59 protein-coding genes and 1 pseudogene (1 of these 60 running past the window's edge) are annotated in these 55,202 nt (G+C 71.5%); 33 read left to right on the forward strand and 27 right to left on the reverse strand.

Annotation, left to right across the window (positions count from 1 at the left end):
- From MJ604_RS23700 to MJ604_RS03330, 13 genes and pseudogenes are all read left to right on the forward strand, one after another.
- Nucleotides 1-450, forward strand: a pseudogene (locus MJ604_RS23700) (hypothetical protein); the annotation flags it as partial.
- An 85-nt stretch (nucleotides 451-535) separates the two neighbouring features.
- Nucleotides 536-1,798: a CpaF family protein gene (locus tag MJ604_RS03275; protein WP_243056864.1), complete on the forward strand. Its 1,263-nt coding sequence runs from the start codon at nucleotides 536-538 to the stop codon at nucleotides 1,796-1,798.
- Nucleotides 1,798-2,652: a type II secretion system F family protein gene (locus MJ604_RS03280; protein ID WP_243056865.1), complete on the forward strand. Its 855-nt coding sequence runs from the start codon at nucleotides 1,798-1,800 to the stop codon at nucleotides 2,650-2,652. Before MJ604_RS03275 ends, MJ604_RS03280 begins: the two co-directional genes overlap by 1 nt.
- Nucleotides 2,653-2,657: 5 nt before the next feature.
- Nucleotides 2,658-3,566, forward strand: a complete 909-nt coding sequence (locus MJ604_RS03285; RefSeq protein WP_243057375.1) for a type II secretion system F family protein — start codon at nucleotides 2,658-2,660, stop codon at nucleotides 3,564-3,566.
- 17 nt (nucleotides 3,567-3,583) lie between these two features.
- Entirely contained in the window at nucleotides 3,584-3,769 is a 186-nt protein-coding gene (locus tag MJ604_RS03290) for a hypothetical protein (protein WP_243056866.1), read from the forward strand.
- Nucleotides 3,769-4,155, forward strand: coding sequence for a TadE family protein (locus tag MJ604_RS03295; RefSeq protein ID WP_243056867.1), 387 nt, complete (start codon nucleotides 3,769-3,771; stop codon nucleotides 4,153-4,155). Before MJ604_RS03290 ends, MJ604_RS03295 begins: the two co-directional genes overlap by 1 nt.
- Nucleotides 4,152-4,619, forward strand: a complete 468-nt coding sequence (locus tag MJ604_RS03300) for a hypothetical protein (RefSeq protein WP_243056868.1) — start codon at nucleotides 4,152-4,154, stop codon at nucleotides 4,617-4,619. Before MJ604_RS03295 ends, MJ604_RS03300 begins: the two co-directional genes overlap by 4 nt.
- On the forward strand, nucleotides 4,606-5,049 hold the full coding sequence (locus MJ604_RS03305) for a TadE/TadG family type IV pilus assembly protein (protein ID WP_243056869.1): 444 nt from the start codon (nucleotides 4,606-4,608) through the stop codon (nucleotides 5,047-5,049). The genes MJ604_RS03300 and MJ604_RS03305 overlap by 14 nt, the downstream gene beginning before the upstream one ends.
- Before the next feature lie 63 nt (nucleotides 5,050-5,112).
- Nucleotides 5,113-6,762, forward strand: coding sequence for a methylmalonyl-CoA mutase family protein (locus tag MJ604_RS03310; RefSeq protein ID WP_243056870.1), 1,650 nt, complete (start codon nucleotides 5,113-5,115; stop codon nucleotides 6,760-6,762).
- Nucleotides 6,759-8,861, forward strand: a complete 2,103-nt coding sequence (gene scpA / locus MJ604_RS03315) for a methylmalonyl-CoA mutase (protein ID WP_243056871.1) — start codon at nucleotides 6,759-6,761, stop codon at nucleotides 8,859-8,861. The genes MJ604_RS03310 and scpA overlap by 4 nt, the downstream gene beginning before the upstream one ends.
- A complete protein-coding gene (gene meaB / locus MJ604_RS03320; RefSeq protein ID WP_243056872.1) occupies nucleotides 8,854-9,822 on the forward strand; it encodes a methylmalonyl Co-A mutase-associated GTPase MeaB in 969 nt (322 codons plus the stop codon). The genes scpA and meaB overlap by 8 nt, the downstream gene beginning before the upstream one ends.
- 106 nt (nucleotides 9,823-9,928) lie before the next feature.
- Nucleotides 9,929-11,017, forward strand: coding sequence for a ScyD/ScyE family protein (locus MJ604_RS03325; RefSeq protein ID WP_243056873.1), 1,089 nt, complete (start codon nucleotides 9,929-9,931; stop codon nucleotides 11,015-11,017).
- A 68-nt stretch (nucleotides 11,018-11,085) separates the two neighbouring features.
- Nucleotides 11,086-12,270, forward strand: a complete 1,185-nt coding sequence (locus MJ604_RS03330; protein ID WP_243056874.1) for an amidohydrolase — start codon at nucleotides 11,086-11,088, stop codon at nucleotides 12,268-12,270.
- 102 nt (nucleotides 12,271-12,372) lie between these two features.
- Here MJ604_RS03330 and MJ604_RS03335 read toward each other — a convergent pair whose 3' ends face one another.
- From MJ604_RS03335 to MJ604_RS03350, 4 genes are all read right to left on the reverse strand, one after another.
- A complete protein-coding gene (locus tag MJ604_RS03335; protein ID WP_243056875.1) occupies nucleotides 12,373-13,662 on the reverse strand; it encodes an ABC transporter permease in 1,290 nt (429 codons plus the stop codon).
- The gene (locus MJ604_RS03340) at nucleotides 13,659-14,894 is read right to left on the reverse strand and encodes an ABC transporter permease (protein WP_243056876.1); all 1,236 of its coding nucleotides are present in this window, start codon (nucleotides 14,892-14,894) and stop codon (nucleotides 13,659-13,661) included. The genes MJ604_RS03335 and MJ604_RS03340 overlap by 4 nt, the downstream gene beginning before the upstream one ends.
- Nucleotides 14,891-16,405, reverse strand: coding sequence for an ABC transporter ATP-binding protein (locus MJ604_RS03345; RefSeq protein WP_243056877.1), 1,515 nt, complete (start codon nucleotides 16,403-16,405; stop codon nucleotides 14,891-14,893). Before MJ604_RS03345 ends, MJ604_RS03340 begins: the two co-directional genes overlap by 4 nt.
- A gap of 100 nt (nucleotides 16,406-16,505) precedes the next feature.
- Nucleotides 16,506-17,627, reverse strand: coding sequence for a BMP family protein (locus MJ604_RS03350; protein ID WP_243056878.1), 1,122 nt, complete (start codon nucleotides 17,625-17,627; stop codon nucleotides 16,506-16,508).
- Between the two features lie 173 nt (nucleotides 17,628-17,800).
- Here MJ604_RS03350 and MJ604_RS03355 point away from each other — a divergent pair, with 173 nt between their 5' ends.
- Both MJ604_RS03355 and MJ604_RS03360 read left to right on the forward strand, forming a co-directional pair.
- Nucleotides 17,801-18,199, forward strand: coding sequence for a cytidine deaminase (locus MJ604_RS03355; protein WP_243056879.1), 399 nt, complete (start codon nucleotides 17,801-17,803; stop codon nucleotides 18,197-18,199).
- A gap of 9 nt (nucleotides 18,200-18,208) precedes the next feature.
- On the forward strand, nucleotides 18,209-19,489 hold the full coding sequence (locus MJ604_RS03360; protein WP_243056880.1) for a thymidine phosphorylase: 1,281 nt from the start codon (nucleotides 18,209-18,211) through the stop codon (nucleotides 19,487-19,489).
- 98 nt (nucleotides 19,490-19,587) lie between these two features.
- Here the strand turns inward: MJ604_RS03360 and MJ604_RS03365 are convergent, their stop codons facing one another.
- From MJ604_RS03365 to MJ604_RS03380, 4 genes are all read right to left on the reverse strand, one after another.
- On the reverse strand, nucleotides 19,588-20,040 hold the full coding sequence (locus MJ604_RS03365) for a MaoC family dehydratase (RefSeq protein WP_243056881.1): 453 nt from the start codon (nucleotides 20,038-20,040) through the stop codon (nucleotides 19,588-19,590).
- A gap of 104 nt (nucleotides 20,041-20,144) precedes the next feature.
- Entirely contained in the window at nucleotides 20,145-20,975 is an 831-nt protein-coding gene (locus tag MJ604_RS03370) for a hypothetical protein (RefSeq protein WP_243056882.1), read from the reverse strand.
- The gene (locus MJ604_RS03375) at nucleotides 20,972-21,289 is read right to left on the reverse strand and encodes a hypothetical protein (RefSeq protein ID WP_243056883.1); all 318 of its coding nucleotides are present in this window, start codon (nucleotides 21,287-21,289) and stop codon (nucleotides 20,972-20,974) included. Before MJ604_RS03375 ends, MJ604_RS03370 begins: the two co-directional genes overlap by 4 nt.
- Complete coding sequence (locus MJ604_RS03380) at nucleotides 21,289-21,792, reverse strand: hypothetical protein (protein WP_243056884.1); 504 nt, start codon at nucleotides 21,790-21,792, stop codon at nucleotides 21,289-21,291. The genes MJ604_RS03375 and MJ604_RS03380 overlap by 1 nt, the downstream gene beginning before the upstream one ends.
- Before the next feature lie 86 nt (nucleotides 21,793-21,878).
- Here MJ604_RS03380 and MJ604_RS03385 point away from each other — a divergent pair, with 86 nt between their 5' ends.
- The 4 genes from MJ604_RS03385 (at nucleotide 21,879) to MJ604_RS03400 (ending at nucleotide 24,452) form a co-directional block, all read left to right on the forward strand.
- Complete coding sequence (locus tag MJ604_RS03385) at nucleotides 21,879-22,430, forward strand: hypothetical protein (protein WP_243056885.1); 552 nt, start codon at nucleotides 21,879-21,881, stop codon at nucleotides 22,428-22,430.
- A 22-nt stretch (nucleotides 22,431-22,452) separates the two neighbouring features.
- Complete coding sequence (locus MJ604_RS03390) at nucleotides 22,453-23,529, forward strand: adenosine deaminase (RefSeq protein ID WP_243056886.1); 1,077 nt, start codon at nucleotides 22,453-22,455, stop codon at nucleotides 23,527-23,529.
- Nucleotides 23,526-24,002: a DUF3592 domain-containing protein gene (locus MJ604_RS03395; protein ID WP_243056887.1), complete on the forward strand. Its 477-nt coding sequence runs from the start codon at nucleotides 23,526-23,528 to the stop codon at nucleotides 24,000-24,002. The genes MJ604_RS03390 and MJ604_RS03395 overlap by 4 nt, the downstream gene beginning before the upstream one ends.
- A 66-nt stretch (nucleotides 24,003-24,068) precedes the next feature.
- The gene (locus tag MJ604_RS03400) at nucleotides 24,069-24,452 is read left to right on the forward strand and encodes an SHOCT domain-containing protein (RefSeq protein WP_243056888.1); all 384 of its coding nucleotides are present in this window, start codon (nucleotides 24,069-24,071) and stop codon (nucleotides 24,450-24,452) included.
- Here MJ604_RS03400 and MJ604_RS03405 read toward each other — a convergent pair.
- The 5 genes from MJ604_RS03405 to deoC all read right to left on the reverse strand — a co-directional run bounded on the left by MJ604_RS03405 (nucleotide 24,445) and on the right by deoC (nucleotide 28,822).
- Nucleotides 24,445-24,846 (reverse strand): hypothetical protein, encoded by a 402-nt coding sequence (locus MJ604_RS03405; RefSeq protein WP_243056889.1) that lies wholly within the window; start codon nucleotides 24,844-24,846, stop codon nucleotides 24,445-24,447. The genes MJ604_RS03400 and MJ604_RS03405 overlap by 8 nt on opposite strands.
- Complete coding sequence (locus tag MJ604_RS03410; RefSeq protein WP_243056890.1) at nucleotides 24,843-25,418, reverse strand: ATP-binding protein; 576 nt, start codon at nucleotides 25,416-25,418, stop codon at nucleotides 24,843-24,845. Before MJ604_RS03410 ends, MJ604_RS03405 begins: the two co-directional genes overlap by 4 nt.
- Nucleotides 25,419-25,546: 128 nt before the next feature.
- Nucleotides 25,547-26,416 carry an aldehyde dehydrogenase family protein gene (locus MJ604_RS03415; protein WP_243056891.1) on the reverse strand — a complete coding sequence of 290 codons (870 nt, stop codon included), beginning with the start codon at nucleotides 26,414-26,416 and terminating at the stop codon, nucleotides 25,547-25,549.
- On the reverse strand, nucleotides 26,413-27,843 hold the full coding sequence (locus tag MJ604_RS03420) for an aldehyde dehydrogenase family protein (protein ID WP_243056892.1): 1,431 nt from the start codon (nucleotides 27,841-27,843) through the stop codon (nucleotides 26,413-26,415). The genes MJ604_RS03415 and MJ604_RS03420 overlap by 4 nt, the downstream gene beginning before the upstream one ends.
- A gap of 4 nt (nucleotides 27,844-27,847) precedes the next feature.
- Entirely contained in the window at nucleotides 27,848-28,822 is a 975-nt protein-coding gene (gene deoC, locus MJ604_RS03425; RefSeq protein ID WP_243056893.1) for a deoxyribose-phosphate aldolase, read from the reverse strand.
- A 26-nt stretch (nucleotides 28,823-28,848) separates the two neighbouring features.
- On the opposite strand from deoC, the gene MJ604_RS03430 reads away from it, so the two are divergent.
- Complete coding sequence (locus tag MJ604_RS03430; protein WP_243056894.1) at nucleotides 28,849-29,493, forward strand: hypothetical protein; 645 nt, start codon at nucleotides 28,849-28,851, stop codon at nucleotides 29,491-29,493.
- On the opposite strand, the gene MJ604_RS03435 is transcribed toward MJ604_RS03430, so the two are convergent.
- Entirely contained in the window at nucleotides 29,490-31,127 is a 1,638-nt protein-coding gene (locus MJ604_RS03435; RefSeq protein WP_243056895.1) for a phospho-sugar mutase, read from the reverse strand. The two genes, MJ604_RS03430 and MJ604_RS03435, sit on opposite strands and share 4 nt — an antisense overlap.
- Nucleotides 31,128-31,145: 18 nt before the next feature.
- On the opposite strand from MJ604_RS03435, the gene MJ604_RS03440 reads away from it, so the two are divergent.
- Nucleotides 31,146-31,580 (forward strand): SRPBCC family protein, encoded by a 435-nt coding sequence (locus tag MJ604_RS03440; RefSeq protein WP_243056896.1) that lies wholly within the window; start codon nucleotides 31,146-31,148, stop codon nucleotides 31,578-31,580.
- Nucleotides 31,581-31,640: 60 nt separating this feature from the next.
- On the opposite strand, the gene MJ604_RS03445 is transcribed toward MJ604_RS03440, so the two are convergent.
- From MJ604_RS03445 to MJ604_RS03470, 6 genes are read right to left on the reverse strand one after another with little or no spacing between them, the layout of a single operon-like run.
- The gene (locus MJ604_RS03445; RefSeq protein WP_243056897.1) at nucleotides 31,641-32,315 is read right to left on the reverse strand and encodes a M15 family metallopeptidase; all 675 of its coding nucleotides are present in this window, start codon (nucleotides 32,313-32,315) and stop codon (nucleotides 31,641-31,643) included.
- Nucleotides 32,312-32,638, reverse strand: coding sequence for a hypothetical protein (locus MJ604_RS03450; RefSeq protein WP_243056898.1), 327 nt, complete (start codon nucleotides 32,636-32,638; stop codon nucleotides 32,312-32,314). The genes MJ604_RS03445 and MJ604_RS03450 overlap by 4 nt, the downstream gene beginning before the upstream one ends.
- 30 nt (nucleotides 32,639-32,668) lie before the next feature.
- Nucleotides 32,669-33,679, reverse strand: a complete 1,011-nt coding sequence (locus MJ604_RS03455) for an aldo/keto reductase (RefSeq protein WP_243056899.1) — start codon at nucleotides 33,677-33,679, stop codon at nucleotides 32,669-32,671.
- The gene (locus tag MJ604_RS03460) at nucleotides 33,676-34,083 is read right to left on the reverse strand and encodes a MerR family transcriptional regulator (protein ID WP_243056900.1); all 408 of its coding nucleotides are present in this window, start codon (nucleotides 34,081-34,083) and stop codon (nucleotides 33,676-33,678) included. The genes MJ604_RS03455 and MJ604_RS03460 overlap by 4 nt, the downstream gene beginning before the upstream one ends.
- A gap of 33 nt (nucleotides 34,084-34,116) precedes the next feature.
- On the reverse strand, nucleotides 34,117-34,917 hold the full coding sequence (locus MJ604_RS03465; RefSeq protein WP_243056901.1) for an NAD(P)-dependent oxidoreductase: 801 nt from the start codon (nucleotides 34,915-34,917) through the stop codon (nucleotides 34,117-34,119).
- Between the two features lie 14 nt (nucleotides 34,918-34,931).
- Nucleotides 34,932-35,591 (reverse strand): heme oxygenase (biliverdin-producing), encoded by a 660-nt coding sequence (locus tag MJ604_RS03470; RefSeq protein WP_243056902.1) that lies wholly within the window; start codon nucleotides 35,589-35,591, stop codon nucleotides 34,932-34,934.
- 122 nt (nucleotides 35,592-35,713) lie between these two features.
- On the opposite strand from MJ604_RS03470, the gene MJ604_RS03475 reads away from it, so the two are divergent.
- From MJ604_RS03475 to MJ604_RS03500, 6 genes are all read left to right on the forward strand, one after another.
- The gene (locus MJ604_RS03475) at nucleotides 35,714-36,817 is read left to right on the forward strand and encodes an ABC transporter substrate-binding protein (RefSeq protein ID WP_243056903.1); all 1,104 of its coding nucleotides are present in this window, start codon (nucleotides 35,714-35,716) and stop codon (nucleotides 36,815-36,817) included.
- Between the two features lie 67 nt (nucleotides 36,818-36,884).
- A complete protein-coding gene (locus MJ604_RS03480; RefSeq protein WP_243056904.1) occupies nucleotides 36,885-37,961 on the forward strand; it encodes an iron ABC transporter permease in 1,077 nt (358 codons plus the stop codon).
- A gap of 67 nt (nucleotides 37,962-38,028) precedes the next feature.
- Nucleotides 38,029-38,820, forward strand: a complete 792-nt coding sequence (locus tag MJ604_RS03485) for a heme ABC transporter ATP-binding protein (RefSeq protein WP_243056905.1) — start codon at nucleotides 38,029-38,031, stop codon at nucleotides 38,818-38,820.
- Nucleotides 38,805-39,857, forward strand: a complete 1,053-nt coding sequence (locus MJ604_RS03490) for a hypothetical protein (protein WP_243056906.1) — start codon at nucleotides 38,805-38,807, stop codon at nucleotides 39,855-39,857. Before MJ604_RS03485 ends, MJ604_RS03490 begins: the two co-directional genes overlap by 16 nt.
- Nucleotides 39,847-41,046 carry an HtaA domain-containing protein gene (locus MJ604_RS03495; RefSeq protein WP_243056907.1) on the forward strand — a complete coding sequence of 400 codons (1,200 nt, stop codon included), beginning with the start codon at nucleotides 39,847-39,849 and terminating at the stop codon, nucleotides 41,044-41,046. Before MJ604_RS03490 ends, MJ604_RS03495 begins: the two co-directional genes overlap by 11 nt.
- Entirely contained in the window at nucleotides 41,043-42,380 is a 1,338-nt protein-coding gene (locus tag MJ604_RS03500; RefSeq protein WP_243056908.1) for an HtaA domain-containing protein, read from the forward strand. Before MJ604_RS03495 ends, MJ604_RS03500 begins: the two co-directional genes overlap by 4 nt.
- Before the next feature lie 3 nt (nucleotides 42,381-42,383).
- On the opposite strand, the gene MJ604_RS03505 is transcribed toward MJ604_RS03500, so the two are convergent.
- The 4 genes from MJ604_RS03505 to MJ604_RS03520 are packed head-to-tail and all read right to left on the reverse strand — an operon-like array spanning nucleotide 42,384 to nucleotide 45,441.
- The gene (locus MJ604_RS03505) at nucleotides 42,384-42,953 is read right to left on the reverse strand and encodes a TetR/AcrR family transcriptional regulator (RefSeq protein WP_243056909.1); all 570 of its coding nucleotides are present in this window, start codon (nucleotides 42,951-42,953) and stop codon (nucleotides 42,384-42,386) included.
- Between the two features lie 10 nt (nucleotides 42,954-42,963).
- Nucleotides 42,964-43,989 carry an NADPH:quinone oxidoreductase family protein gene (locus MJ604_RS03510; RefSeq protein WP_243056910.1) on the reverse strand — a complete coding sequence of 342 codons (1,026 nt, stop codon included), beginning with the start codon at nucleotides 43,987-43,989 and terminating at the stop codon, nucleotides 42,964-42,966.
- Between the two features lie 25 nt (nucleotides 43,990-44,014).
- A complete protein-coding gene (locus MJ604_RS03515; protein ID WP_243056911.1) occupies nucleotides 44,015-44,641 on the reverse strand; it encodes a TetR/AcrR family transcriptional regulator in 627 nt (208 codons plus the stop codon).
- Complete coding sequence (locus tag MJ604_RS03520; RefSeq protein WP_243056912.1) at nucleotides 44,641-45,441, reverse strand: purine-nucleoside phosphorylase; 801 nt, start codon at nucleotides 45,439-45,441, stop codon at nucleotides 44,641-44,643. The genes MJ604_RS03515 and MJ604_RS03520 overlap by 1 nt, the downstream gene beginning before the upstream one ends.
- A gap of 55 nt (nucleotides 45,442-45,496) precedes the next feature.
- Between MJ604_RS03520 and MJ604_RS03525 the strand changes: the two genes are divergently transcribed.
- Both MJ604_RS03525 and MJ604_RS03530 read left to right on the forward strand, forming a co-directional pair.
- Nucleotides 45,497-45,883 (forward strand): VOC family protein, encoded by a 387-nt coding sequence (locus MJ604_RS03525; RefSeq protein ID WP_243056913.1) that lies wholly within the window; start codon nucleotides 45,497-45,499, stop codon nucleotides 45,881-45,883.
- A 149-nt stretch (nucleotides 45,884-46,032) separates the two neighbouring features.
- Nucleotides 46,033-47,025 carry a hypothetical protein gene (locus MJ604_RS03530; protein WP_243056914.1) on the forward strand — a complete coding sequence of 331 codons (993 nt, stop codon included), beginning with the start codon at nucleotides 46,033-46,035 and terminating at the stop codon, nucleotides 47,023-47,025.
- 101 nt (nucleotides 47,026-47,126) lie between these two features.
- Here the strand turns inward: MJ604_RS03530 and MJ604_RS03535 are convergent, their stop codons facing one another.
- Entirely contained in the window at nucleotides 47,127-47,579 is a 453-nt protein-coding gene (locus tag MJ604_RS03535) for a gamma-glutamylcyclotransferase (protein ID WP_243056915.1), read from the reverse strand.
- 57 nt (nucleotides 47,580-47,636) lie between these two features.
- Here MJ604_RS03535 and lpdA point away from each other — a divergent pair, with 57 nt between their 5' ends.
- From lpdA to MJ604_RS03555, 4 genes are all read left to right on the forward strand, one after another.
- A complete protein-coding gene (lpdA, locus tag MJ604_RS03540) occupies nucleotides 47,637-49,025 on the forward strand; it encodes a dihydrolipoyl dehydrogenase (protein ID WP_243056916.1) in 1,389 nt (462 codons plus the stop codon).
- Between the two features lie 121 nt (nucleotides 49,026-49,146).
- Nucleotides 49,147-50,544, forward strand: coding sequence for an NAD(P)H-quinone dehydrogenase (locus tag MJ604_RS03545; protein ID WP_243056917.1), 1,398 nt, complete (start codon nucleotides 49,147-49,149; stop codon nucleotides 50,542-50,544).
- A 16-nt stretch (nucleotides 50,545-50,560) separates the two neighbouring features.
- On the forward strand, nucleotides 50,561-51,730 hold the full coding sequence (locus tag MJ604_RS03550) for a SpoIID/LytB domain-containing protein (protein ID WP_243056918.1): 1,170 nt from the start codon (nucleotides 50,561-50,563) through the stop codon (nucleotides 51,728-51,730).
- A 66-nt stretch (nucleotides 51,731-51,796) separates the two neighbouring features.
- Nucleotides 51,797-52,987 carry a SpoIID/LytB domain-containing protein gene (locus MJ604_RS03555; protein WP_243056919.1) on the forward strand — a complete coding sequence of 397 codons (1,191 nt, stop codon included), beginning with the start codon at nucleotides 51,797-51,799 and terminating at the stop codon, nucleotides 52,985-52,987.
- Here the strand turns inward: MJ604_RS03555 and MJ604_RS03560 are convergent.
- Nucleotides 52,980-54,176 (reverse strand): ATP-binding protein, encoded by a 1,197-nt coding sequence (locus MJ604_RS03560; protein WP_243056920.1) that lies wholly within the window; start codon nucleotides 54,174-54,176, stop codon nucleotides 52,980-52,982. The two genes, MJ604_RS03555 and MJ604_RS03560, sit on opposite strands and share 8 nt — an antisense overlap.
- Before the next feature lie 58 nt (nucleotides 54,177-54,234).
- Nucleotides 54,235-55,202 carry the 3' portion of a benzoate/H(+) symporter BenE family transporter gene (locus tag MJ604_RS03565; protein ID WP_243057376.1) on the reverse strand. It continues 199 nt past the right edge of the window, so only the last 968 of its 1,167 coding nucleotides appear in the window; its start codon lies beyond the right edge, outside the window; its stop codon occupies nucleotides 54,235-54,237.

Genomic DNA, 55,202 nt, shown 5'->3' on the forward strand with positions numbered 1-55,202 from the left:
GGCGGCCTCGGCGGCGGCCTGCTCGCCTCCGGCCTCGCCGCGGGCGGCATCCGCCCCGGCGCCGTCACCCCGGTCGTCGCCTCGCCCGGCACCGCTGCGAGCGGCGTGCGCGGCATCGGCGCCACGGGCCGCACCGGTGTCTCCGGTGCCCTCGGCGGCAAACCCGGCGGCTCGGCCGTCAGCCCCGGTGGCGGCACCTCCACTGCCAACCGCGCCGCCTCGTCGCGCGCAGGCTCGTCGCGCGGGGGCGGCTCCGCCGCCGGTCGCGGCGGCCGGTCCGCTGGCGCTGCCGGAGGCGGCGGACGGTCTGCTGGTGGTGCCGGAGGCGGCACGGCCGCGGGTCGCGCGGGCAACCGCAAGGACGACGACAAGCGCCGCAAGCGCGACCTCTTCGACGCCAGCGAGGACTGGGTCGACGACGAGGACGCCGCTCCCAGCGTGCTCGACTGACCTTCTCCACAGGGCAGTCCCGTGCGGTTTGAAGCCGTGATCCGGCCGGAAGACTGACGTCACCGTTTCCATCTCGGGGGATCCGATGTCACTGACCCAACGGCGTACGGCGAACGCGCACGACGAGCTCGTCGAGGAGCTCGACCAGCACGTGCGCGAGCTGGTGCGGCAGGAGGCGGTCGACCCGCAGCGAGACGCCGCTCTGGTGCGCCGCATCGCCGAGCACGTCGTCCGCGACCACGACGACCGCAGCCTGACCGGTGCGGTCGCGCCGGTTCCCGACGTGGACTCGATGGTCGGCGAGCTGGTCGCGCGGGTGTCCGGGTTCGGTCCGCTGCAGCAGTTCCTCGACGACCCGGCCGTCGAGGAGATCTGGATCAACGACCCGAGCCGGGTCTTCGTCGCCCGGCACGGCCGTCACGAGCTCACGAACCTGGTGCTCACCAGCGCGCAGGTGCAGGAGCTGGTCGAGCGGATGCTGAAGTCGAGCGGTCGCAGGATCGACCTCAGCCGGCCGTTCGTCGACGCGATGCTGCCCGAGGGGCACCGGCTGCACGTCGTGCTCGAGGGCATCAGCCGCGGCTTCTCGGCGGTGAACATCCGCAAGTTCGTGCTGCGCGCGGCACGACTCCCCGACCTGGTCGAGCTCGGCAGCCTGACGCCGTCCGCCGCCGCCTTCCTCGAGGCCTCGGTCCGCGCCGGCCTCAACATCCTGGTCGCCGGCGGGACCCAGGCAGGCAAGACCACGATGCTCAACTGCCTGGCGGCCGCGATCCCCGGCGGTGAGCGGGTCGTGTCGGCCGAGGAGGTCTTCGAGCTGCGCTTCCCGCACCCGGACTGGGTGCCGCTGCAGACCCGGCAGGCCGGGCTCGAGGGGACCGGCGAGATCCGCCTCCGCGAGCTCGTGAAGGAGAGCCTGCGGATGCGGCCCAGCCGGATCATCGTGGGCGAGGTCCGCGCCGAGGAGTGCCTCGACCTGCTGCTCGCCCTGAACGCCGGCTTGCCCGGCATGTGCACGATCCACGCCAACTCCGCGCGCGAGGCCGTGGTGAAGATGTGCACGCTGCCGCTGCTGGCCGGCGAGAACATCTCCGCCCGGTTCGTCGTCCCCACCGTCGCGGCGAGCGTCGACCTCGTCGTCCACCTCGGCGTCGACGAGCACGGCGTCCGCCGGGTCAACGAGGTCGTGGGCGTCCCGGGCCGTGTCGAGAGCGACGTGATCGAGACCGAGCCGGTCTTCGAGCGCCGCGGCGGCGGGCTGCGCGCGACCGGCGGCCGGCCGCCGCACCCCGAGCGCTACGAGCGCGTGGGCCTCGACGTCCACCGGATCCTGGCCCAGGAACGCTGATGGGCGCGCTCGTCGGGTTGGGCGTCGGCGTCGGGCTGATGCTCATCTGGAGCGCGTTCTTCCTGCCTCGCAGATCACCGGCGGAGCGCCGTACGGCGGGCCGCGCGACCCGGCTGCTGGCCCGGGCCGGGCTCGGGCAGGTGTCCGTGACCGGCTTCGTGATCCTGTGCGTGGTCTGCGGCCTGGTCGCGGGGCTCGCGCTGCAGGTCGTCTCGGGCACCCCGCCGGTCGCGATCGCGTTCGGCCTGATGGGCGCCTGGCTCCCGGTGGCGGTGGTGTCCGGCCGCGCCCGCCGTCGGCAGCGCGAGCTCGCCGAGGTCTGGCCGGAGGCGGTCGACAACCTCACGTCCGCCGTACGCGCCGGGATGTCGCTGCCGGACGCGCTGTCCGCGCTCGGCACGCGCGGGCCCGAGCCGTTGCGCGACGCGTTCGACCGGTTCGCGCTCGACTACCAGGTGACCGGACGGTTCGGGGAGAGTCTCGACCGGCTCAAGGACCGGCTCGCCGACCCGGTCGGCGACCGGGTGATCGAGGGGCTGCGGATCGCGCGCGAGGTCGGCGGGGGCGAGCTCGGGCGGCTGCTGCGCAACCTCTCGGCGTACCTCCGCGACGACGCGCGCACCCGCTCCGAGCTCGAGGCCCGCCAGGCCTGGACGGTCAACGGCGCTCGTCTCGCCGTCGCCTCGCCGTGGCTGGTGCTGCTGTTCATGTCGTTCCAGTCCGACGTCATCCAGCGCTACGCCTCGGGCGCCGGCGTCGTCGTGCTCACCGTCGGTGCGGTCGCGTGCGTGGCGGCGTACCGGCTGATGATGCGGATCGGACGCCTGCCCACCGAGCGGCGGATCCTGTCGTGACGCCGATGCTGTGGGGAGCCACTCTCGGCGCGGTCCTCGCGGCCGGGCTGCTGCTCGTCGCGACCCGCGTGCGCGCGATGCGGCGTCCGCAGCTCGCGGTGCGGGTGCTGCCGTACGTGCGCGACCTGCCCCAGGTCGGCACCAACCCCGCGCTGCGTGCCGCGTCGGCGTCGCCGCGGTCCCTGCTGCGGATGGCGGGCGACACCGTCGAGCGCGTGCTCGGTGGCGCGACGTCGGTACGCCGCCGGCTGGAGCGCGCCGACATCGACAAGACCGTGCAGGAGTTCCGGGTCGAGCAGGTGCTCTGGGGAGTCGTCGGGTTCGCCGTGGCCGCGGCGGTCGGCGTGCTGCGGATGATCGGCGGCTCGGGCTCCGTGGCGGGCTCCCTGATGCTGTGCGCGATCGCGTTCGTGGTCGGCGTGCTGCTCCGCGACTCGCACCTCACCAGCCAGGTCCGCGCCCGCGAGCGGCGCATCCTGGCGGAGTTCCCGACCGTCGCCGAGCTGCTGGCGCTGGCGGTCGCCGCGGGGGAGAGCCCGGTCCTCGCGCTCGACCGCGTCGTACGACGCAGCGGCGGCGAGCTGTCGGTCGACCTGGCGCGCGTGCTCGCCGACATCCGCACCGGCGAACCGGTCGGCGCCGCCTTCGACCGCCTCGCCGCGGCGACCGGCCTGCCGCTGGTCGCGCGGTTCGCCCAAGGCGTCGCGATCGCGGTCGAGCGAGGAACCCCACTCGCCGACGTACTGCACGCCCAGGCGGCCGACGTCCGCGAGGCCAGCCGCCGCGAGCTCATCGAGACGGCCGCCCGCAAGGAGGTCTTCATGATGGTGCCGGTCGTGTTCCTCGTACTCCCGATCACCGTCCTGTTCGCGTTCTGGCCCGGCGTGGTCGGTCTCAGCCTGACGACTCCCTAGGAGGAGCAATGGAACACATGTCGACGACCCTGACGAGGCTCTACCTCGCCCTGACCGCGCCCCGGCCGCGCGACGAGCGAGGTGACGTGCCTGGCTGGGTGATGATCACGGTGATGACGGCGGGCCTGGTCGTCGCGATCACGATGGTCGCGAAGCCGCAGCTGCAGTCGATGCTCAGCAGTGCGCTCGACCAGGTGAAGTAGTGCCCCGCCCGCGGGGCGAGCGCGGGTCCGCGGTCGTGGACTTCGTGCTGGTCCTGGTCGTGCTGGTGCCGATCTTCCTCGGCATCCTCCAGGTCGCGCTGGTGCTGCTGGTCCGCAACACCCTGGCGTCCGCCGCGTCGGAAGGCGCGCGGTACGCCGCCACCCTGGACCGCGGCCCCGGTGACGGTGAGGCGCGCACCCGCCACCAGATCGACGGCGCGATCTCGGGGCAGTACGCCGACGACGTCACCGCCCGCCCGGCGACCGTCAGCGGTGCTCCAGGCATCGAGGTCGTCGTCCACGCGACCGTCCCGGCGCTCGGCCTCTTCGGCCCGGGCGTCGAGCTGACGGTCACCGGCCGCGCGGTGGAGGAGCAGCGGCCGTGAGGAGTCGGCGGGGCGAGGAGGGGAGCGCGTTGGTCGAGCTCACCTGGCTCGGCATCCTGCTGCTGATCCCGCTGCTCTGGATCATCCTGTCGGTCTTCGAGGTGCAGCGCGGCGCGTTCGCGGTCAGCGGCGCCGCCCGCGCGGCCGGCCGGGCCTACGCGCTCGCCCCCACCGACGCCGAGGGCCGGCAGCGCGCGGAGGCAGCCGCCCGGCAGGCACTGGCCGACCAGGGCATCGACGACGCACCTCTCGACGTACGCATCACGTGCACGCCGTACCCCCACGACTGCCACAGCGGCACGTCGGTCATCACGGTCGTGATCTGCTCGCGCGTCGACCTGCCGCTGCTGCCGGCCTTCCTGGGCGGCAACGCCCCGAGCTTCGCGCTCGACTCGACGCACACGGTGCCGATCGGTCAGTTTCAAGAAGTGCAGAGCCAGGAGGTCGACCGTGCGGCGCCGTGACGAGGGCGGCCAGGCGACGGTGATGATCGTCGGCTTCGCGTTCGTGCTCCTGATGGCGATCGCCATGGTCGTCGACGCCTCGGCCGCCTACCTGCAGCGCCAGGGCCTCGACACCGTCGCCGACGGCGCCGCGCTGCGTGGCGCCGACCTCGGCGCCACCGGCCGCGAGGTCTACACCGGCGGCGTCCCCGAGGGCCGCCTCGACCTCACCTCCGGCGCCGTCCGTGCCGCGGTGCACGAGTACCTCGTCTCGTCCGGTGCGTACGCCGAGTACCCCGGCCTCTCCTTCGACGTCTCGGTCGACCGCGCCTCGTCGAGCGTGACCGTGCGGGTGCGCGCGCCGCTCGACCTCCCGCTCACCGTCCCCGGCTCGCCGGAGGTCGCGACGATCGGCGCTAGCGGATCCGCAGTCGTCGTCGCTGAGCGATGAAGGCATCGTTGAGAAGGTCACACTCAGTGGCCCCGGGCGGGGTACCTCCCTATCGTGCGCTCTATGACTGACCACGCCGGGCTGGAAGAGCCCGCGGAGCTGGAGCCTGCGCAGGGCTCGCTCGACCTGGCGTCCCCCGGGGACACCTGGACCTCCGCCGACTGGGAGTCGCAGGCGGCCGCGGTGCTGCGCAAGGCGCGGCGGATGACCGACGAGGACCCGGACGACCTGGTCTGGAAGAAGCTCACGCGGACGACGCTCGACGGCATCGCCGTCACGCCGCTCGGGACCGCCGCGCTGCTGGACGGTCTCGAGACCTCCGGTCGTCCCACGCGCTCGGGCGACTGGGACATCCGGGCGCAGGTCACGACCAACGAGGAGGCGCTGACCGACCTCGACGGGGGCGTCACCTCGCTCTGGCTCCGCGGCGACGCGGACCTCGCCGGGCTGCTCGAGGGCGTGCTCCTCGACCTGGCGCCGGTCGTGCTCGACGGGCAGGACCCCGCGGCCTTCCTCGCGTACGCCGAGGGCCGCGAGCTGCACCCCGAGACCAACCTCGGCGTCCCGGCGGCCGCCGCGACCGCCGACCTCGCCCAGCAGGCGAAGGAGCGGGGAGTCCGCGCGTTCGTCGTCGACGCGAGTGCGATCCACGACCAGGGCAGCAGCGACGTCCAGGAGCTCGCCTGGTCGATGGCCGCGGGCGCGGCGTACCTCCGCACCCTCACCCAGGCCGGCGTCAGCGTCGACGACGCCGCCGCCCTGGTGGAGTTCCGCTACGCCGCGACCGACGAGCAGTTCGCCACGATCGCCAAGCTGCGCGCGGCTCGCCGGCTCTGGACCCGGGTGCTCGAGCTGTCGGGGGTCGCGACGGGCTCGACCACCGGGGCGATGAAGCTGCACGCGGTCACCAGCCGGCCGATGATGACGAAGTACGACCCGTGGGTGAACATGCTGCGCACCACGGTCGCGGCGTTCGCCGCCGGCGTCGGGGGAGCCGACAGCGTCACCGTGCTGCCGTTCGACAGCCCGCTCGGCCGCCCCGACGGCTTCGGGCGCCGGATCGCGCGCAACACCAGCCACCTGCTCATCGACGAGGCACACGTCGCCCACGTGGCCGACCCGGCCGGTGGCTCGTACGCCGTCGAGAAGCTCACCGACGACCTGGCCCGCGCGGCCTGGGTGACGTTCGGCCGCCTCGACGACGCGCCCGATCCTGGGGCAGCCCTCGCCGCCGAGATCGCCGAGACCGTCGCCAAGCGCGAGGCCGAGATCGCCACCCGCAAGCGGCCGATCACCGGCCTCACCGAGTTCCCGAACCTCGGCGAGACGCTGCCCGACCGCGAGGGTGAGCCGGACCCGGTACGCCGCTACGGCGCCAGCTTCGAGGCGCTGCGCGACACGCCTCCTGCCACCCCGGTCCACCTCGCCACGATCGGCACGGTCGCGCAGCACACCGCCCGCGCGACGTTCGCGACCAACCTGCTCGCGGCCGGCGGCATCGCCGTGACCACGGAGCCCGGCCGCGTCGCCTGCGTGGCCGGCACCGATGCCGCATACGACGAGCAGGGCGCCGAGGTCGCCGCCGAGCTGCGCGCGAACGGCGCCGAGTGGGTCATCGTCGCGGGCAAGCCGCGCGACTGGGCCGACGACAGCTGCGCCATGGGCGTGGACGCCCTCGACTTCCTGACCCGCACGAGGGAGAAGCTCGCATGACCGTCCCGAAGAGCTTCAGCGCCGAGCCGTGGATGTCCCCGGAGGGCATCGAGATCAAGCCGTCGTACGGCCCCGAGGACATCGCCGGCCTCGACGCGCTCGACACGCTGCCCGGCCTGAGCCCGTTCCTGCGCGGGCCCTATCCGACGATGTACACGACCCAGCCGTGGACGATCCGGCAGTACGCCGGCTTCTCCACCGCCGAGGAGTCCAACGCGTTCTACCGCCGCAACCTCGCCGCCGGCCAGAAGGGCCTCAGCGTCGCGTTCGACCTGGCGACGCACCGCGGCTACGACTCCGACCACCCGCGGGTGCGCGGCGACGTCGGCATGGCGGGCGTGGCGATCGACTCGATCTACGACGCGCGCCAGCTGTTCGACGGCATCCCGCTCGACCAGATGTCGGTGTCGATGACGATGAACGGCGCCGTGCTGCCCGTGCTCGCGCTCTACATCGCGGCGGCCGAGGAGCAGGGGGTGAAGCCGGAGCAGCTCGCGGGGACCATCCAGAACGACATCCTCAAGGAGTTCATGGTCCGCAACACCTACATCTACCCGCCGGCGCCGAGCATGCGGATCATCTCCGACATCTTCAGCTACACCGCCGAGAAGATGCCGCGCTTCAACTCGATCTCCATCTCCGGCTACCACATCCAGGAGGCCGGTGCGACGGCCGACCTGGAGCTGGCGTACACGCTCGCCGACGGCGTCGAGTACATCCGCGCGGGCCTCGCGACCGGCATGACCATCGACCAGTTCGCGCCGCGGCTGTCGTTCTTCTGGGCGATCGGCATGAACTTCTTCATGGAGGTCGCGAAGATGCGCGCGGCCCGGGCGCTGTGGGCGCGGCTGGTGCGCCAGTTCGACCCGCAGAACCCGAAGTCGCTCAGCCTGCGCACCCACTCGCAGACCAGCGGCTGGTCGCTCACCGCGCAGGACGTGTTCAACAACGTCGGCCGCACCTGCATCGAGGCGATGGCCTCGACGCAGGGCCACACCCAGAGCCTGCACACCAACGCCCTCGACGAGGCGATCGCGCTGCCGACCGACTTCTCGGCCCGGATCGCGCGCAACACCCAGCTGCTGCTGCAGCAGGAGAGCGGTACGACGGGCACGATCGACCCCTGGGCCGGCAGCTACTACGTCGAGCGCCTGACCCACGATCTCGCCGAGCGCGCCTGGGCGCACATCCTCGAGGCCGAGCGGGCCGGCGGCATGGCGGCCGCCATCGAGCAGGGCATCCCGAAGCTCCGCATCGAGGAGGCCGCCGCGCGCACCCAGGCCCGGATCGACTCCGGCGCCCAGAAGGTGATCGGCGTCAACACCTACCGGCTCGCGGCCGAGGACAAGCTCGACGTGCTCAAGGTCGACAACGACGACGTCTACCGCCAGCAGCTCGCCAAGCTCGAGCGGCTGCGCGCCGAGCGCAACGACGACGACGTACGACACTCGCTCGAGGCGCTGACCAACGCGGCCGAGCGCAACGACGGCAACCTGCTGGCGCTGTCGGTCGACGCGGCCCGCAACAAGGCGACCGTCGGGGAGATCTCCGACGCGCTGGAGAAGGTGTACGGGCGGCACCAGGCCGTGATCCGTACGATCAGCGGCGTGTTCCGTGACGAGTCGACCGAGTCCGGCAGCACCGTCGTGCAGCAGGTCCTCGCCGCGACCGACGAGTTCGAGGAGGCCGAGGGACGGCGCCCGCGCATCCTGGTCGCGAAGATGGGCCAGGACGGCCACGACCGCGGCCAGAAGGTCGTGGTGAGCGCGTTCGCCGACATGGGCTTCGACGTCGACGTGGGGCCGCTGTTCTCCACGCCCGAGGAGGTCGCCCAGCAGGCGATCGACGCGGACGTGCACATCGTGGGCGTCTCGTCGCTCGCGGCCGGTCACCTCACGCTGCTGCCCGCGCTGAAGAACGCGCTGGCCGAGCAGGGCCGTGCGGACATCATGGTCGTGATCGGCGGGGTCATCCCGCCCGACGACGTGCCCACGCTGACGGAGATGGGCGCGGCCGCGGTGTTCCTGCCGGGCACGGTCATCGCCGAGTCCGCCCTCGACCTGCTGGCCCGGCTGCGCGAGCAGCTGGGACATGCCTGACGTAGCGGCCCTCCTCGAGGGCATCCGCGCCGGGAACCGCGCTGCGGTCTCGCAGGCGATCACCCTGGTCGAGTCGACCAGCCCGCGGCATCGCCAGCAGGCACGGGAGCTGCTCACCGAGCTGCCCCCGGCCACGGCATCGACGCGGGTCGGCATCTCCGGCGTGCCAGGCGTCGGGAAGTCGACGTTCATCGAGGCGCTCGGCTCCCGGCTGACCGCGGCCGGTCACCGGGTCGGCGTGCTCGCGGTCGACCCGTCGAGCGTGCGGACCGGCGGCTCGGTCCTCGGCGACAAGACCCGGATGGCGCGCCTGGCCACCGACCCGCACGCCTACATCCGCCCCTCGCCGAGCGCCGGCACCCTCGGCGGCGTCGCCCGCGCGACCGTGCAGGCGATGGCGGTCCTCGAGGCGGCGGCGTACGACGTCGTGCTGGTCGAGACGGTCGGCGTCGGCCAGTCCGAGGTGACCGTCGCGGGCATGGTCGACACCTTCCTGTTCCTCACGCTGGCGCGCACCGGCGACCAGCTGCAGGGCATCAAGAAGGGCATCCTCGAGATCGCCGACGTGATCGCGGTGAACAAGGCCGACGGGGACCGTCAGCAGGAGGCCCGCGCGGCCGCGCGGGACCTGGCCGGCGCGCTGCGGCTGGTACGCGGCAAGCAGGAGTGGGCGCCGCCGGTGGTCACCTGCTCCGCGCTCGAGGGCACCGGCGTCGACGACGTGTGGGACCGGATCGGCGAGCACCGCGCGCACCTCGGCGCCGACGGCGTCGCCGACAAGCGCGCCCGCCAGCAGCTCGACTTCACCTGGGCGCTGGTGCGCGACGAGCTCGACCAGCGACTGCGGCACTCCGAGGGCGTCAAGGCGATCCGCGCCGAGCTGCGCGACGCGGTGCTCTCCGGCGAGCTGCCCGCGACCCTGGCGGCCGACCGGATCATCGCGGCGTACGACCAGCGCTGACGGGTGAGTGGTCTAGGCGTCCCAACGGTTCGGGACACCGATCCCATGCGGCCGGGACACCGGGACGAGCACACTGACGCACATCGATTCCAGCAACGGAGGAAACATGCGTCGCACCCCACTCATCCCCGTGGCCGCAGCCGCCTTGGCGCTGCTGTCCACGTCGTTCGCACCCGCCGCGCACGCAGCCGAGCCCGAGGTCGTCGTCGACGGCCTGGTCAGCGTGCTGAGCACCGCAGTCGCCGCTGACGGCACCGTCTACGCCTCGCAGAACTTCATGTCCACGATCACGAAGGTCGCTCCCGGAGGGGAGACGACGGACATCTACGCCGACGAGGGTCAGCGCGAGGTCGGTGCTCTCTCCGTCGCGGGCGACGTCCTCACCTTCGCGACGACCCAGCAGGAGGGCCAGCCGGCGGATGCGCGTATCTACACGCTCACCCCCGACGGTGAGGGTCTTGCGCAGGACGAGATCGCCAACACCTGGGCCTTCGAGAAGGCGAAGAACCCCGACGGCAAGACGAAGTACGGCGTCTTCGGCCTCTCGAAGTCGTGCAAGAAGCAGATGCCGAAGCCGATGCGCAAGTTCGTGCTCCCGCACGGCGGGATCAAGGAGTCGCACCCCTACGCCACCGCGACCAGCGGCGACACGACGTACGTCGCCGACGCCGCGGCGAACGCGATCTTCGCGATCGACGAGTCCGGCATCAGCACCCTCGCCGTGCTTCCGCCCGTGAAGGTCAAGGTGAACAAGACCCTCCGCAAGGGCCTGGGCCTGCCCAAGTGCGCCGACGGCAAGACCTACAAGGGCGAGGCGGTCCCGACCGATGTCGAGGTCGGCCCCGACGGCAACCTGTACGTCACCACCCTCGGCGGTGCCGCGGGCGAGGCGATGCCGGTCGGCGCGCTCTACCGCGTGACGACTGCCGGCGCGGTGACGGAGATGGCGCCCGGGCTGATGAGCCCGGTCGGCGTCGCGTTCGACGGCACCACGGCGCTCATCTCGATGCTGTTCCCCGGCATCGTGCTGGCGGCGCCGCTCGGCGGGGAGCCGACGACGTTCGCCGAGCTGCCGTTCCCGGGTGACGTCGAGGTCGCGGGCGACTCCGTCTACGTGACCCGCACGGGTCTGACCGACCCGCCGGAGGGCCCCGCCACGGGTGCGGTGCTGAAGTACCCCACCCCGATGGGCTGACCGTTCGAGCACGAAGCGGGCCCCGGCCGGAAGGCCGGGGCCCGCTGTCATGAACTAACCTCGGAGTGATGTCCGACTCCGCGCCAGTCCCGCACGAGACGCTGATCGACGCCGTCATCGACGAGCACACCGATGAGCTGATCGACCTGCGCCGCGACCTGCACGCCCACCCGGAGCTGTCCTGGCGCGAGCTGCGCACCACCGCGCTCGTCTCCGCCCGGGTCCAGCGCGCCGGGTGGCGCGTCACCGAGCTGTCCCGCACCGGTCTGGTCGCCGACCTGGGCGAGCAGGGCCCGATCGTGGCCCTGCGGGCCGACCTGGACGCGCTGCCGGTGCCCGACCTGACCTCCGACCCCTGGGCCAGCACGGTCGAGGGCGTCACGCACGCCTGCGGCCACGACGTGCACACCACGGCGCTGGTGGGCGCGGCGATAGCGCTGGGCCGGGTCCACCAGGCCGGGTTGCTGCCGGGACGGGTCCGGCTGCTGTTCCAGCCCGCCGAGGAGGTCATGCCGGGAGGAGCCCTCTCGCTGATGGACCTCGGCGCGCTCGACGACGTCGAGCGGATCTTCGGCCTGCACTGCGACCCCACCCTGGACGTCGGCAGCGTCGGCCTGCGCGAGGGCCCGATCACCGGCGCCGCGGACCACCTCGACGTCACCCTCACCGGCTCCGGCGGCCACACCTCGCGCCCACACCTGACCGAGGACCTGACCTACGCCCTGGCGAAGGTCGTCACCGAGCTGCCGTCCATCCTGTCGCGCCGCCTCGACCCCCGCTCCGGCGTCAGCGTCGTGTGGGGGCTGGTCCGGGCGGGCTCGGCGCACAACGTGATCCCGGCGACCGGCCGGATCGGCGGCACCGTGCGGATGCTCGACGCCGTCGCGTGGTCCGAGGCCGAGAAGCTCGTGCCGCTGCTGGTCGAGGAGATCGTGGCGCCGTACGGCGTGCACGCGCAGGTCGACTACCAGCGCGGCGTACCTCCCGTGGTCAACGACGTCGCCTCCATCGCGCTCCTGGGGCGCGCCGTGGAGCGGGTGCTGGGGTCGGCCGGGCACGTCCCGACGCAGCAGAGCCTCGGCGGCGAGGACTTCGGGTGGTACCTCGACCGGGTCCCCGGCGCGATGGGCCGGCTCGGCACGCGCACCCCGGGCGGCCCGACGTACGACCTGCACCAGGGCAACCTGCGCGTCGACGAGCGCGCGGTCGCGGTCGGCGCACGCGTGCTCGCGTACGCCGCCCTCGAGGACTGAGTTCTCAGGTCGTACTGGTCTCGACACGCGGGTCGCGACGTCGCAGGCTCAGTCGCGCCGCTCGCTCGACCACCATCAGCCGATCCGCTGGCGCGTCTCGGGCTAGCCCTTGCGGTAGGGGATGCCGACCGACGCCGGCGCGCGGGACTTCCCGACCAGCCCGGCCACGGCGAAGATCGTGACGACGTACGGCAGCATCAGCATGAACTGGCTGGGCACCGGCGAGCCGATCACCGAGAGCACGCCCTGCAGGTTCGACGCGAAGCCGAACAGCAGCGCCGCGAGCGTCGCGCGGATCGGGTCCCACTGGCCGAAGATCACCGCTGCGAGCGCGATGTAGCCGGCACCGCCGGTCATCTCACGGTTGAACTGGGGGACCGACACGAGCGTGTAGAACGCGCCGCCCATGCCCGCGATCGCGCCGGCGAGCAGGATCGTGCGCCAGCGGGTGGCGTTGACCTTGATGCCGACGGTGTCCGCGGCCTTCGGGTGCTCGCCGACCGAGCGGACCCGCAGGCCCCACTTGGTGCGGTAGAGCGCCCAGGTCACCAGCGCGACGGTGATGTAGAGGACGTAGACGATCGCGGTCTGGCGGAAGAAGATCGGGCCGATCAGCGGGATGTCACCGAGCACCGGGATCGGGATCTTCTCGAAGCGCGGCGGGTGGTTGAGGTCCGCGGCGTTCGGCGCCAGCACCTGGGTGAACATGAAGCTGGTCAGGCCGATCACCAGCACGTTCAGCACGACGCCGACGATGACCTGGTCGACGAAGTAGTTGATCGCGAAGAGACCGAGCAGCAGCGCGACGAGCATGCCGGCGACCATCGAGGCGCCGACGCCGGCCCACGTGCTCCCGACGATCGAGCCGACGAGCGCGGCGGCGAAGGCACCGGCGAGGAGCTGGCCGTCGATGGCGATGTTGACGACACCGGCGCGCTCACCGAGGACGCCGCCGAGGGCGCCGAAGACGAGGGGGACGGCGAGCGCCAGCGAGCCCGCGAGCAGGCCGACCACGGGGATCGTGGCGCCGGTGGCGGCCCAGGTCAGGAAGCCGATCATCCACATCAGCGCGAAGACGACCACGAGCCACATGGGCGTCCTGCGCCTCGCGAGGTACAGGCGGACCGACCAGGCGGTGCACAGCGCGCAGATCGCCACCATCAGCCACGTGGTCGCGATCGACGGGACCGTGATCTCCGGGATCTCGAAGAAGTCCGTGCCGGTCGCGAGGCGGAAGGTCGTGTCTCCGGACTCGCCGGCCAGGAGCACGAGGAGCAGCAGGCCGATCGTGAGGGCGCCGAACAGGACGGGCGCCTTCTTGTCGATGACCGTGGTGACCCCGGCGAGCGGGGTCTCGTCGAGCGGAACGCTGGCCGCGGTCGTGGTGCTCACTTCGCCTCCTGGGCGGGGAGTCGGAAGATGGCGCGGATCAGGGGTGGCGCCGCGATGAACAGCACGATCAGGGACTGCACCACCAGCACGATGTCGACGGGGATGTTCTCCGACGCCTGCATCGCGAAGCCGCCGGCCTTGAACGCGCCGAACAGCAGGCCCGCGGCGAGGATGCCGAGCGGGCGGGAGCGGCCCAGGAGCGCCACCGTGATCGCGTCGAAGCCGATGCCGGCGTCGAGGTCGACCGTGACGCCGCTGGTGACGGTGCCGAGGACCTGGTTGGCGCCTGCGAGGCCGACCAGCGCACCGGCGATCAGCATCACGACGGTGTAGGTGCGGCCGACGTTGATGCCGGACGCCTTCGCGGCGGGCGGGTTGATGCCGACCGCGCGGATCCGGAAGCCCAGCGAGGAGCGCTCCAGCAGCCACCACGTGAACGCCACCGCGACCAGCGCCAGCAGGAAGCCCAGGTGGAGGTTGAACTGGTCGCCCAGGAGCTTCGGCATGATCGCCGAGTCCTTGGCCGGCAGCGACTTCGGGTTGAAGGACCCGGGCGCCTGCAGGAGGCTCTGCTTCGACAGTGCGAAGAACACGAGGTAGTACGCGACGTAGTTGAGCATGATCGTGACGATCACCTCGTGCGCGCCGGTGCGGGCCTTGAGGAGACCGGCGATGCCGGCCCACAGGGCACCTGCGGCCATGCCGACGGCGATCGCGAAGGTCAGGTGCACGAAGCCCGGCAGGTCGAACTGGTAGGCGACCCAGCCCGACGCCGCGCCGGCCATCAGCATCTGGCCGCGGCCACCGATGTTGAACATGCCGGCGCGGAACGCGAGGCCGACGCCGAGGCCGGCCGCGATCAGCGGCGCCGCGAACTTGGCGGTCTCGGTGAGCGGGCGGATCGCCTGCTCGAAGGTCTCCGCCCGGGTGTTGTAGATGGACCCGCGGAAGAGCGCGGTGTACGCACCCCAGATCGCGTCCCAGAGTGCGTTGAAGAAGTCACCGGGCGCCGCGAAGATGTAGCCCGCTGTCGATCGGACCTCCTCGTCGGTGACGGCGATCAGGATCGAGCCGAAGGCGATCGCGAGCAGCACCGACAGCACGGCCACCATGGCGCTGCTGGAGGTGATCTCCCGCAGTACGCCGTGCCAGCGGCTCGGCTGCTGCTCCTCGGGCTCCGCGCCCTCGGGCTCGCTCGGGGGACGCTCGTCGGTCCCAGCAGGGTTGCTCATGCGGTCATCCCTTCCGGACGCTCGCCGGTCATCATCAGTCCGAGTACCTCGCGGGGTGTGTCTGAGGGGACGATCCCGACCACCTGGCCGCGGTAGAGGACCATGATCCGGTCGGCCAGCGCCACGACCTCGTCCAGCTCGGTCGAGACGACCAGGACGGGTACGCCGGCGTCGCGCCCCGCGACGATCTGCTTGTGGATGAACTCGATCGAGCCCACGTCGACGCCGCGCGTCGGCTGAGCGGCGACCAGGAGCTCGAGGTCGCGTGAGAGCTCACGCGCCACGACCACCTTCTGCTGGTTGCCACCCGAGAGCTGTCCGGCCAGCGTGGTGATGCCGGGGGCGCGGACGTCGTACTCCTTGACCTTCTCGTGGGCGAAGGCGTGGAGCTTGTCGAGCTGGAGCGAGCCGCGCTTGACGAAGGGCTCGCCGTGGCTGCGGTTGAGCATGAGGTTCTCGGCGATCGTGAAGTCGCCGACCAGGCCCTCGATCTGGCGGTCCTCCGGGATGAACCCGACGCCGGACTCGAGGATGTTGCGGACCGAGCGGCCGATCAGCTCCTGCCCGTTCAGCTTGATCGAGCCGGTGACGTGGTCCTCGAGGCCGAGCAGCGCCTCGGTGAGCTCGGTCTGGCCGTTGCCCTGCACGCCGGCGACGGCGAGGATCTCGCCGGCCTTGATGGTGAAGCTGACCTGGTCGACGTGCACCCGCCCGAGGTCGTCGACCACGCGCAGGTTGTCGACGACGAGCGAGTCCGAGCCGAGCTTCGGCGGGTTCTTGTGCACGGTGAGCTCGACCGGGCGACCGACCATCAGGGCGGCGAGGTCGGCGTTGCTCGCGGTGGGGCTGGCCTCGCCGACGACCTTGCCCAGGCGGATGACCGTGATCTTGTCGGCCACCTCGCGGACCTCGCGGAGCTTGTGGGTGATGAAGACGATGGCCTTTCCGGACTCCTTGAGCTGACGCATGATCTGCATGAGCTCGTCGGTCTCCTGCGGCGTCAGGACCGCGGTGGGCTCGTCGAGGACGAGCACCTGCGCGTCGCGCGACAGGGCCTTGATGATCTCGACCCGCTGCTGCACGCCGACGGGGAGGTCCTCGACGACCGCGTCCGGGTTCACGTCGAACCCGAAGCGGGCGGAGATCTCTCGCACGCGCTCGCGGGCGGCGTCCAGGTCGAGCGAGCCGGCGAAGCCGGTCGCCTCGTTGCCGAGCATGACGTTCTCGGCGACGGTGAAGACGGGGATGAGCATGAAGTGCTGGTGCACCATGCCGATGCCGGCGGCGATGGCGTCGCCCGGGCCGGAGAAGTTGCGCACCGTGCCGTCGAGCTCGATCTCGCCCTCGTCGGCCTGGTAGAGGCCGTAGAGGACGTTCATCAGCGTCGACTTGCCGGCACCGTTCTCGCCGAGCAGGCAGTGGATCTCGCCGGGTTCGACCGTCAACGAGATCCGGTCGTTGGCGACGAGCGTCCCGAAGCGCTTCGTGATGTCACGGAGGACGAGCTTCATGTCACGGCATCCTAGTTGCGGGGGTCGGGGCAGTCCGAGCATGCCAGAGGGAGGCCGGCTCGGGGCCGACCTCCCTCTGTCAGGTGTTGCTACTTCAGGATCACGGGTTCAGGTACGACGTGACCTTGATCGAGCCGTCGATGATGCCGGCCTTGATCTCGTCCAGCTCGCCCTGGAGGTCCGGGTTGACCTTGTCCTCGAAGTTGTGGAACGGAGCGATGCCGACGCCGTCGTTCTCCAGCGTGCCGACGTACGGCGTGAAGTCGAACTCGTCGTTGCCGGCAGCCATGACGGCCTCGTAGGTCGAGACCTTCATGTTCTTCAGGATCGAGGTGAGCACGACGTCCTGCGTGTTCGGGTCGGTCTCGAAGAAGTCGGCGTCCACACCGAGCATCGCGATGTCCTTGCCGGAGTCGGCGATCGCGGTCAGCGCACCCTGGTAGATCGGGCCACCGACCGGGAGGATCACGTCGACGTCCTGGTCGAGGAGCTGGCGCGCGGTGTTGGTCGCGGTCTCGTTGGCCTCGAAGCCACCGGTGAAGGAGCCGTTCTCGCCGTCCCAGCCGACGACCTTGACGTCCTTGCCCTTCTGCTCGGCGTAGTACTCAGCGCCCTGCTTGAAGCCGTCCATGAAGATCGTGACGGTCGGGAAGGGCATGCCGCCGTAGGTGCCGACGACACCGGTCTGGGTGTAGTCCGCGGCGACGTAGCCGGCGAGGAACGCGGCCTGGGCCGTGTCGTAGAGCAGCGGCTTGATGTTCTCGACGTCGGGCTGGCCGTCGAAGGTCTGGCCGTCGTCGCCACCGTCAGCGGCGTCGTCGATCAGGACGTACTCGATGTCGGGGTTCGCGGCGGCCGACTCCTTGGTCGCGGCGGCGAGCGCGAAGCCCACGGTCACGATGGTGTCGCAGCCCTCGGCGACCAGGCTCTCGAGGTTCGGGCCGTAGTCGTTCTCGCTGTTGGACTCGACGTCCTTCATCTCGACGCCGAGCTCGTCAGCGGCCTGCTTGACGCCCTCGTAGCTGAGCTGGTTGAACGACTTGTCGTCGAAGCCGCCCGCATCGGAGACGATGCACGGCAGGAAGTCCAGGGCCTCAGCGGTGGCGCCGGAAGTGCTGTCGTCGGAGCTGTTCTCCTCCGGCTCGCTGCCGCACGCAGTCATGACGGATGCCGCGAGCAGCGCGACAAAGCCGCTGGCCGCGGCCTTCCTGAAGTTGTTCACTATTGCCTCCATAATTTCGCCCGTCTGGTACGGAGCGACAAGCGGTCACCGTACCGAATCCCGACCCGCCGTTCTGCGGTTCCAAGGGAAAGATTGTGTAACGGTTACGATGGCCGGGTGTTCGTTCCCGCGACCGGTGTGATCTACCGCAAATCCCTCGGCCGGACGCTGCGTTGACCGTCGAACCGGGTGACTGGGAGGCGCTCCGCGCCGCCGCGGTCGAGGCGGCGAGCCACGCCTACGCGCCGTACTCCCGCTACCCCGTCGGGGCGGCCGCGATCGCCGACGACGGGCGGCTGCTGCAGGGCTGCAACGTCGAGAACGCGGCGTACGGCGTCGTCCTCTGCGCGGAGTGTGGTCTGGTCAGCCAGCTGCACATCACCGGCGGTGGTCGGCTCACCCACTTCGTCTGCGTGAACGGCGAGGGCGACGTGATCATGCCGTGCGGCCGGTGCCGCCAGCTGCTGTACGAGAACGGCGGTCGCGACCTGCTGCTGATGACGGTCTCGGGGGTGCGGCCGATGTCCGAGGTGCTCCCCGACGCTTTCGGCCCTGAGGACCTCAACATCTAGGGTCGGGGCATGCCGACGCAACACGACGCCGTCGAGGTGATCCTCGCCAAGCGCGACCGCCAGGAGCTCACGGACAGCCAGATCGACTGGGTGATCGACGCCTACACGCGCGGCGCGGTCGCCGACGAGCAGATGGCGGCGCTGGCGATGGCGATCCTGCTCAACGGGATGGACCGGCGCGAGATCGCCCGCTGGACCGCCGCGATGATCGCGTCGGGGGAGCGGATGGACTTCTCGACGCTCTCGCGCCCGACCGCCGACAAGCACTCGACCGGTGGCGTGGGCGACAAGATCACCCTGCCGCTCGCCCCGCTCGTCGCGGCCTGCGGTGTCGCCGTGCCGCAGCTGTCGGGCCGCGGGCTGGGCCACACCGGTGGCACCCTCGACAAGCTCGAGTCGATCCCCGGCTGGCGTGCGGCCCTGTCGAACGAGGAGATGTTCGCCCAGCTCGAGTCCGTGGGCGCGGTGATCTGCGCCGCGGGCGACGGGCTGGCGCCGGCCGACAAGAAGCTCTACGCGCTGCGCGACGTGACCGGCACGGTCGAGGCGATCCCGCTGATCGCGAGCTCGATCATGTCCAAGAAGATCGCCGAGGGCACCGGCGCGCTGGTGCTCGACGTGAAGGTCGGCACCGGTGCGTTCATGAAGAGCGTCGAGACCGCCCGTGAGCTCGCCGAGACCATGGTCGCGCTCGGCAAGGACGCCGGCGTCAACACCGTCGCGCTGCTCACCGACATGTCCACGCCGTTGGGGCTGACGGCGGGCAACGCGATCGAGGTGCAGGAGTCGGTCGACGTGCTCGCCGGTGGCGGACCCGCCGACGTCGTCGAGCTGACGCTCGCGCTGGCCCGCGAGATGCTCGCCGGCGCCGGTCGCGACGACGTCGACCCGGCCGAGAAGCTGGCCGACGGCTCGGCGATTGACGTCTGGAAGCAGATGATCCGCGCGCAGGACGGCGACCCGGACGCCGCGCTCCCGGTCGCTCGCGAGTCGCACGTCGTGACGGCCCCGACGTCCGGCGTACTCACCCGCCTCGACGCGATGGCCGTCGGCCTGGCCGCCTGGCGCCTCGGCGCCGGCCGGGCCCGCAAGGAGGACCCGGTGCAGGCCGGCGCCGGCGTCGTCTGGCACGCCCGTCCCGGTGACGAGGTCACCGCTGGCGCACCGCTCTTCACGCTGCTCACCGACGACGAGCACCGCTTCGAGCGGGCGCTGGCGTCGCTCGAGGGCGGCTACGACATCGGGACGTCGTACGAGCCGGCTCCGCTGGTCATCGACCGGATCGGCTGATCCTGCTGGGTGACCTGACGGCCTGTTCTGTCGCTTGACGGCCGTTGCAACCCCCGGCAAGTGACCGAATCCCCGGTCGACGGGGATTCCGACCGAGATCAGGGCAGCAGCAGGACGACCGTCTCGGCGACACAGGCCGGCTTGGGCTCGTCCTCGATCTCGACCGTGTACTTCAGCGTCATCTGCTTGCCGGCGGGGAGGTCGACGACCTCGCCGAGGGTGACGTGGGCGCGGACCCGCTTGCCGACGCGGACCGGGCTCGGGAAGCGGACCTTGTTGACGCCGTAGTTGAGCTTGGCGCCGGGGGTCTCGAGGGCGAAGACCTGGCTGCCGAGCATCGGCACCAGCGAGAGCGTGAGGTAGCCGTGCGCGATGGTGCCGCCGAACGGGCCACCGGCGGCGCGCTCGGCGTCGACGTGGATCCACTGGTGGTCACCGGTCGCCTCGGCGAACTGGTCCACCCGGTCCTGCTCGATCGTCAGCCAATCCGAGCTGCCGAGCTCCTCGCCGCTCGCGGCGGCCACCTCGTCAAGAGTCGTGAAGACGCGCATACAGGGACGGTAGCGGTCACCACCGGAGGTTCCTCGGGTGCCCCGCACCCCGGGCACGCACCTCGCGGCACCTGCGACGAACTCCAGAGGCAACCGCTAGCGCGTCACTTCTGTCCCCAGTTGCCCTGGTCGGCCATGTCCTCGGAGTCGCGCGAGGAGACCGACGGCCACTCGTTGTTGGCGTCCAGACCGTCGAGACCCGAGTTGAGCTCGCGCCACATGCTGAGCTTCACGGTGACGTTGGAGTCGAAGTAGCGGTCGAGGTCGTTCCACAGCCGGATCGCCTCGGTGACGATCTTGCCGATCACCTTGATCGCCGGGCCGGCGTCGAACGTGACCCACTGGCCGGCGTCGGTGCCGTCCTTGATGGCGTCGAGGATGGTGTCGACGACCCCGAGGATCGCCTCGATCATGTCGCGCCAGATCGACCGGATCTGCTGGGCGCCCTCGGCACAGGCGGTCGCGGCGCGGACCAGGCCCTTGTCGACGCCGTTGATCGCGGCCAGCTGCTCCTGGGCGACGTGGAGGTACGACGTGTACGCGACGCCCTGCCAGTGCTGGCTGACCTCGGTCGTGAGGTCGTTGATGACGGTCTTCTCGTCGCGGATCTTGCCGGCCGCGCGGAGGTACGCGGCGTTCATGTCCATGAGGTTCCAGGGGTTGCCGGTCATCTCCTCGACCTTGGCCCACATCTCGTCGACGGCCTTGCCGAACTCGTCCCACAGCCGCTGGATCTCCTCCTCGAGGTTGTCCTTGGCGACCTCGTAGGCGATCTTCACGGCGGGGGAGACGAACCACATCCAGCCCTTGGAGCCGATGGTGTCGTTGAACGTGTCGAGGACCTGCTGCACGCCCTCCTCGACCTTGTCGGTGAGGGTCTCGATCTGCTTGTCGACGTCGTCGCTGTACTCGGAGAAGTAGTCGTACTCGGTCATCGCGGCGTCCCGTCCTCGTTGTGGAACTCGTCGGCGACGGAGGTGTCGGTGGCGCCGAAGTCCTCGGCGGTACGTCGCAGCGCGTCCGCGATCTCACGAACCTTGGCCGAGCCCGTCGACATCGCGTCGATCATCGCGGTGATGAACTGGTCGTGTTGGGAGTCGATGCCGGCGCGGCTGGCGAACCAGCCGAACTGTGCGCCCTGCCCGTTGCCGGACCACAGCTCCATCTGCGCGGCGGCCACCTCGTCGGCGACGCCGTCCCAGCCGGCCGCTGCGGCGATCAGCGCTCCACGGTCTGCTTCCAGGGTCATCAGCGGTTCTCCGTCCCGAGTCGGATGGCTTGCAGCACAGCCTGTTGCAGGTGTTGGGGGCGAGCGCCGCTCAGCCACTCGGCGTCGGCCTCGACGCGCATCAGCCGGCCGTCGGCCCCGCGCTGGATGGTGAGGTAGCCGTTCTCCGAGGTGAGCGGCGGCGGTGGCTCCGGCCGCGCCGCGAGGGCGACGCCGGTGCCGGCTGCGCGCCGGGCGGCCGACGCCCCGCGGCTCATGTCCGGGCGGGGCGGCGCCTGGGCGGGGCTCTGGCCGGTGAAGGTGGCCTCGGCGCGTGCGAGGTAGTCCTCGGCGTCGCCGTGGGCCTCGAGCGCCGCCAGGATCCGCTCGCCGTCGGCGACCGCGAACGCCTCCTGCAGCGCGTCCCCGAACGCCACGGGGTTGCGCAGCTGGTCCTGCTCGAGGACCCGGACGTCGATGACCCGGCGGTCCTGATCGAGGGTGATGCTCAGCGACCGGTTCCGGTCGGTACCCGAGAACGTCATGCCACTGCACATGCCCACGCCCCGCCGTCTCCCAAACCCGAGAACCAGCAGGTTTTGCGCCCGCGGCCCGGTGGGACGCTCCCGGCATGCGATCTCGGTGGGTGCTGGTGACCGCTGCCCTCGTGGCCGTCGTCGGGACCGGGTGCAGCAGCGACGACGACCCCGACCCGGTGAGCGCCGCGGAGCTGCCCGACAACCTCTGCGCGGCCGTGCCCGACAACGTCGTCGAGCGATGGGGGCTCTCGGAGGACGAGCACCGGACCGCGCCGGCGGGCGACCAGAGCGTCGCGACCTGCTCGATGTCGGGCACCGCCGCGGACGCTCCGGTCCTGCTGGCGATCACGCTGACGTCGTACGGCGGAGCCGACGCCGACGCCGTGCGCGATCTCGTCGCCGACGAGGTCGCGGCGAGCTGCGACGACCTCGAGCAGCAGGGCGACGGTCGCTTCGAGGCGGAGGACACCCGCTGCTCCTCCGAGGCGGACGACGCGGTCACCGAGATCTCGACCGCCGTCCCCGCCCATGGTGTGGTGACCGTGACGATGAGCCACAGCGGCCAGATGTCGCAGCTGCTCCCGGCCGAGGTGGTCGGCCTCTCGGGGACCATCGCGAACACCGAACCGGGCGAGCTCTCCTGACCGGTTCTGACAGGATCGGGCCATGAAGCCGACCCTCGACCAGGTACGACGGGCGCCCAAGGTGCTCCTCCACGACCACCTCGACGGTGGACTCCGGCCGCAGACGATCATCGACCTCTCGGCCGAGATCGGGCACGCGCTGCCGGCGGTCGGCGGGGACCTCACCGCGAAGTCGCTGGGCACCTGGTTCCAGGAGGCGTGCGACTCGGGCTCGCTGGAGCGCTACCTCGAGACGTTCGACCACACCGTCGCGGTCATGCAGACCGCCGACGCGATCACCCGGGTGGCGCGCGAGTGCGTCGAGGACCTGGCCGCGGACGGTGTCGTGTACGCCGAGGTCCGCTACGCCCCCGAGCAGCACGTCTCGGAGGGGCTCAGCCTCGACGAGGTGGTCGCGGCCGTGCAGGCCGGCTTCGACGAGGGCGTCGCCGCCGCCGGCGGCAGCATCGTCGTCCGCCAGCTGCTCACCGCGATGCGGCACCAGGCCCGGTCGATGGAGATCGCCGAGCTCGCGATCGCCTGGCGCGACCGCGGTGTCGCGGGCTTCGACATCGCCGGCGCGGAGGCGGGCTACCCGCCCACCCGGCACCTCGACGCGTTCGAGTACCTCCAGCGCGAGAACGCCCACTTCACCATTCACGCAGGCGAGGGCTTCGGGCTGCCGTCGATCTGGCAGGCGATCCAGTGGTGCGGCGCCGACCGGCTCGGCCACGGCGTCCGCATCATCGACGACGTGACCGTCGCTGCCGACGGCTCGGTCGAGCTCGGCCTGCTCGCGGCGTACGTCCGGGACAAGCGGATCCCGCTGGAGATGTGCCCGTCGTCGAACCTCCAGACCGGCGCGGCGACGTCGATCGGGGAGCACCCGATCGGGCTCCTCAAGAAGCTGGGCTTCCGGGTCACGGTCAACACCGACAACCGGCTGATGAGCCAGACCTCGATGAGCAACGAGATGTGGCAGCTCGTCGAGGCGTTCGGCTACGAGCTGCGCGACCTCCAGTGGTTCACGATCAACGCGATGAAGTCGGCGTTCCTCCCGTTCGACGAGCGGCTCGCGATCATCAACGACCGGATCAAGCCCGAGTACGCCGCGCTGTGAAGATCCACTACGTCCCGACGCTGCTCCTGCTCGGGGCGACGCTGCTGTTCCTCCTGCTCGCGGCAGGCCTGCTGCTCAAGGGCCGGGCGGTACGCCGCAGCGCTCGGACGTTCCGCAGCCGCGCGGTGCACAGCACCGCGACCGTGGTCGCGATCGAGGCCAAGGACCTCGCGCTCGGGTCGTCCCCGGACACCCGCTACTTCCCGCGGGTCAGCTTCGTGCCGGCCGGAGCGAGCGAGCCGGTCGAGGCGCTGACGCTCACCGACGTACCGGCTCCGCCGCCCGGGGTGGGCGACGAGATCGAGGTCGCCTACGACCCCGAGCACCCCGAGCGGGTCGACGCGCGCGCCACCGAGGGCGACGTCGAGGGCGCGGGCCGCACCTGGTTCATCCTGGCGCTGCTGGCCGCGCTGACCGCGGCCGGCGTGGCGGCCGCCTGGCTGGTGCTGGCGTTCGTCGTCTGGACGTCCTGAGCCACCGGGGTCGGTCACCCGGATCGGGTGAACCGGTCTAGTCGCCAGGCCCCCTAGGGTCGCGCCGTGGATTCTTTCTGGGACTTCTTCTGGTTCATCCTCTCCTTCTTCCTGCTCATGGCGTACCTCGTCGTGCTGTTCCAGATCCTCACGGATCTGTTCCGCGACAAGGACACCAGCGGTTGGGCGAAGGCCTTCTGGGTCCTCTTCCTGATCTTCTTGCCACTGCTGACGTCGCTGGTCTACCTGATCGCGCGCGGGCAGGGCATGGCGGAGCGCAACATCGCCGCGATCAACGCCGCGCAGGCCGACACCGACGCCTACATCAAGTCGGTCGCGGGGAGCTCGAGCACGCCGGCCGACGAGATCCACAAGGCCAAGGCGCTCCTGGACTCCGGCGCGATCAGCCAGCAGGAGTTCGACGCCATCAAGGCGAAGGCCCTCAGCTAGGCAGGACGGCGAACCAGGCCGTCTTCCACCGGGAGGCCTGGATCGGTACGACGGCTCCGCGCGCTGGATCGTAGACGCGGAGACCGTCGTCGTCCGCTCCGAGGGCGAGCACGACGTGCCGGGGCAGCCAGCGCGACCCGAGGTACACCGGCACCGGCGTGGGGAGCGCGGCGACGACCTCCTGCTCGCGGAAGCGGCGTACCCGCCCGCCTAGCCGGTGGGCGACCGCCCACGGGGTGGTGCCGAGCGCGCGCGGCCACCAGCGGTTGAGCCGCCGGTGCATCGCGAGCACCTCGTCGTCGAACCCCGGCCACGGGCCCTGCAGGTTCTCCGCCACGACCACCACCGACGGGCCGCACGTGCGGCTGTCGGGCTGGCGCGGCCAGGTGGTCACGACCTGATCTTGGCGTACGCCTCGTCCGGAGTCACCGGCTCGCAGCCGAGCGACACCGCGTGGGAGACCACCCGACGCTGGTCGCCCATCAGCGCCAGTCCGCGGCGGACCAGCACCAGCGGGGGCTTGCGGCGCTCGCGCAGGTCGCGGGTCAGCCGCCGCCAGAAGGTCACCATCGGGTGCTGACGCACGCAGTACGCCGCCTCGAGCAGCCCGGCCTCGCGGGCGTGCGGCACGATCTCCTGCGCGAAGATGCCCTCGGCCAGGAAGACCTCGCTCCCGCCCAGGTCGAGCGTCTGCCAGCCGCAGCGGCCGTTCTGCGCGATCTCGTAGACCGGCACCTCGGTGCGCCCGGTCCGGCACAGCTCGTCGAGCGCCGCCATCGCGTCATCGAGCAGCCAGGACTCCGGGTCGTCCCAGTCGACGATGCCGGCGTTCGCGCCCTCGATGATGTACGGCAGCGTCGGGTCGCCGGCGCTCTTGTAGAAGTCGTCCAGGCGCAGCACGGGAAGGCCGATCCGCTCGGCGAGGCGCGACTTCCCGGCTCCTGAGGGGCCGGCCAAGACAATCACGCGCGCGGGCATGCCATCGCTTTCAACTGTTCGGGTCTCGAGACGCCGGCTGCGACCTCCTGCGTCGGTCGCACGCCTCCTCGACCTCGGTGCTGGATCTCAGTCCTCGCAAGCTCGACCTGCGGCACCTAGACGCCGATCGGGTGCCAGACCGTCTTGGTCTCCAGGAACGCGGTCATCGCGTCGAGACCCGGGTCGAGGGTCCAGTCCGGCTCGGCGGCCGGCGCGCGGCGTACCCGCTTGAGGTTGTCGGCCGCGGCCACCTCGAGGTCGGTCGCGAGGGCGCTGTCGCCCGCGATGCCGGTGAGGTCGAGCGCGTTGACGTCCATGTGCGACGCCAGCCAGGGGCCGACCGTCGCTGCGGAACCGGTCAGGATGTTCACCACGCCACCCGGGACGTCGGAGGTGGCGAGCACCTCCGAGAACGTGACGGCGGGCAGCGGCCGGTCGCACGACGACACGACCACCACGGTGTTGCCGGTGACGATCGCGGGGGCGACCACGCCGATGAGTCCGAGCAGGCTCGACTCCTGGGGCGCGAGGACCGCGACGACACCGGTCGGCTCCGGCGTGGAGAGGTTGAAGAACGGCCCGGCGACCGGGTTGGCGTTGCCGATCACCTGGGTGATCTTGTCCGCCCAGCCGGCGTACCAGACCAGACGGTCGATGGCCTCGTCGACGACCTTCTCGGCCTTGCTGGCCGACAGGCCCTCGGACTGCACGACCGCCTGCACGAACTGCGGGCGGCGGTCCTCCATGACCTCGGCGATCCGGTAGACGATCTGGGCGCGGTTGTAGGCCGTACGGGCCGACCAGCCGGGGAAGGCCTTGCGGGCGGCGATGACGGCGTCGCGGGCGTCCTTGCGCGACGCCAGGGCGGCGTTGGCCACGAACTTCCCCTTGCTGTCGAACACCTCGTAGGAGTGTCCCGACTCGGAGCGGGGGAACGCGCCCCCGACGTAGAGCTTGTAGGTCTTGCGGACGTCGATGCGGCTCACTTGAGGTACGCCTCCAGACCGTGGCGGCCGCCCTCGCGGCCGTAACCGGACTCCTTGTAGCCGCCGAAGGGGCTGGTGGGGTCGAACTTGTTGAACGTGTTGGCCCAGACGACGCCGGCGCGCAGCTGGTTGGCCATGTGCAGGATCCGGGAGCCCTTGTCGGTCCAGACGCCCGCGGAGAGGCCGTACGGCGTGTTGTTGGCCTTCTCGATCGCCTCGGACGGCGTGCGGAAGGTGAGCACCGAGAGCACCGGGCCGAAGATCTCCTCGCGGGCGATCCGGTGGGCCTGCGAGACGCCGGTGAACAGCGTCGGCGGGAACCAGAAGCCCGTGCTGGGCAGCTCGCACGCGGGCGACCAGCGGCCGGCGCCCTCGGACTCGCCGATGTCGGAGAGCTCGCGGATCCGGGCCAGCTGCTCGGCGGAGTTGATCGCGCCGATGTCGGTGTTCTTGTCGAGCGGGTCGCCCACGCGCAGCGTGGACATCCGGCGCTTGAGCTTCGCCAGCAGCTCGTCGGCCACCGACTCCTGCACGAGCAGGCGCGAGCCGGCGCAGCAGACGTGACCCTGGTTGAAGAAGATGCCGTTCACGATGCCCTCGACGGCCTGGTCGAGCGGAGCGTCGTCGAACACGATGTTCGCGGCCTTGCCGCCGAGCTCGAGCGTGACCTTCTTGTTCGTGCCCGCGACGGTGCGCGCGATCGCCTTGCCGACCTCGGTCGAGCCGGTGAACGCGACCTTGTCGACGTCCGGGTGGCCGACCAGCGCCTGGCCGGTGCCGCCCGCGCCGGTGACGATGTTGACGACACCCGGCGGGAGGTCGGCCTGCTGGCAGATCTCGGCGAACAGCAGCGCGGTGAGCGGCGTGGTCTCGGCGGGCTTGAGCACCACCGTGTTGCCGCACGCCAGCGCGGGCGCGATCTTCCACGCGAGCATCAGCAGCGGGAAGTTCCAGGGGATGACCTGACCGGCGACACCGAGCGGCTGCGGGTTCGATCCGAAGCCCGCGTGCTCCAGCTTGTCGGCCCAGCCCGCGTAGTAGAAGAAGTGCGCGGCGACCGTCGGGACGTCGACGTCGCGCGACTCCTTGATCGGCTTGCCGTTGTCGAGCGACTCCAGGACGGCCAGCTCGCGGCTGCGCTCCTGGATGATCCGCGCGATCCGGTAGAGGTACTTGGCTCGCTCGCGTCCCGGCATCCGCGACCAGGCGCGGAACGCCTTGCGTGCGGCCTTCACCGCGGCGTCGACGTCGGCCTCGTCGGCCTCCGCGACCTCGGCGAGGACCTCCTCGGTGGCCGGGCTGATCGTCTTGAACGACTTGCCGTGGCCGTCGACGAACTCGCCGTTGATGAACAGGCCGTACGACGGCTTGATGTCGACGATGCTGCGCGACTCGGGGGCCGGTGCGTAGTCAAAGGGGGTGCTCATGCGATCAGTCCAACGTGAAGTAGTCGGGACCGGAGTAACGGCCGGTGGTCATCTTGGTGCGCTGCATCAGCAGGTCGTTGAGCAGCGTGGAGGCGCCGAAGCGGAACCAGTCCGGGTCGAGCCAGTCGGGACCGGCGACCTCGTTGACCATCACGAGGTACTTGATGGCGTCCTTCGAGGTGCGGATGCCGCCCGCGGGCTTCACGCCGATCATGGTGCCGGTCTGCTCGCGGAAGTCGCGGACCGCCTCGAGCATCACCAGGGTGACCGGCAGCGTGGCCGCGGGCTGCACCTTGCCGGTCGACGTCTTGATGAAGTGCGCCCCGGCCATCATCGCCAGCCAGCTCGCGCGGCGTACGTTGTCGTAGGTCTGCAGCTCGCCGGTCTCGAAGATCACCTTCAGGTGCGCGCTCTCCCCCTTCTCTCGGCGGCAGGCCTCGCGCACCTGGGCGATCTCCTCGAAGACCTGCAGGTAGTGCCCGGCCAGGAACGCGCCCCGGTCGATCACCATGTCGATCTCGTGGGCGCCGGCGTCGACCGCGTCCTTGGTGTCGGCGAGCTTGATGTCCATCGCGGCGCGGCCGCTGGGGAACGCCGTGGCGACCGCGGCGATGTGGACGCCGGAGTCTCCGAGGGTCTCGCGGGCGACCGGGACCATGTCGGGGTAGACGCAGACGGCCGCGACCTGCGGGCAGGTCGGGTCGGCGGGGTCGGGCCGCATCGCCTTCGACGCCAGGGCGCGGACCTTGCCCGGGGTGTCCTGGCCCTCCAGCGTGGTCAGGTCGACCATCCGGATCGCGAGGTCGAGGGCGTAGGCCTTCGCGCTGGTCTTGATCGAGCGGGTGCCGAGCCCGGCGGCCCGCGCCTCGGCGCCGACCTGGTCGACCCCCGGGAGGCCGTGCAGGAACCTCCGCAGGGAGGCGTCCGTGCGCGTGACGTCGTCGAAGGACGAGTCGAGGACGGTGGAGGAGGTACTCACCGACCCAGCATAGGGTTGTCGCTGCGATGAGCCACAACCTGAAGCGAGAGACCGTGAGCCCCGAGGTGAGCCCCGAGATGAGCACCGATGTCGTCGAGCGGTTCCCGCCCACCAGCGGCCGGGTCTCGGGGGCCATCGGACTGGTCACCGCGGCGGTCGTCCTCGGCCTCGCGATCTGGCCTCGCGACACCGGTACGCCGCTCGGCGTGGCCATCGTCGCGTGCTTCGGCGCGCTGGTCACGTGGGTGACGCTGCTGCGCCCGGCGCTGTGGGTCACCGCGGACGATCTGGTGCTGCGCAACATGCTGGTGACGACGTACGTCCCGCTCGCCGCGATCGACCGCGTGATCACCGCGCAGGTGCTGGCGGTCACCGCGGGCGAGCACCGCTACGTCTCGCCGGTGATCGGCTACACGCTGCGCCAGACCGTCACGGGCAAGGGCCGCAGCGCCGACGAGAAGACGCCGAGCGCCGTCAACACCTACCAGGTCTTCGTCGAGGACCAGATCCACCACCACGCCGACTCCGCACGCGAGCGGCTCCGGATCACCAAGGGCTCACCGGAGCAGCAGGCGCTCGCCGACGGCGTACGCCGCTCGCACGCGTGGCCGGAGATCGCCGGGCTGGTCGGCCTCGCGGTCGCGTTCGTCGTCTGGTTCTTCGTCCACTAGATGCCGGCGGCGGCCTTGATGCCGTCGCGCAGCGCGTCCAGGCGGCCGGCCGCGGCGATCCGCGCCGCGTCCACGCCGTCCTCCGGGTTCACGGGGACGACGACCTCGAGGTAGCACTTGAGCTTGGGCTCCGTGCCGCTCGGCCGCACGATCACGCGCGCCCCGTCCGCGAGGCGATAGCGCAGCCCGTCGGTCGGCGGCAGCTCCGGCGAGCCGAGCGCGAGGTCGTCGACGCCCTCGACGGCGAGGCCGCCGAGCTCCGTCGGCGGGGTGCTGCGCAGGGTCTCCATCGCGGTGGCGATCTCGCTGAGGTCGGTGACCCGCACCGACAGCTGGTCGGTGGCGTGCAGCCCGTGCCGGACCGCGAGGTCGTCGAGGAGGTCGACCAGCGTCCGGCCCTCGGCCTTGGCCTCGGCCGCCAGCTCGCAGAGCAGCAGCAGCGCGGAGACGCCGTCCTTGTCCTTCACGTGCTCGGGGTCGACGCAGTAGCCGAGCGCCTCCTCGTAGCCGAACGCCAGCCCGTCGACGCGGGCGATCCACTTGAAGCCGGTCAGCGTCTCGGCGTAGGGCTGCCCGGACGCCTTCGCCATCTTCCCGAGCAGGCTCGACGAGACGATGCTGCACGCGTAGGTGCCCTGCTTGCCGCGCTCCAGCAGCGCGTGCGCGAGCAGCGCGCCGACCTCGTCGCCGCGCAGCATCCGCCAGCCGTGCGGACCGGGTACGGCGGCCGCGCACCGGTCGGCGTCCGGGTCGTTGGCGACCACGAGGTCGGCGCCGCGCGCGTCGGCGAGCGCCATCGCCAGGTCCATCGCGCCGGGCTCCTCGGGGTTCGGGAACGCGACCGTCGGGAAGTCGGGGTCGGGCTGCTCCTGCTGCTCGACGATCGACGGCTCGCGGAAGCCCGCGGACTCCAGCACCCGCTGCACCGTCGTACCGCCCACGCCGTGCAGGGGCGTGTAGACGATGTCGAGGTCGCGCGGGCCGTCCTGCGCGAGCTCGGCGATCGTGTCGAGGTAGCGGTCGACGAGGTCCTCGCCGACGATGGTGCCGGCGGTGCCGCGCGGGACGTCGCCCACGGCGCCGACGGCCGCGATCCTGCTGGCGATCTCCGCGTCGGCGGGCGGCACGATCTGGCTGCCGTCGCCGAGGTAGACCTTGTAGCCGTTGTCCTGCGGCGGGTTGTGGCTGGCGGTCACCATCACGCCGGCCGCGCAGCCGAGCTCGCGAATCGCGAACGCCAGCAGGGGAGTGGGGAGGGGGCGCGGCAGCACGTACGCCTTCAGGCCCGCGCCGGTCATCACCTCGGCGGTGTCCCGCGCGAACACGTCGGAGTTGTGGCGTGCGTCGTACCCGATCACGACGGAGCCGTGGGTGACGCCGGTGTCGAGGAGGTACTGCGCCAGGCCGGCGGCGGCGCGGGTCACCACGACCCGGTTCATCCGGTTGGGGCCGGCGCCCAGGGCCCCGCGCAGGCCGGCCGTGCCGAACTCCAGCGTGCCGGTGAAGCGGTCCGCGAGGTCGGTGGCGTCGCCACCCTTCTCGACCTCGTCGATCACCGCCTCGAGCTCGGCCCGGGTCTGCGGGTCGGGATCGTCGGCGGCCCAGGCCCGCGCTGCAGTGAGAAGTTCGGTCATGAGGGCACGATAGTGAGCGTGCGGGCGACCTACACCTTCTCCGGCAGCTGGTCGGTGCCCGCGCCGCCCTCCGCCGTGCACGCCGTACTCGTCGATCTCGAGCGCTACCCGTCGTGGTGGCCGCAGGTGGTCGCCGTCGCCTCGCTCGGTCCCGACGACGCGCGGGTGCTCTGCCGCTCGGTCCTGCCGTACACGCTGGACCTGGTGCTGCACGCGGTCTCGCGCTCTCCGGCGCGGCTGGAGGTCGCGGTCTCGGGCGACCTGTCCGGGTCGGTCCGCTTCTCGCTGACGCCCTCAGGTCCTGGGACCCGACTCGAGCTCGCTCAGGAGGTGGAGGTCGACGGGCTGCTGGCGGCCGCCTCGTCGGTGCTCAGCCCGGTGCTGCGCTGGAACCACCACCGGATGATGGCCGGGTGCGTCGACGGGCTCGCGTCGGCAGCCGCCGGTGGTTGAGGTGAGAGCGAAGCGAGCCTCGGCACCACCATCCCGGCCGGTGGTCCGACGGTCATCACGTCACCGCAGCTCGCGTGACACCTCGGTCGACAGGTGCATCGGCCCGAAGATCGCGTGCGGCCGCTCGGTCATGAGTGCCCAGTACCGGTCGCCGTACGACCAGTGCCACCACTCGGTCGGGTAGTTGACGAACCCGGCGGCGGTGAGCACTCCGGCCAGCAGGTCCCGGTTCGCTCGCGCCTCAGCCGTGATGTTGCGGGCACCGAAGTAGCACGCCCCCTCGCAGTCCTCCGGCCTGGCGTCGATCGGCGTCCCCATGTCCAGGGCGCCACCCCGCCCGTCGACCAGGGTGAGATCCACGGCGGCGCCCGAGACGTGCGGAGCGATCTCGGGCGGTGACACGAACTCGCTCGCCCGGAGGGAGGCCGCCTCGAGGCTGAGCGCCGGCTCCGCCTCCATCAGTCGGCGGGTGCGACGGGTGAAGTACAGGTCCTGCTGCTCGTAGGGGCGGTACGCCTCGGCGAGGAGCAACCGGATCCCGTCGGGCAGGGCGGCCTGCGCGTGCAGGAGGCGTTCCGCGACAGACCGGCGGACGAAGGCGTAGGCCGGGTTCTGCGGGTTCAGCTCCGGGTCGGAGTCGAGGCCCCGCGACCGGATGTCGACGAGCTCGTCACCGCACTCCTCGACGGGTACGGCCGCCACGCGAGGATCGCCCATCAGGATCACGTCGGTCACCGCGCCTCGGCCTCCTTCCGGCCGCGCACGAGTGTCAGCGCAGACACGCTCGCCAGCGACACCAGGATCCCCAGCAGGATCGAGAACACGATGACCGCGACGCCGAGGCCGAGCTGCGGGTGGACGTAGCAGGTGAAGTCGGTGGTGCCTTCAGGGAAGTAGGTGCCGTCCGCGCACTGGGTCTCGCGCCGGCGGAGCACCAGGACGATCCCGTCGACCAGGCCGACGAGGGCCGCGATCCAGGCGACGAATGTTGCGACCCTGATGGAGGTCTCCTGGCGACGGGGCGTTGCGTCCGGCGGGCGCGTGGTGTCGTCGGCCATGGCGGGATGCCTACCCACGGCGGAGCCGGTTCAGGCGTCGATCGAGCTCATGTCGCCGTACCGGTCGCCCACGACCGCGTCACGCGGGACGGCCTGCGTGAGGGCGGTGAGATCGGCTTCGGTGAGCTGGACGTCGGCGGCGCCGACGTTCTCCTCGAGGTACTTCACCCGCTTGGTGCCCGGGATCGGGGCGATGTCGTCGCCCTGGGCGAGCACCCACGCGAGGGCGAGCTGGCCGGGGGTGCAGCCCTTCTCCTCGGCGATGGAGCGGACGGCGTCGACGAGCTTGAGGTTCGCCTGCAGCCCCTCGCCGTTGAGGCGCGGGAAGTACGCCGAGCGACGCGAGTCGTTCGCGTCCAGCGACGACTCGGTGGTGATGGCGCCGGTGAGGATGCCGCGGCCCAGCGGGGAGTACGGCACCAGGCCGATGCCGAGCTCGCGGATCGTCGGGAGGATCTCGTCCTCGAGGTCGCGCGTGAAGAGTGAGTACTCCGTCTGCAGCGCGGTGATCGGGTACGTCGCGTGCGCGCGCCGGATCGTGTCGGGGGCGGCCTCGGACAGGCCGAGGTGGCGGACCTTGCCGGCCTCGACCAGCTCGGCCATCGCGCCGACGGTCTCCTCGATCGGGACGGTCTTGTCGACGCGGTGCTGGTAGTAGAGGTCGATGTGGTCGACGCCGAGCCGCTCGAGCGAGGCGTCACACGCGGCGCGGACGTACTCCGGCCGGCCGTTGATGCCGACCCGGGTGCCGTCCTCGCGCCGCTCGTTGCCGAACTTCGTCGCGAGCTGGACCTCGTCGCGGCGCCCGGCGATCGCGCGGCCGACGAGGCGCTCGTTGGTGAACGGGCCGTACATGTCGGCGGTGTCGAGGAAGCTGACACCGAGGTCGAGCGCGCGGCGGATGGTCGCGATGCCCTGCTCCTCGTCGCCGGTGCCGTAGAACTCCGACATGCCCATGCAGCCGAGGCCGAGCGCGGAGACGGTGAGCGGGGAGACGGTGAGCGGGGAGGTGGTCCCGAGGGTGCGGTTCTGGATGGTCATGCCTCTACCCAAGTCCTTGGAGTGCGCTCCAGGTCAAGCGCGGCCTCGATCTTGTCGGTGTAGATCCCGATCTTGCGGTCGATCGCACCCAGGTGCTCCTGCACCTCCGCGAGCTGCGCGAGCACCCGCACCCGGTGGGCGCGCAGCAGGTCGAGCCGCTCCTGCTCGTTGCCGTCGCCGTGGCGGACCAGGTCGGCGTAGCGGCGTACGTCGCGGATGGGCATGCCGGTCCCGCGCAGCCGGTTGATCAGCTCGATCCACCGCAGGTCGGCGTCGCTGTAGCGCCGGTGGCCGGTCGTGCCGCGCGCGATCGGGCGCAGCATCAGGCCGTCCTTCTCGTAGTACCGGAGCGTGTCGGGCGTCAGGCCGCTCGCGGCGGCCGCCTCGGCGATCGTGTGGTCCACACTGCCAGTGTCAGGGTTGGAGTGCACTCCAGGTCAAGACGTCCGGTCGAGGGCGGGCCGCTCGATGTCCACGGTCGCGAACGGACCGCCGACGTGCGCGCCGAGCTCCTCGTCGTCGGGGCCCGCCGCGATCGAGTCGGCGAACTCCTCGGCGTCGTCGAGCGGCTCGTAGCCGAGCGCGCGGCCGGGCTCGAGGTCCCACCACGCGCGGGTGTTCGCCGAGATGCCGTACAGCACGGCGAAGCCGGGGGCGGTCGCGGTCAGCGCGGCGTCGACCATCCGCACGCAGTCGTCGTGGGACAGCCACGTCGACAGCGCACGCACCGACTCGGGCCGCTCCGTGAACGAGCCGATCCGGCACGCGACCGCGTCGATGCCGTGGCGGTCGACGTACAGGCTCATCAGGCCCTCCGCCGCGACCTTGGCCACGCCGTAGAACGTGTCCGGCCGCGGGCGTACGTCGGTCGTGAGCAGGTCGGTGCGCGGCGTACGACCCACGGCGTGGTTGGAGGAGGCGTACACCAGGCGGGGCACGTCGTGCTCGACCATCGCGTCGAGCAGCGCGGCCGTCGTCACGACGTGCGAGGTCAGCGAGTCGGGCAGGCTGGCCTCGCCGGGGTAGCCGGCGAGGTGCACGACCCCGTCGAGCCGCTCCGCGGCGAACACCTCCGCGACGGCGTCCGGGTCGGTCGCGTCGACGGAGTACCACGCGCCGTCCTCGCCGTCCGGCCGCGGCACCAGGTCCAGGCCGACGACGGTGTACCCGCGGTCGGCCAGGCCGACCGTCACGACACGTCCGAGACTGCCGGCCGCGCCGGTGACGAGAACCTTCACTCCAGGAAGGCTACTCAGCGGGCGTACGACTCCAGGTTCTTGCCGAGCTCGACGAAGAGCGCCTGGTTCATCCGGAAGGCCACCTTGACCTCCTCGACCACGCGGGCCTGGTCCTCGGCCGACAGGCCCAGGGCGTCGAGGCGGGCGCGGTAGCCGTCCTTGTAGACCTTGGGCTTCTCGATCTCCGGGAAGTCGTAGAACGACACGCCCTTGCCGTCGAGCTCGAAGGTCCGGTCGAGGATCCGGCCGATCGCCTGGCCGCCGGACAGGTCGCCGAGGTAGCGGGTGTAGTGGTGCGCGATCAGGAAGCCACCCCACTCGCCGGCCTGCTCCAGGCGGGCGCGGTAGGCGTCGGCGGCGGGGGAGTCGACGGTGCGGGTGCCGTCCGGGCACCAGTGCTCGAGGTCGGCGTCGACCGCGGCCAGCCGCTCGAGCGCGGTGTCGTGGACAGCGGCGACGATCGGGTCGTCGAGGCGGTCGCGCAGGATCGGCTCCATCGTCGAGTACACGACGCGCAGCCGCAGCAGCAGGTCGGCGTACCCCTGCTCGTTCACCCGGCCGCCCAGCAGCTCGGACATGAACGGCGAGTCCTCCGCCTGCTGGTGCTCGGCCATCGAGCCCTCGCGCATGGCAGTGGAGAGGGAGAGCTGGACGCTCTCGTCGAGGACGGTCATGCGGGCGCTCCTGCGGTTTGTTGACGAACTGTCACGACAGATTGTCTACAAGATACTGACAACTTGTCGAGTCGTCTAGCGCTTAGGTAAGGCAAGCCTTAATTCGATGCTAATCTGAGCCCATGCGGGGAGGACTGCGGTCGCTGACGGCTGCGCTGGTGACCGGTGTACTGCTGAGTGGCTGCGGCCTGTCCGGGGGCGCCGAGCCGTCCGACGACACCTCCGCCGCGGCGTCCGGCACGACCGCGCCGCCGCTCGCCGACGTCACCACGCTGGACGACGTGCGCGACTGGGACGGCGAGGTCGTCGCGGTCGCCCAGACGCCGGTCGACCCGGTCGCCGACCCCGAGCCGGCGCTCCCGGTGACCGTCACCGACTCCCAGGGGACCGAGGTCACCGTCACCGACGCCAGCCGGATCCTCGCGCTCGACGTGTACGGCACGCTCGCCCGCACGGTCTTCGAGCTCGGCCTCGGCGACCAGCTGATCGGCCGCGACATCTCCACGGACTTCGACGAGGCCGAGGACCTGCCGCTGGTCACCCAGGACGGCCACAGCCTCAACGCCGAGGCGATCCTCGGGCTCGACCCGACCGTGATCATCACCGACACCTCGCTCGGCCCGTGGGACGTCGTGCTGCAGATGCGCGACGCCGGGATCCCGGTCGTGGTCGTGGACTCCCACCGCGGCCTCGACAGCGTCTCGGACCTGATCCACGCGGTCGCCGACCCGCTCGGCGTCCCCGAGGCCGGCGACGCGCTCGCCCAGCGCACCCAGGACCAGATCGACGACGTCACCGCGCAGATCGCGAAGGTCGCGCCGGCCGACGAGGGCCAGCGGCTGCGCACCGTGTTCCTCTACGTGCGCGGCCAGTCCGGCGTCTACTACATGTTCGGCGAGGGCTCGGGGGCCGAGTCGCTGATCGACGCCATCGGCGGGTACGACGTCGCCGGCGAGATCGGCTGGGACGGCATGAAGCCGCTCACCGACGAGGGCCTGGTCGCCGCCCAGCCCGACCTGGTGCTGATGATGACCGGCGGTCTGGACTCCGCGGGCGGTGTCGACGGACTTCTCAAGAGGCTTCCGGCCCTGGCGGAGACGCCGGCCGGGCAGCACCGTCGTTTCGTGGCGATGGACGACGCACAGATCCTCGGCTTCGGCGCGATCACCGCGAGCGTGCTCAACGCGCTCGCGGTCGCGACGTACGCCCCTGAGTCCATCTCATGATCACCCCACGAAAGCGCGTGCTTCCCCCGCTGCGCTCCTCCAGCCCACGCTTCCGCGGGGGCCCCGAATGACGGCGACCGTCGTCGACCGCCAGCGACCGGTGATCCGTGCGGTCGCCGGGCGGGTCGGCCTGCTCGGCGGCCTGAGCGCCGTGCTGCTCGTCTCGCTGGTCTTCGCGGCCGGCCACGGCCAGCTCGACATCCCGCCGTCCGAGGTCCTCGGCTCGGTGCTCCACAAGATCGGTCTCGACCTCGGCCCGGTGCCGCACCACCCGCAGGGTGAGAACACGCTGTGGCAGGTCCGCTTCCCGCGCGTCGTGATGGCCGCGCTCGCCGGCGCCTGCCTGGCGACCGCGGGCGCGCTGATGCAGGGCGTCTTCGGCAACCCGCTCGCCGAGCCGGGCATCGTCGGCGTCTCGGCCGGCGCCGCGGTCGCGGCGGCCACCGTCATCGTCTTCGAGTGGACCTTCGCCGGCACCTGGACGATCGCGATCTGCGCGTTCGTCGGTGGGCTGATCACCACGCTGCTCGTCTACGTCACCTCCCGCGACGGGGGACGCACCGAGGTCGTCACGCTCGTCCTCACCGGCATCGCGGTCACCGCGATGACCACCGCGGCGCTGGCGTTCCTGATGTTCCTCGGCGACACCCAGGCCCGCGAGGAGATCGTGTTCTGGACCCTCGGCAGCCTCAACGGCTCGCGGTGGGAGTACGTCGGGGTCGTGTTCCCGATGGCCGTGGTGGGGATCGCCGCGGCGATGGTCCTGGCGCCGAAGCTCGACCTGCTCGCGCTCGGTGACCGCGCCGCCCGCCACGTCGGCGTCGACGTCGAGCGGCTGCGGCTGAGCACCATCGTCGTGGTAGCGGTGCTGACCGCGGCGGCCGTCGCCTTCTGCGGGATCATCTCGTTCATCGGGCTGGTCGTGCCGCACCTGATCCGGATGGTCGCCGGCCCCGGCCACCGGCTGCTGGTGCCCGCCAGCGCGCTCGGCGGCGCGGTGCTGCTGGTGCTCGCCGACCTGTGGGCCCGCACGCTCGTCGACTACGCCGACCTGCCGATCGGCATGCTGACCGCCCTGATCGGCGGCCCGTTCTTCTTCTGGCTGATCCGCCGGGCCCGCAAGACCTCCGGGGGCTGGGCATGATCACCCCACTGCACTCCGTGCTTCCCCCGCTTCGCTCCTCCAGCCCACACTTCCGCGGGGACCCCGCATGAGCGCGATCAACGCCCGCGGCGTCAGCGTCGCCTTCGACGGCACCCCGATCCTCACCGACGTCGACCTCGACGTCCGCCCCGGCGAGGTGGTCGCGCTGGTCGGCCCCAACGGCGCCGGGAAGTCCACGCTGCTCGCCGTGCTCGCCGGTGACGTCGAGCCGACCGCGGGCCGGGTGACCATCGACGACCGCGACCTCGGGTCGTACCCGGCGCGCGAGCTGGCCCGCCACCGCGCCGTCCAGCTGCAGAAGCAGGGGCTGGCGTTCGGCTTCCGCGTCTCCGAGGTCGTCCGGATGGGCCGCACGCCCTGGCACCGCACCGACCTCGAGGACGACGACGACCGCATCGTGGTCGAGTCGATGGAGCGCGCCGATGTCGTCGAGCTCGCGGACCGGCTCTTCCCGACGCTGTCCGGTGGTGAGCAGGCGCGGACGTCGTTCGCCCGGCTGCTGGCCCAGGCCACGCCCGTGCTGATGCTCGACGAGCCGACCGCCGCGCTGGACATCCGGCACCAGGAGTCGCTGCTCGCGGTCGCGCGCGAGGCGGCCGCGGCCGGTGCCGGCGTCGTCGTGGTGCTGCACGACCTGTCGCTCGCCGCGGCGTACGCCGACCGGATCTGCGTGCTGTCGCACGGCGCCGTACGCGCCGACGGGCCGCCGGCCGAGGTGCTGACCGCCGAGCTGCTGACCGAGGTCTACGCCCACCCCGTCGACGTCATCGAGCACGACGGCAACCTGCTGGTCGTGCCGGTCCGGGTGAAGGGAGCGGTGCCGTGGCCCGCCGTCTGATCCTCGCGGCGGCCGTCGCCGCCGTCCTCCTCGTCCCCGCCCCGGCGTTCGCCGGCGGCAGCGTCTCGGTCGACCCGGGCACCGTCGACCCGACGTACGCCACCACGATCAGCGTCTCCGGCTCCGGCTTCCAGGCGGTGAAGGGCGGCCACGGCGGCGTCTACGTGTTCTTCGGGACCGTGAGCTCCGGGTGGCAGCCCAGCAAGGGCGGCGTCACCGGCAAGGACTACTTCTACGTGCCCGACAGCGAGGCCAAGAACAACCAGGGCTTCCAGCGGTACGTCGCGTTCCCCGGGTCGGACACCGCGAGCTCGGCGAACGGTGGCGTGATGAGCGCGTCCGGCTCCTGGTCCACCCAGCTCGTCGTACCCGGCGCCGAGTTCAAGGCCTACGACCGGGCCGGCAACGTGAGGACGATCGACTGCCGCGAGGTCACCTGCGGCGTGATCACCGTCGGTGCGCACGGCGTCGCCAACGGCAACAACGAGACGTTCACCCCGGTCAGCATCGGCACCGCGAGCAAGCCGACCTCGACCTCGTCGGCCACGCCGACCGCGACGGCGGACCCGTCCCAGACCGCGGACCCCGAGGCGCCGACCGCAGGCGAGTCCGCACCGGTGTCCACCGGCCCGGCCACGCTCGAGGTCGACCGCGAGTCGGCGGTGGCCGGCAACGTGCTGGCGTTCACCGCCTCCGGGCTGCCGCCCGGTGTGCAGGTCTCCGCGGTCTTCGACGACGGTGCCGCGGGCGCCGGCCCGTTCCTCGTCGGCCCCGACGGCACGCTCGCCGGCGTGATCACGCTGCCGGCCGCGACGGGCGCGGGCACCCACGAGCTGCGGTTGTTCGGCGTCAGCGACGCGCCGTCGGTGCAGTTCGCGGTCGTCGCGTCCACCGTCGAGCACCCGACCACCGAGGCCGCTGCGAGCGACGACGAGCTGCGCGTGGCCTGGCTGTTCGCGGGCGCCGCGGCCCTGGTGCTGGTCGTCGCCCTGGCGCGGCTGTTCCTGCGCTACCGGGGGAGTCGTCGTGCGGCGTGACCGGGTGGCGGCCGCAGCCGTCATGCTCCTGACCGGCCTGCTGGTCGGCGTACCGGCGATGGCCGAGGACGAGCCGTCGGGGGCCGTGCAGCTCGACGACGCCGTGCTGCGCTGGGGCATCAACAACGAGTCGAGCAACCGCGCCTACGCCCCGCGCACCTACAACTTCTTCTCCGCGGGCCGCGTGCCCGACCCGGGCCAGGGCGGCGAGACGATCCCGCAGGGGCGGTGGAAGCAGTCCGCGGGCCGGGTCCAGATCCAGAAGTGGGACGGCTCCACGTGGCGCAAGGCGACGTGGGCCGGCCTCTCCACCGACAGCAACGGCGAGCGGCTCGGCTCGCCGACCGCGGGCGTCTTCAGCAACCACCGCTTCGTGGTCTCCGGCGGGACCGGTGAGGTCGACGCCGAGGCGGGCACCGCGCACGTCGAGTGGGACGGCGACCTGACGGTCCTCTACTACTCCGGCATGTCGATGTTCCACGTCTCCGACCCGGTCCTCGACGTCGCCGACGGGCGCGGCACCCTCACCGCCACGGTGCAGGGCTACGCCTCCTCGGTCGAGGACCCCGAGATCTGGGAGCCGGTCGAGCCCGAGACCGTGACGCTCGCCGACCTGCCCGACGTGGACCTGTCCGACGACCGCGGGCTGACCGTGACGCCGGCGTACCTCGGCGTGAAGGTCGACGGCCTGGGCCAGGTCACCGGCGACCGGTACTCCGGCTCGTTCCCGCAGAGCTTCGTCGACTACATGGACCGGCTCGGTACGGCGCCGTTCTGGCTGTCGAGCGGCGCCGCGACCGACCCGTTCAAGGTCGCGCTGCCGCTCAGCGTCGGCTTCGACGCCGCCGTCGAGCAGCCCGAGCCGACGCCGACCGCCGAGCCGACGAAGGAGCCGATCGAGAACCCGGTCGTGCCGCCGCCGGTGACCGTGACGGTCACCGCGCAGCCCGACCCGGTCGTCCAGCCGGCGCCGCCCGCCGTCGTACCGCCCACGGTCTCGGCGCCGCCGACGGTCGCCGCCGTCGGCCCGCTGCCGGTCGCCGCCCAGCTGGTCGCCGCGCCCGCGCCGGTCGCCGCGGCCACCACCGACGAACCCACTGACCCCACCCCCATCTGGTGGCTCGGAGCCGGCCTGCTGCTTGCCGCCGCGCTCACCCTGCTGATCCCCTTCCGGAAGGAATCTCGATGACCCTCGCTCGTCGCGTGGCCGCCGTGGCCGCGCTCTCCCTGGCCTCGACCGGGCTCGTCGGCGTCGCCGCGCAGCCCGCCTCGGCCGCCGAACTGTCGTTCACCTGGGAGATCTCCCAGCAGCTGGACGACCACCTCTCGACCCATGCCCTCACCGGGGGAGCGACCGAGGACTCGTCCGGCGTCATCACCTTCCCCGGGGGCGAGGGCTCGTTCGACCCGGAGACGGGTGCTGGGACCGTGCAGTACGACGGTGCCGTCGCCGCGTCGTTCCAGACCTTCTACGAGGTGAAGATCGCCGAACCGGCCGTCACGATCGACGAGCAGGGCAACGGCGAGATCACGGCCGTCGTCTCCGGGTGGGACGCCCCGTCGGGTGGTCCGGCTGCCGGCACCACCCCGACGCGCGTCATCGTCACGACCTTCGACGCCGCTGGTGGATGGGGTGACGGATCCCTCGCGGCGACGCCGGACTGGGCGGGCGTGCTGCCGTCGGGTGCGGAGTCGCAGGCCCTCGGCATCACGGCCGGCCAGCCGGTCGACGGCAAGTCCTTCGCGCCGACGTTCCTCGGGCAGATCACCAGCGGTGTTCGTGCCCACTTCTACGCCAGTGGTTCTGGTTCGGACCCGAAGAAGGCGCCCGCGTCGTTCACGGCTCAGGCGGAGCCTGGTGAGGTCGCCGAGCCGACCCCGGCGGTCGAGGTGGAGACGACGTACGACGGCCACCGGGCCCTGATCGCCGTCGACGGCACCGGTTTCGCGGCCGTCACGAACCCCGGCGACGCGGGTGTGTACGTCGCGCTCGCCGAGGCCGGCGACTTCCCGGAGACCGACGACTTCGAGGACCAGGAGAAGGTCGCCGACGCCGAGTGGGTCACGCCCGCGCAGATGGCTGACGGCACGTTCTCGGTGACCCTGAACCCGGAGAACCAGTACCTCAACCCGTCGAAGCAGTACGCCGTCTACACGTGGCAGGCGCACGCGCACTCGAACCCGAGCCAGGACACCGAGACCGCGGTCGAGATCGTCTGGGCCGAGCTGGCCGTCCCGGCGACGCTCGGCGTCAAGGTCGCCAAGGCGCCGACCCCGAAGAAGGCCGGGTCGCTCAAGGTCACGGTCACCGGCGCGGACACCCCGGCCAAGGGCAAGGTGACCGTCGTGCTGACGAAGAAGGGCCAGAAGGCCAAGAACCTCACCGGCAAGGTCGCGAACGGCGCCGGCACGGTGAAGCTGCCGAAGCTGGTGAAGGGCACCTGGAAGCTGAAGGTGCAGTTCCTCCCGTCGGACGCCGCCTACACGTCCGTGACCAAGACCCAGAACCTCAAGGTCAAGTAGCGCCTACGAGCCCGCGGTGCCGACCGCGCGCAGCACGAACGACTCGATCGTGCTCACCGGCAGGTGCCGCGGGCTCAGGCATGCGTGGATCAGGGACATCGTCCCGGGCACGTCCTCGATCGTGAACGCACCGCTCTCCATGCCGGCCTCGAGGATCCCGCGCAGCACGTCCTCGACCGCGACGACGTGCTCGCGGATCGCCTGGCGCGAGTCCGGCCCGAGGAAGCCGTACAGCTGAGGGCCGAGGCCCATGTGGAACCGCTCGCTCTCGGAGAGCTGGTAGGTGATGTAGAGCCGCAGCCGCGCGGCCGGCTCGTCGGCCTCGGTGAGCGAGGCGAGCAGGCGGGTGAGGTACTGCTCCGTCTCGTGGCTCGCGAACGCCACCACGACCGACTCCTTGTCGGGGAAGTGGTGGTAGATCGAGGTACGCCCGACCTCCGCGCGCTCGGCGATGGCCGCCATCGAGATCGCGTCGAAGCTGCGCTCCGCCATCAGCTCCGCGAACGCCTCGAAGACCCGCTGCTGCAGCTGCTCGCGGTGCTGCTGGAGGGAGTCTCCTGAGATTCGGGGCACGGCCCGAAGGTTAACCCAGCACGACGACGGTGCGTCCGGTCGTACGGCGCGCGGCGTGGTCGCTCAGGGCGCCGGCGACGTCGTCGAGCCCGATCCGCCGGCCGATCGCCGGGCGCACGCTGCCCGCCGCGACCAGGTCGAGCAGGGCGGCGTGCACGCGCTCCCCGGTCTCGGGCGGGAACGCGTTGATGCCGAAGCGGCGGAAGTCGCGCGGGGTGTCCAGGTAGGCGAGCAGCACGCCGAGCACGGACATGTTCGCCATCGAGAGCTTGCGCAGCGGGCGGCCGGTCAGGCCCGACTCCGGGTCGTCGTTGAAGCCGACCGCGAGGTAGCGACCGCCGAGGGCACCGCAGGTCCACAGCGTCTCGGTCTGCTCGCCGCCGATCGGGTCGAAGATCACGTCGGCACCGCGGTCGCCGGTCGCGTCCATGACGGCGTCGAACACGTCCGCGCTGGTGTGGTCGACGGTCAGGTCCGCGCCGAGCTCCGCGCAGAGTGCGGTCTTGTCGGGGCCGCCGGCGGTGGCGATGACGGTCGCCCCGGCGGCCTTGGCGAGCTGGATCGCCGCCGTACCGACCGCGCTGGCGCCGCCGCGGACGAGGACGGTCTCGCCGGCCTGCAGCGCGGCGCGCTCGTGCAGGGCGAGGTAGGAGACGTGGAAGGGGAGCGTGAACGCCGCGGCCTCCGCGTCGTCGAGCTCGGGCGGGGCGTCGAAGACGCTGCCGGCCAGCGCCTTCTCGGCGAGCCCGCCGAGGGACTGCGGGGAGATGCCGACGACCCGCCGCCCGACCCAGCGCTCGGCGCCGTCGCCCGCGGCCTCGACGACGCCGGCGACGTCCATGCCGAGGGTGAACGGCGGCTGCCCCATCACCGCCGCGACGCCGCCGCGGCAGCGCGCGACGTCCCCGAAGTTGAGCGACGCGGCGGACACCGCGACCCGGACCTGGCCGGGTCCTGGCTCGGGTACGTCGACGTCGTCGCGGACCTCGATCGCGTCGACCGGCTCACCATGGCGCACCACACGGACTGCCCTCATGGGCGGACCGTACTAAGAGTGCGTTTTAGGCGTCAACGGTCGGAGCGTTCGCCATCGCGGCGGCCATCGAGAGCAGGTTGCGGACGAACCGCTCGGTCGGCAGCTGCGCGCGACCCGGGTCGGCGGACTCCGCGGCGCGGGCCCGGTCGGCCACCGAGCGCAGGATGAAGCCGGTGACCAGCGCCAGCCGCTCGTTGCGGAGGGCCTCGTCGAGGTCGGGCAGGCGCTGCTCGAGCAGCTCGAAGACGGCGTACCCGCCGGTGCCGCGCAGTGCTTCGTCGACGTCGGCGTCGAGCCGGTCGTACTCCTCGACGAGCTCGCCGATGATCACGAGGTACTGCCGCCCCGACCGACCGGTCTCGGCGAGCTCGACCGCCGGGCGGACGACGGCCTCGAGGACCGCCTCCAGGTCGTCCTCGGGGGTGGCGCGGGCCCGGGCCAGCAGCTGGCCCTCGCGCTCGGCGAGGAAGCCGGCGTGCTGCTCGAGCACGGCGACGAGCAGGCCTTCGCGCGAGCCGAAGTGGTAGTGGACCGCGCCGCGGTTGCGCTGGCCGGCGCGCCGGGTGATCTCGACCAGGGACGCGGTGAACACGCCCTGCTCGGCGAACGCCTCGGTCGCGGCCTCGACCAGCGCGCGGCGGGTGTCCTGCATCAGATCCGCGGGACGATCCGGCCCAGGAGCTCGCCCATCCGCGAGGCAGCGGCCTTGCCGGCCTCCAGCACCTCGGCGTGGTTGAGCGGCGAGTCGCTGATGCCGGCGGCGAGGTTGGTGACCAGGCTGATGCCGAGCACCTCCATGCCGGCCTCGCGGGCCGCGATCGCCTCGAGGGTGGTGCTCATGCCGACCAGCTCGCCGCCGATGATCCCGGCCATCCGCACCTCGGCCGGGGTCTCGTAGTGCGGGCCGGGGAACTGCACGTAGACCGCCTCGTCGAGGCTCGGCTCGACCTCGCGGCACATCGTGCGGAGGCGGCTGCTGTACAGGTCGGTCAGGTCGACGAAGTTCGCGCCGACGATGGGGGACTTCCCGGTCAGGTTGATGTGGTCGCTGATCAGCACCGGCGTGCCGGGCGTCCAGGTCTCGCGCAGGCCGCCGCACCCGTTGGTGAGCACGATCGCGCGACAGCCGGCGCGGGCCGCCGTACGCACACCGTGGACGACCGCCGCGACGCCCTTGCCCTCGTAGTAGTGCGTGCGGCTGAGGAAGACGAGGAGGTTGCGGTCGCCCGCCCTGATCGAGCGGATCTTGCCGGAGTGGCCGGCGACGGCCGCGGCGCTGAAGCCGGGCAGGTCGGTGGTGCTGATCTCGGCGGTCGCCTCACCGAGCGCGTCGACGGCGGGGAGCCAGCCGGAGCCCAGGACGAGGGCCACGTCGTGGCTCTCGACTCCGGTCAGGTCGGCGAGCTTCTCGGCGGCGCGGGCGGCGAGTTCGTACGGGTTCTCCTCGGTCACCGTCCCGACAATAGTGCGGCGGTGCGTTGTCGGTGAACTCGTGCAGGATCGGGCCATGATCGATCACCTGGGCATCAACTGCGCCGACCTCGCGCGCTCCGCGATCTTCTACGACGCCGTCCTCGGCGTCCTCGGCCACCGGCGGCTCCTCGACTACGACGTCGCGATCGGCTACGGCACCACCAAGCCCGACTTCTGGATCGGCCGCCAGCCCGAGGAGGGGCCGGCGTCCGGGCCGAACCGCGAGATCCACGTGGCGTTCACGGCCCCCTCCGCCGACGCGGTGCGAGCCTTCTTCGCCGCGGCCGTCGAGCAGGGCGCCGAGGTCCTCCACGAACCCCGCCACTGGCCCGAGTACCACGACCACTACTTCGGCGCCTTCGTCCGCGACCTCGACGGCAACAACGTCGAGGCGGTCTGCCACACGGTGGCGCCGGACTAGGCGCTGCGTCGGTATCCCCGGTCGACCGGGGATTCCTGCGGTGACGGCCGTTGCAACCCCCGACAAGCGTCGGAACCGGCCGGCAAGTGCGCGGCGAATCGGCCGGCCCGGAGCGGTATCCACAGGTCTCGTCAGGGGCCGATTCGTGAGTGAGCGCGCCGGGCATTCCCCCTCGCATGATGCGACCCCACGAGGAATGGCCGATCGACGATGCCCGCCGCACCACGGTGTCGCTGCGGGGTGAGTACGTCGCCGCCGGCTTCACGGATCGATGGCTGGCGGCGATGGTTCGCGGCGGCGTACTCGCGAAGGCGCGACGCGGGGCGTACGTCGCGGGTCCGGTCTGGGAGAGCCTGGGTGAGGCCGGCCGTCACTCGGTTCGTGCGCGCGCCGTTCTAGCTCAGGCTCGCACCGAGATCGCGCTCTCGCACGTCTCGGGCCTGCTCGAGTTCGACTCACCGACCTGGGGGCTGTCACTCGACGATGTGGACGTGACGCGTCTCGACGGGAGGATCGGGAGGCGGGAGTGCGGCGTTCGGCCGCATCGTGGCCAGGTCATCGCAGGTGATGTCGTGGTCCGCAACGGCGTGCCGGTGATGACGCCGACACGGCTGGCGCTCGAGTCCACGACGCTCGGCGACGTCGAGCACGGCATGTGTGTCGTGAGCGACCTGTTGCACCGCAGGCTGACGACCGCTGCCCAGCTCTCTGAGCGGTACGCGTTGATGACGCACTGGCCGGACACGATGCCGACGGACCTGGTGCTTCGCCTGTCTGATCATCGGTTCGAGTCGATCGGAGAGACGCGAGCGTTCCATCTGTGCTTCAGCAGGAGCCTGCCGATGCCGGTTCCGCAGTACGAGATCAAGGACGCTTGGGGCCGGGTAGTCGCGACCGTCGACTTCGCTTGGCCGGAGCTGGGCGTGTTCATGGAGTTCGACGGCAAGGTGAAGTACGAGAAGCTGCTCAAGCCCGGGCAGCGTGCCTCCGACGTCGTCGTCGCCGAGAAGCGGCGCGAGGACCTGATCCGCCGCATCACAGGCTGGCGTTGCCTGCGCCTCGTGTGGGCCGACCTGGGCCGGCCGGACGCGACCGCGGCCATGATCCGCGACGCGCTGTACCCGCCGTCGATCGCTGCGTGACCTGGTCTTGACGGCCCGTCCTCGCACTTGACGGCCGTTGCAACCCTCGATAAGTGACAGAACCCCCGGTCGACCGGGGATTCATGCAAGAAACGACCGAGCTACATCCCGATAGATCGGCAGGGCCGACGACGGAGGGCGGCGACGTAGTCGGCGGGGGCGTCGGCGGCCTCGGCGGCCTCGGCGAGGACGCCGAGGTACGACGCCGAGGGCAGGCCGCCCTCGTAGGCGTCGAGGACATAGGTCCACACGACCAGCTCGCCGGTGAGGGTCGCGACGCGGACGCGGGTCTTGCGGTACAGCCCGAGATCGGCGGCCTCCCAGCCGTCGAGGGCGGCCTCGTCCTCGCGGGTGATGTCGTACACAGCGACGAAGACCTGCTCGATCGGGTCCTCGACGATCGTGGAGAGGGCGCCGTCCCAGCCGTGCTCCTCGCCGCCGAACGTGAGCCGCCAGCCCTGTAGCCAGCCCGTCGTCGAGAGCGGGGAGTGCGGGCAGCGCTCGCCCATCCGGACGGGATCGAGGTTGGTCCCGTAGGCGGCGTACAACGTCACAGCCAGAGACTAATGGGCGAATAGGGATGAGCCGGACATCTCAGTAGGCTGGAGGCCGTGAGCCACTTCAACCTCCTCGTCCTCGGTGCCGGCCCCGGTGGGTACGTCGCTGCCATCCGCGCCGCTCAGCTCGGCCAGACCGTCGGCATCGTCGAGGAGAAGTACTGGGGAGGCGTCTGCCTCAACGTCGGGTGCATCCCGTCGAAGGCGCTGCTGCGCAACGCGGAGATCGCGCACATCATCACGAAGGAGAAGGACGTCTTCGGGATCAGCGGCGACGCGACGATGGACTTCGGCAAGACCCACGCGCGCAGCCGCGGCGTCGCCGACGCCAGCGCCAAGGGCGTCCACTACCTGATGAAGAAGAACAAGATCCAGGAGATCGACGGCTGGGGCACGCTCAAGTCGCCGACCGAGATCGAGGTCGACAACGCGGGCAACAAGTCGACGCACACCTTCGACAACCTGATCATCGCGACCGGCGCCAAGGTCCGGATGCTGCCGGGCATGAGCAAGAGCGCGAACGTCGTGACGTACGAGGAGCAGATCCTCGACGACCAGCTCCCGAAGAGCGTCATCATCGGCGGCTCCGGCGCGATCGGTGTCGAGTTCGCCTACGTGCTCGCCAACTTCGGCGTCGAGGTCACCATCGTCGAGTTCCTCGACCGGATGGTCCCGACCGAGGACGCCGACGTGTCGAAGGAGCTGCTCAAGCAGTACAAGAAGCTCGGCGTGAAGGTGCTCCTCTCGACCAAGGTCGAGAACGTCGAGGACACCGGCAGCGGCGTCAAGGTCACGGTGAGCAAGGACGGCAGCAGCGAGGTGCTCGAGGCCGACCGGATGCTCGCGGCGTTCGGCTTCGCACCGCGCATCGACGGCTACGGCCTCGAGAACGCCGGCGTGAAGGTCTCCGACCGCGGCGCGATCGAGGTCGACGCGCGCGGCCGCACCAACGTCGACAACGTCTACGCGATCGGTGACGTCACCGGGAAGCTGATGCTCGCGCACACCGCCGAGGCGATGGGCGTGGTCGCCGCCGAGACCATCGCCGGCGCCGAGACCGTCGAGATCAACTTCGACATGATCCCGCGGGCAACGTTCTGCCAGCCGCAGATCGCGTCGTTCGGCTACTCCGAGGAGCAGGCCAAGGAGAAGGGGTACGACGTCAAGGTGTCGACGTTCCCGTTCTCGGCCAACGGCAAGGCGCGCGGCATGGCCGAGGGCGTCGGCTTCGTGAAGATCGTCGCGGACGCGGAGTACAACGAGATCATCGGCGCCCACATGATCGGCCCCGAGGTCACCGAGCTGCTCCCGGCGCTCACCCTCGCCCAGCAGTGGGACCTCACGGCCGACGAGGTCGCCCGCAACGTGTTCGCGCACCCGACGCTGTCGGAGGCGATGAAGGAAGCCGTCGAGGGCATCGCCGGCCACATGATCAACCTCTGAGGCCAGCAGGCACCGAGCTTGCGAGGTGGCTGCGTCGGCCGAAGAGGTCGAGTAGCCGCGCGGCTGAGGAACGAAACCGCGACACGGCGTATCGAGACCCAGTGAGACGAAGAGGAACCCCATGAGCACCGAACGCGTCGTCATCATCGGCGGCGGTCCCGGCGGCTACGAGGCCGCGCACGTGGCCGCTCAGCTCGGTGCCGACGTCACCATCGTCGACAGCGACGGGGTCGGCGGCTCCGCGGTCCTCACCGACTGCGTGCCGAGCAAGACCCTGATCGCCACCGCCGAGGTGATGAGCGAGCTCTCGGAGGCCTCCGAGCTCGGCGTGAGCTTCCTCGACAACGAGGGCGACGCCGCGACCTCGATCCGGGTCGACCTGGCGAAGGTCAACGCCCGGGTCAAGCAGCTCGCCACCGACCAGTCCTCCGACATCGAGCGCCGGCTGACCCGCGACGGGGTGAACATCGTCCACGGCCGCGGCCGCCTCGACGGACCGGGCCGCGTGGTCGCCACGTCGGCCGACGGCACCGAGCAGACGCTCGACGCCGACGCGATCCTGCTCGCGACCGGCGCCGCACCGCGCACCCTGCCGACCGCGCAGCCGGACGGCGAGCGGATCCTCACCTGGGAGCAGGTCTACGACCTCACCGAGGTGCCGACGAACCTCATCGTCGTCGGCTCGGGCGTCACCGGCGCGGAGTTCGCCAGCGCCTACCTCAACCTCGGCATCCCGGTCACGCTGGTCTCCAGCCGCGACCGCGTGCTGCCGGGTGAGGACGCCGACGCGTCGGCCGTGCTCGAGGACGTGCTGAAGCGCCGCGGCATGAACGTGCTCTCCAAGTCCCGCATGGAGTCGGTGACCCGCACCGGCGACACCGTGACGGTCACGCTCACCGACGGCCGCACCGTCGAGGGCTCGCACTGCATCCTCGCGCTCGGCTCGATCCCGAACACCGCCGACATGGGCCTCGAGGAGGCCGGTGTCGTGCTCAACGACGGCGGTTTCGTGTACGTCGACCGCGTGTCGCGCACGGCCGCGCGCGGGGTGTACGCCGCGGGTGACTGCACCGGCGTCCTGATGCTCGCCAGCGTCGCGGCGATGCAGGGCCGGATCGCGATGTGGCACTTCCTCGGTGACACCGTGCACCCGCTGGACCTGAAGAAGGTCTCGTCGAACGTGTTCACCGCGCCCGAGATCGCCACCGTGGGCTGGTCGCAGCAGGCGGTCGACGCCGGCGAGATGCAGGCCGAGGTCGTGATGCTGCCGCTGTCGGGCAACCCGCGCGCGAAGATGCAGGGCGTCCGCGACGGCTTCGTGAAGCTGCTCTGCCGTCCCGGCACCGGCATCGTCGTCGGCGGCGTGGTCGTCGGCCCGCGTGCCAGCGAGCTGATCCACCCGGTGTCGATCGCGGTCGCGGAGTCGCTGACCGCCGACCAGCTTGCGCAGGCCTTTACCGTGTACCCGTCGATGAGTGGCTCGATCGCGGAGGCTGCTCGCCGGCTCCACCACGTCTGACCTCTCGGGAGGCCCCATGCTCGGCCGGCTTGCTGCTGCCACCGTGACCGCCAGCGTCACCGTCCTCGTCGCCACGGCGGCGCCGGCGATCGCCGACGAACCGGTCGACGTCCCGGACGGCGCGACGATCACCATCGACGGTCGCGGCGCCGGCCACGGTCGCGGGATGTCGCAGCAGGGCGCCCAGCAGGCCGCCGAGGATGGCGTCGGCTACCGGCAGATCCTCGGGTTCTACTACCCGGGCACGGACCGGGGCACGGCGGCCGGGCAGGTCCGGATCTTCCTCAGCAGGGGCGACCTGGACAACACCGTCCAGGTCCACCCCCAGCGCGGTCTGACGGCACGTGCGGGGGCGAAGAGCTGGGACCTCACGAAGGCGAAGCCGCGCGCCCAGCGCTGGCGGATCGTCCCGAAGGGGGACGCACGGAGCGTCCTGCAGTACCGCCAGGCCGGCTGGCACGCCTACCGCACCGTCTCCGGCACGCTGCAGTTCGCGGCGAAGGGCAAGCCGATCACGCTCGACACCCAGACCGGGCCGGCGCGCTACCGCGGCCTGATCCGATCGGTGCCGTCGAGGCCCGGCAACCGGATGGCGATCAACGTGCTCCCCATGGAGAGCTACCTGCGCGGCGTGGTCCCGGCCGAGGTGGTCGCCTCCCAGTGGCCGCAGCAGGCGCAGCGCGCCCAGGCGGTCGCCGCGCGCAGCTACGCGGCGCTCAAGCGGTCGACCCGCCAGGACAAGCCGTACGACCTCGACGACACGATCGGCTACCAGCGGTACCTCGGCGTGGACCGCGAGTGGCCCGCCTCCGACAAGGCCGTGGCCGCCACCGCCGGTGAGATCCTCACCTACGACGGACAGCCGGCGTTCACCGAGTTCACCGCCAGCAACGGTGGTTGGACGGTTGCCGGCGACGAGCCGTACCTCATCGCGCAGGAGGACGCCTGGGACGACGACACCTGGGGCCCGGTGGACTTCACGGACTCCGAGATCGAGGGACACTGGCCCGGGCTCGGCGACCTGGAGCGCATCGAGATCACCAGCCGCGACGGGAACGGCGCGTGGGGCGGCCGGGTCCTCTCCGTCACGCTGACGGGCGACGAGGGAGCCGAGACCCTCGAGGGATCCGAGTTCTACGGTGAGCTCGGCCTGCAGTCGGACTGGCTCACCCTGACGGTGCACTGAAACTACAGATCTGTAGTTACCCCTGTTTCGTTGCGGGGCCGCTGTGACGGGTGATGCGATTGGTCCATGCGCGCGCTGACGGTCCTGCTCTCCGCCGCGCTCGCAGCGACGCTGGCCTCGACCCTGGGCCTGGCCACGCCGGTGAGCGCGGCGGCCGCCGACGACTGGTCGGTCCCCGCCGACGCGACCGTGACCATCAAGGGGCGCGGCTACGGCCACGGCCACGGCATGTCGCAGTACGGCGCCGAGGGCGCGGCCCGCGCCGGCCTGACCTACCGCCAGATCGCGGAGTTCTACTACCCCGGCACCGCCTGGGGGAGGAGCGCTCGCGGCATCACGGTCCTGCTGAGCGCCGACACCACCGACGACCTCGTGGTCCGGCCCCGGTCGGGCCTGACCGTCCGGGACACGGCCTCCCAGGAGCGGGTCGCGCTGCCGGACAACGGCGCGGTCCGGTGGCGGGTCGCAGTCGGTCGCGACGGGGTCAACCGGGTCTCCTACCAGCTCCGCGGCTGGCACCCGTGGCGCGAGCTGAAGGGCCAGGGGGAGTTCTACGCCAGCAACGAGCCGATCACGCTGGTGACCCCGTCCGGCGAGCGCGCCTACCGCGGTCGACTCCGGATCGGCGTGACCTCGTCCGGTGACCGGGTCACGGTGAACGCGCTCGACATGGAGAGCTACCTCAAGGGCGTCGTCCCGCTCGAGATCCCGGCGCTCTGGAGCGCCCAGGCGGTCCAGGCGCAGGCGGTCGCGGCCCGCACCTACGCGTCGTACGAGCGCAAGCACCCGCGCTCGGCGGCGTACCAGATCTGCGACACCTGGTCCTGCCAGGTCTACGGCGGGTACGACGCCGAGCACCCCGCCTCGAACCGTGCCGTCGAGGCGACCGCGCGCCAGATCCTCACCAGCGGCGGCGCGCCCGCATTCACCCAGTTCGGCTCGAGCAGCGGCGGTTGGACCGCGGCCGGCGGGATGTCCTACCTGCCCGCCCAGCGCGACCCGTACGACGGCTGGTCCGGCAACCCGGTGCACCTCTGGTCGCTCAAGGTCGACGACAGCAGGCTCGAGCAGGCCTGGCCGGCGATCGGCGACCTGCGCCGGATCACGGTGACCGACCGCGACGGCAACGGCTACTGGGGCGGACGGGTCAGCCGGCTGGTGCTGCGCGGCACCAAGGGCAGCGTGGCCGTCTCGGGCGACACGTTCCGCGCCGTCCTCGGCCTGCGCTCGACCTGGGTGACGTTCAGCGTCAGGTGACCGGCAGGCTGAAGTAGAACGTCGCGCCGACGTCGCGCTGACCCTCGGCGCGCACGGACCCGCCGTGCCGCTCGACGATCCGCGCCACCGACGCCAGCCCCAGGCCGGTGCCGGGGAAGTCCGTCTCGGCGTGCAGCCTCGTCATCGGGCGGAACAGGCGTGCGGTCTCGGCCGCGTCGAAGCCGGCGCCGTTGTCGCGCACGAAGAACGTGCTCAGCGCCGGACCGGCCTCGGCCAGCCCGACCTCGACGAGGGACTCGGGCTTGCGGCCGGAGTACTTCACGGCGTTGCCGATCAGGTTCTCCAGCACCATCCGAGCCAGCGTCGGGTCGGCGACCGCGTGCATGCCGTCCTCGACGTCGACCCGGATGACGCGCTCGGGCTGACTGACGACCAGGTCGGAGCCGACCGCGCGCGCCAGCGCGGTGATGTCGACCGGTGCCGGCTCGAGGTCGCGGTTGGTGACCCGGTAGAGCGCGAGCATCTGGTCGATCTGCTCGGCCATCCGGCCCCCGGCCTCGACCAGGGTCTCGGCGAACGCGCGGCGCTTCTCCTCGGGGAGGTCGTCGTCGGCGATCAGCTCGGCGTACCCCATCATCGCTCCGAGCGGGCTGCGCAGGTCGTGCACCAGCGTGTAGATGGCCGACTCGAGCTCCTGGGCGCGCGCGGCCAGGTCGTCGCGCTCGTCGCTGCGGCGCGTGATCGCGCTGCGCAGCTCGAGGTTCTCCAGCGCGACCGCGGTGCTGTTGGCCAGCACCTGCAGCATCCGCACCTCCTCGATGGAGGGCTCGTGGTGCTCGCTCCAGTACGCGCCGAGCGCGCCGACCGGGTCCGACGTACGGATCGGCGCCATGCAGAGGCTCTTCACGAACGTCGGCCGGTAGGCGTCGAGGGGCACGCGCACGTCGTGGTAGATGTCGGGGATCGCGACCGGCTGCTTGTTGAGCATCGCCCAGCCGCTCACGCAGGACTCGAGCGGGAAGCGCCGACCCTTCCAGAGCGGCTCGATGGCGTCCTCGTCCGCGTAGAAGCAGTGGCCGTCCTCGCGCAGCACGAACGTCGCGCCCTGCGCCCCGAGCATCTGGCGCACCGTGGTCGCCACGATCTCGGTGACCCGGTCCATGCTCTGGGCGGTCGAGAGCTGGGCGACCGTCCGGGTCAGGAGGCCGCCCGGGCTCGACTCGGACATCGGCATGACGCAACCCCACCTGGACTCGGCAGCCCGTTCCGCACGGACCGTGGAGCCATTATCGCCGGCGGATGGTGCCGATCGCGATCAGCGGCCGGAGCAGCAGCCCGGCGACGAGCGCCCAGAAGGCGGCGCCCACCCCGAGGATCGTGACGCCGGAGGCCGCGATCACGAAGCAGATGACGGCGGCCTCGCGTCCGTGCTCGTCGGCGAGCGCCCCGGCCAGCGACGCCGCCAGGGTGCCGAGCAGCGCCAGGCCGGCGGCCGCCTGCATCACGTCGCCGGGAGCGGCCGCGACCAGCGCGGTCAGGGCACCGCACGCCAGCGCGAGCACGAGGTACGTCGCCGCCGAGGACACGGTCGCGATCCAGCGGCGGTCGCGGTCGGGGCCGGCCATCGGCCCGGCGTTCATCGCCGCCGTGATCGCCGCGAGGTTGATCGCGTGGCCGCCGAACGGAGCGCCCGCCAGGGTGCCCACGCCGGTGACCGTCATCGTCTCCCGCCACGGGACGTCGTACCCGAAGCTCTTCATGATCGCCAGGCCGGGCACGTTCTGCGAGGCCATGGTGACGATGTAGAGCGGGATCGCGAGGCTCACCACCGCCTGCGCGGTCCAGTGCGGCGTGGTCCAGGTGAGCGAGGGGACCAGGTCGCCCGCCGACACCGACGACCCGGCGGACACGACCACGACGAGCAGGGCGACGGCCAGCGCGACCGGCACCGCCCAGCGCCGGGAGATCAGGTGCATGACCAGCCAGGCGAGCACGACGGGACCGACGTACTTCGGCGAGTCGGCGAGCCCGATCACCGGCTCGAGGCAGATCGGCAGCAGCACGCCCGCGAGCATCGCCCGCGCGAGCGAGGGCGGGATCCGCGCGATCAGGTCACCGAGCGCCGGCACCAGGCCGGTGAGCAGGATCAGCACGCCGGAGACGACGAACGCCCCGACCGCGGCCGCCCAGCCTCCGGTGACCGCGCCCGTGGAGAGCAGCAGGGCCGCACCCGGCGTCGACCAGGCGAGCGTGA

The organism is Nocardioides sp. SR21, assembly GCF_022761125.1.
Taxonomy (GTDB): domain Bacteria; phylum Actinomycetota; class Actinomycetes; order Propionibacteriales; family Nocardioidaceae; genus Nocardioides.

Bases quoted from the DNA above. Each gene is read 5' to 3' on its own strand.
- MJ604_RS03275 (WP_243056864.1), top strand. From the start codon at position 536: ATGTCACTGACCCAACGGCGTACGGCGAACGCGCACGACGAGCTCGTC.
- MJ604_RS03280 (WP_243056865.1), top strand. From the start codon at position 1,798: ATGGGCGCGCTCGTCGGGTTGGGCGTCGGCGTCGGGCTGATGCTCATC.
- MJ604_RS03285 (WP_243057375.1), top strand. From the start codon at position 2,658: ATGCTGTGGGGAGCCACTCTCGGCGCGGTCCTCGCGGCCGGGCTGCTG.
- MJ604_RS03290 (WP_243056866.1), top strand. From the start codon at position 3,584: ATGTCGACGACCCTGACGAGGCTCTACCTCGCCCTGACCGCGCCCCGG.
- MJ604_RS03310 (WP_243056870.1), top strand. From the start codon at position 5,113: ATGACTGACCACGCCGGGCTGGAAGAGCCCGCGGAGCTGGAGCCTGCG.
- scpA (WP_243056871.1), top strand. From the start codon at position 6,759: ATGACCGTCCCGAAGAGCTTCAGCGCCGAGCCGTGGATGTCCCCGGAG.
- meaB (WP_243056872.1), top strand. From the start codon at position 8,854: ATGCCTGACGTAGCGGCCCTCCTCGAGGGCATCCGCGCCGGGAACCGC.
- MJ604_RS03325 (WP_243056873.1), top strand. From the start codon at position 9,929: ATGCGTCGCACCCCACTCATCCCCGTGGCCGCAGCCGCCTTGGCGCTG.
- MJ604_RS03330 (WP_243056874.1), top strand. From the start codon at position 11,086: ATGTCCGACTCCGCGCCAGTCCCGCACGAGACGCTGATCGACGCCGTC.
- MJ604_RS03340 (WP_243056876.1), bottom strand. From the start codon at position 14,894: ATGAGCAACCCTGCTGGGACCGACGAGCGTCCCCCGAGCGAGCCCGAG.
- MJ604_RS03345 (WP_243056877.1), bottom strand. From the start codon at position 16,405: ATGAAGCTCGTCCTCCGTGACATCACGAAGCGCTTCGGGACGCTCGTC.
- MJ604_RS03360 (WP_243056880.1), top strand. From the start codon at position 18,209: ATGCCGACGCAACACGACGCCGTCGAGGTGATCCTCGCCAAGCGCGAC.
- MJ604_RS03365 (WP_243056881.1), bottom strand. From the start codon at position 20,040: ATGCGCGTCTTCACGACTCTTGACGAGGTGGCCGCCGCGAGCGGCGAG.
- MJ604_RS03370 (WP_243056882.1), bottom strand. From the start codon at position 20,975: ATGACCGAGTACGACTACTTCTCCGAGTACAGCGACGACGTCGACAAG.
- MJ604_RS03375 (WP_243056883.1), bottom strand. From the start codon at position 21,289: ATGACCCTGGAAGCAGACCGTGGAGCGCTGATCGCCGCAGCGGCCGGC.
- MJ604_RS03380 (WP_243056884.1), bottom strand. From the start codon at position 21,792: ATGACGTTCTCGGGTACCGACCGGAACCGGTCGCTGAGCATCACCCTC.
- MJ604_RS03385 (WP_243056885.1), top strand. From the start codon at position 21,879: ATGCGATCTCGGTGGGTGCTGGTGACCGCTGCCCTCGTGGCCGTCGTC.
- MJ604_RS03390 (WP_243056886.1), top strand. From the start codon at position 22,453: ATGAAGCCGACCCTCGACCAGGTACGACGGGCGCCCAAGGTGCTCCTC.
- MJ604_RS03420 (WP_243056892.1), bottom strand. From the start codon at position 27,843: ATGAGCACCCCCTTTGACTACGCACCGGCCCCCGAGTCGCGCAGCATC.
- MJ604_RS03430 (WP_243056894.1), top strand. From the start codon at position 28,849: ATGAGCCACAACCTGAAGCGAGAGACCGTGAGCCCCGAGGTGAGCCCC.
- MJ604_RS03435 (WP_243056895.1), bottom strand. From the start codon at position 31,127: ATGACCGAACTTCTCACTGCAGCGCGGGCCTGGGCCGCCGACGATCCC.
- MJ604_RS03450 (WP_243056898.1), bottom strand. From the start codon at position 32,638: ATGGCCGACGACACCACGCGCCCGCCGGACGCAACGCCCCGTCGCCAG.
- MJ604_RS03455 (WP_243056899.1), bottom strand. From the start codon at position 33,679: ATGACCATCCAGAACCGCACCCTCGGGACCACCTCCCCGCTCACCGTC.
- MJ604_RS03470 (WP_243056902.1), bottom strand. From the start codon at position 35,591: ATGACCGTCCTCGACGAGAGCGTCCAGCTCTCCCTCTCCACTGCCATG.
- MJ604_RS03475 (WP_243056903.1), top strand. From the start codon at position 35,714: ATGCGGGGAGGACTGCGGTCGCTGACGGCTGCGCTGGTGACCGGTGTA.
- MJ604_RS03480 (WP_243056904.1), top strand. From the start codon at position 36,885: ATGACGGCGACCGTCGTCGACCGCCAGCGACCGGTGATCCGTGCGGTC.
- MJ604_RS03485 (WP_243056905.1), top strand. From the start codon at position 38,029: ATGAGCGCGATCAACGCCCGCGGCGTCAGCGTCGCCTTCGACGGCACC.
- MJ604_RS03500 (WP_243056908.1), top strand. From the start codon at position 41,043: ATGACCCTCGCTCGTCGCGTGGCCGCCGTGGCCGCGCTCTCCCTGGCC.
- MJ604_RS03510 (WP_243056910.1), bottom strand. From the start codon at position 43,989: ATGAGGGCAGTCCGTGTGGTGCGCCATGGTGAGCCGGTCGACGCGATC.
- MJ604_RS03515 (WP_243056911.1), bottom strand. From the start codon at position 44,641: ATGCAGGACACCCGCCGCGCGCTGGTCGAGGCCGCGACCGAGGCGTTC.
- MJ604_RS03525 (WP_243056913.1), top strand. From the start codon at position 45,497: ATGATCGATCACCTGGGCATCAACTGCGCCGACCTCGCGCGCTCCGCG.
- MJ604_RS03545 (WP_243056917.1), top strand. From the start codon at position 49,147: ATGAGCACCGAACGCGTCGTCATCATCGGCGGCGGTCCCGGCGGCTAC.
- MJ604_RS03550 (WP_243056918.1), top strand. From the start codon at position 50,561: ATGCTCGGCCGGCTTGCTGCTGCCACCGTGACCGCCAGCGTCACCGTC.
- MJ604_RS03555 (WP_243056919.1), top strand. From the start codon at position 51,797: ATGCGCGCGCTGACGGTCCTGCTCTCCGCCGCGCTCGCAGCGACGCTG.
- MJ604_RS03560 (WP_243056920.1), bottom strand. From the start codon at position 54,176: ATGTCCGAGTCGAGCCCGGGCGGCCTCCTGACCCGGACGGTCGCCCAG.